This is a genomic window from Chryseobacterium sp. FR048, assembly GCF_056844665.1.
This window is the reverse complement of record NZ_JBXDSE010000002.1, coordinates 749728-807398: the sequence shown is the minus strand read 5'-3', so window position 1 is coordinate 807398 and position 57671 is coordinate 749728. Positions and strand designations below refer to the sequence as shown.

The following is a 57671-nucleotide window of genomic DNA, read 5'->3' as shown; positions in this document are numbered from 1 at the left end:
AATTTATTATTTTTGCATGAAAGTAAGTTGAATATTATCCAATGGAAAAATTAACATTCAGAAATGCTGAGTTGGCAGATTTAAATAAAATCGTAGCCATATATAATTCAACAATTGCCTCAAGAATGGTGACTGCAGACATGGAAGAAGTGTCTGTAGAAAGCAAGCTGAAGTGGTTTGAAGAGCACAACCCTCACACAAGACCACTTTGGGTAGTTGAAGATGATCAGAACCAAATGATCGGATGGGTAAGTTTCAGCTCATTTCATGAAAGAGCAGCATACAATGGTACAGTAGAAGTAAGCATTTATCTGGATGAAACTTGCAGAGGGAAAGGATATGGCAAAACGATCCTTCAGTATTGTATCGATAATGCTGGTAAATTTGAGGTGAAAAACCTGGTGGCTCTTATTTTCCTGCACAATGAGCCAAGTCTGAAGCTTTTCAGATATTTTGGATTTGAAGATTGGGGAACCCTTCCTGATGTAGCGGTTCTGGATGGGGTAGAAAGGAGTCTGAAGATTTTAGGAAGGAGAATTGGTTGATTGGGCAAAAAAGCAAAAACGCGGATTCGTAAAAAGGATGATAGTCCTGTCAATATAAGTGAAAGGATATTAAAAAATACTGTTTCTGATTTGAAATAGTATTTTTTTTGCTGTTATTCTGTCTCCGGTTGCTGATAGTATATATTAATGATTTTGGTTCTCCATTTTTGTAGCTGTTTGATAATTTCTTCCAGGTTTTGCTGAGAATTTAGAGCAATGATACCATTGTAAACAGGATAATCGTGAATATTTAAGTGATAATGATTTAAAGTTTTATGTGAAAAGTCCGGATCGTTTTTTATGTACTTTGCGAGAGTGAAAATGAGTGAAATAGCTGGTTCGGAATAGTAAAGTTGAGAGTTATCTTCTTCATTAACAATTTTAACGCCTGTTAATACTGTTTTTAGATAGTGCTCAAACGCCAGAATAGCCAGATTGTATATTGATTCATGTTCATACTTTTCGTCCATTGTTCCCCACCAGTCAATAGCAAGTTCTTCACCTCTTAAATGGGCTATGGCTTTATTGAGTCCTTTTACGATAACCTTCAGTCTTTCGAAATCAGAATCATGAGAGAGTGCGTGATGTATAAGCTGTTCTCTGGTTAGGTCCATTGTTTAATTTTTATTTTCATGATTAAAGTTTAAAAATAATAAAACTCAATAAAAAACGCAGAACTAAAAAGCTCTGCGTCAATTTTTACTGATATTTTATTTTATGTATTCTGCTTGATTCGTTTGGCAGACATATTCAAAAATCGTTTAACAAGGAATACGGCAGATACCGTCAATCCTAATCCCAGAGCAATCCACATTCCGAAAGCTCCCATTTTTAATGTTACACAGAAGAAATATCCTAAAGGAATGGTAATCACCCAATAGGCGATGAAGGTATAAATAGACGGGATTTTTACATCCTGCAGACCTCTCAGCATTCCCAGAGCGGTCACCTGAATTCCGTCAGAAAGCTGGAATAAGGCGGCAATGATCATCAGTTTTGCGGCCAGAGTAATCACTTCCACTTCTTCCTTTTTGGTGAAGAATGTAGGCAGTATGTTTCGGCCTAAGATAAATACCAATCCACAGATACACATGAAAATAAAAGCGATCTTTAGGTTGTTGATCCCGACTTTTCTTAATTCAACAAAGTTTTGTTCCCCAAGCTTCCGACCAATCATTACGGTAGAAGCAACACTGAACCCTACACATAAGTTGAAGGTGAAAGAAGCCATACTCAATGCGATCTGGTGAGAGGCAATGTCATGAGCTGAGATCAGTCCGCAGATGAATGCCGCCCCTGCAAATGCCGTTACCTCAAAAAACATCTGTAGTGCGGTAGGTAATCCCAGCTTCACCATTTTATCAAACATTTTCTTAGAGAAGTCCTGAACTTTCAATGAAAAATCCTTGATGTAACGTCTTGTTCTTTTTTCTTTCAACAGTACAACGTACAGGAAAACAACCATGAAAATTCTGGAGATCAGAGTCGCCAGAGCAGAACCTTTTACCCCCATTGGAGGGAATCCGAAAAGCCCTTTAATAAATACATAGTTTAAAGCGATATTGATAATATTCGCAATGATGGTCGCTTTGGTTACTCCAATCGTATAAGATAAGCCTTCTGAAACCTCACGAAGCGTCTGAAATGCCATAAACGGAACCATACTGATTACCATAATACTTAAAAAGCTTACAGTATCAGGAATAATCTTGGCAGGCTGCCCGGAATGGTAGAGTAGAGGCATTCCTAAAAGAAGGATGACCATCAGGATAATTCCCACAGACATATTGATCACAAATCCATGGCTGAAAACCGAATTGATGGTCGCGTGATCTTCTTTTGAGTGCGCTTCTGAAACCAACGGCGGAATGGCAAACGAAAACCCGAGTGCCAATACGAATATGGAGAAAAATACTGCATTTCCTAATGAAACGGATGCCAAAGCGTCGGCACCTAAAAGTTTTCCGACAATAATATTGTCGAATAGATTTACTGAAACCTGCCCCACCTGAGTAAGCATCACAGGCAGAGCCAAAGTCAGGCATTCTTTTGTATAGTTTTTGTTTAAAAAGTTCATAATATTTTAAGATTCATATAGTTTATAATTCAAATAGGACAAAAAAAAAATTTGCAGTGATGAACTGCAAATTTTTATAATTTATGGTGAATAATCGCTAAATTATTTCCTTACAAAACTTGCAACGTCACTTTCGGAAACAGTGTTCCCTCCAAGAATGATTAATCTTTCCACAACGTTCCTTAATTCTCTGATATTTCCAGTCCATGAAAGCGCTTTTAAAGCATCAATCGCTTTATCATCAAACTTTTTCACAGCAGTACCATGCTCATCGGCAATCATACCGGAGAAGTGCTCAACCAATAACCTAATGTCTTCTTTTCTATCATCCAATGGCGGAACATAGATTTCAATAACAGAAAGTCTGTGGTAAAGGTCTTCTCTGAATTTTCCTTCTTCAATTTCTTTCTGCATGTTCTTATTGGTTGCCGCAATAACTCTTACGTCAACCTTAATCTCTTTATCACTTCCTACAGGAGAAACTTTGCTTTCCTGAAGCGCTCTCAACACCTTTGCCTGAGCGATAAGGCTCATGTCTCCAATTTCGTCAAGGAAGATCGTACCGCCGTTAGCCTGCTCAAATTTCCCCTGCTTATCTTTGATAGCACCGGTAAAAGATCCTTTTACGTGTCCGAAAAGCTCAGATTCAATAAGCTCAGATGGGATAGCAGCACAGTTAACTTCCACCATTGGCCCTCTTGCACGGTCACTCTGATTGTGAATAGCGTGAGCTACCAACTCTTTTCCAGCTCCGTTAGGACCTGTGATCAGAACTCTGGCATCAGAAGCTGCAACCTTTTCGATCATGTCCTGGATCTTTTGAAGCGCAGGAGAGGTACCGATCATCTGGTATTTTTTGTTTACTTTTCTCTTTAATGTTTTGTTTTCAGTCTGAAGATTTTTGTTTTCTTTCTTCAGAGTTTCTTTTACCAAGGCATTCTTTACACTGGTGATCAGTCTGTTGATGTCAATTGGCTTGGAAATGAAATCATATGCACCCTCTTTCAGACAAGAAACTGCAGAATCGATGTCTGCGTGTCCCGAGATCATGATAAAAGTAGTTTCAGGTTTTAGGGCAAGACTTTGTTTTAAAAGCTCGGTTCCTGAAAGTTTAGGCATCTTAATATCAGAAATCACCAATGCGAAATCTTCTTTTTCTACCTGTTTGTAACCTTCAAGGCCGTCTTCGGCGATGACAAATTCATAATCGGTAAGTTCATCCGAAAGAATACTGTGAAGTACTCCCGAGATTGCTTTTTCGTCTTCTACTATAAGGATTTTTTGCATAGTTGCAAATTTAAATTTTTTGTTTCAATTATTAGCAAAAACCGTACCTAAAAATTCTATTTTGAATAGTCTCTTCTGCCAAAAATCGCAGATCCTACTCTCACAGAATTAGCCCCACACTCAATAGCCACCGGGAAATCATCACTCATTCCCATTGATAAGGTATTCAGTGTTTTTAGTTGATTCAAATCATCAAAAAGACTTTTTAAGATTAAAAACTCTTTTCTGACCTGTTGTTCGTCTTCTGTAAACGTAGCCATACCCATCAGTCCGGTTATTGTAATATGAGGGTGTTTTCCGTCAAGATATTGCTGGAAAAGCTCTCTGGCTTCCGATATTTCAAGTCCGAACTTGGTGTCTTCTGCTGCGATCTTTACCTGAAGAAGAACTTTAATGATTCTGCCGTTCTTGCCTGATTCTTTATTGATTTCAACTAAAAGCTTCTCAGAATCCACGCTTTGTATGGTGTCGATAAACGGTGCGATATATTTAACCTTATTGGTCTGCAGGTGCCCGATCAGATGCCACTGAATGTCTTCAGGAAGCAGGGGAGCTTTCTCCATCAGTTCCTGAACTTTATTTTCTCCAAAGACTTTCTGTCCCAGATCATAGACTTCCTGTATAGCAGAAACCGGATGCGTTTTTGAAACCGCAACCAGTTGAACTTCCGCCGGAAGCTGATTTTTTATAGCCTGATAATTTTCTTTAATACTCATAAAGGCAAATTTCCGAAATTTAGAGCAAGGTTCAAAGGAACATGATAAGAAATAGGCACAAAAATCTCTATTTCCTGCCTCTTACTTTGAACCTGACATCTGAATTAATTCAACACTTCGTTGATTTTAGGATATTGAGAAATTTTTCTGAAAACAAATTTGTTGCTCTTCTGAAGTTTTTCAATAAAGAGATCCAGTTCGTTGATAGAATCTGTGTCTCTTAGATATTGATCATGAGTAAGAAAGACCAGGTGTCTTGATGTTTTTTCCAGATCGTTAAGAAAAATACTGTCCACTTTCTTAAGCATGGCTTCATGGCTTCCTTTCAGAGTCATTCTTTGAGAGGGCCTCCATTCCAGATCCCAGCCGATTACTTTATAGCCTGCTTTTTTAAGGCCATCTGCTGCGGCAGTAGTGCTTTTAATATCGGTAACATTAATATTGTTAAGCCTCCAGATATTTCTGCCCGGAGTTCTTGCTATTTTATCATAAAGTTTCAGACTGTCTTTGGCGATGTCAAAATCACGGACAACTGCGTCAGCATTCTTATAAAAATCTGTGTATTTGTTGTGCGCGTGGGTAAAGCTGTGATTAGCCAGTTCGATCAGTGGGTTTTTCTTCAAAAGCTCCAGATCATTTTTTTGTTTGGTGCTTCCATAAGCATGTTTGCCTACCAAAAAGGCTGTGGCACTCACATTTCTTTTATTCAGGATTTTGAGAAGATTTTCCGTTCCCTGGTTGGGGCCGTCATCAAAAGTAAGGTAGATCACTCTTTTGTCAGGATCCACGCTTTCATCGTCCATTGTCGGAGCGGGTTTTGCGGGGGGATTTTCCTGTGAATAGGTTGTCTCATTCACATCATTCTTGAAATTACAGCTGTTCAATAAAACTGAAGTTGCACTCATCAATGCAAACATCCCGAGAAAAGTCTTATTTGTTGACTTTCCCGCAAAAATTTTTCTCATAAATGTATTGGAAATTTAATTTGTTAAAAATCGTTAAAAATAACGAGTAAATGTTAACAAATTATATGCCATTTCAAACTGTATTTTGCCTTTTTAAGGTTATTTTAAGAACTTTATTTTAACGTATATTTTCGTTAATCTGTTGATTATGAAATTACGGTTTTGTTTTCGTTAAGTTTTAACATTTATAAATGTTAAAACGATAGTTTTTCTCTATTTTTGTTGGGATAATGGTATTCTTCCTTTATTTGGGAATTATTATTTTTTAACAATTGTGGAAGATATTGTCAAATGAAGCTTTTAATGCTAGATCAGAATTTTATATTGAATTAAAGTTAAAAAGAAGGGAACTCAAAAGATAAACAGACCATCTGCCAGGAAAGCGAGAAAAAGACCATTGCTGATCTTATAGAATAAAAAAACGGTCTCCTATATTTGACATTACAAACATAGAAGACCGTCTATTGTTATTTGATCTATTTTATTTTATATCCAGATCCACCGAATTCAATCTCAATGAATTTAAGATTACAGACAGAGAACTGAAGCTCATAGCTGCTGCTGCAATCATCGGTGACAGAAGAATTCCAAAGAATGGATATAATAATCCTGCTGCTACCGGAACTCCCAATACATTATAAATAAATGCAAAGAATAAGTTCTCTTTAATGTTCTTAAGAAGCTTTTCACTTAGTAGTTTGGCTTTTGCAACGCCAAGAATATCGCCTTTCAGTAAAGTGATTTCACCACTTTCAATGGCAACGTCTGTTCCTGTTCCCATTGCAATTCCTACATTGGATTGCGCAAGGGCAGGAGAGTCATTGATTCCGTCGCCGGTCATTGCTACGATTTTACCTTGTTGCTGCAATTTCTTTACTTCATTCAGTTTGTCCTCAGGTAAACAGTTGGCTTTGAAATGTTTGATTCCCAGTTCGTCAGCTACAGCCTTTGCGGTATGCTCATTGTCTCCGGTCATCATAATAACTTCAATTCCTTCGCTCAATAGCTGTTTTACCGCTTTTTTAGAACTTTCTTTAATCTTGTCCATAAAACTGATGAATCCTAATGTCTGCTGATCCAGAGCAATATAAGAGATTGTGTGGGCTTTAGACTGGACTTCTATAGCTTTCTGTCTTAAGTTGTCCGGGATTTGAATCTGGTGAGAAGTCAGCAGACTTTCATTTCCGAGATAAGCTGTTTTACCATTGATGTTTCCTTTGACTCCTTTTCCGGAGATATTTTCGAACTGATCTACTTTTTCAGCAGCTATATTTTCATCCTTTGCTTTTTTAATGACTGCATTGGAAAGTGGATGTTCAGAATTCTGGTTGAGTGAAAATGCCAGTTTTAAAATCTGATTTTTATCTTCATTGTTTATCGTTTCAATATGTTCTACAGATGGTTTTCCTTCCGTTAACGTTCCTGTTTTATCAGTAATCAGCACATTTACTTTATTCATTTGTTCCAGTGCTTCAGCGTTCTTGATCAGAATACCGTTTTTAGCTCCTTTTCCTATTCCTACCATCAAAGACATGGGAGTTGCCAATCCAAGAGCACATGGACAGGCTACGATCAGAACAGCAACTGCATTCACAAAGGCAAATAAACTTCTTTTTCCTTCCGGTCCGAAAAACTGCCATAGAATAAAGGTGAGGGCCGCAATAAGAATAACTACAGGTACAAAAACCTTTGAAACTTTATCTGTTAGCTTCTGAATAGGGGCTTTGCTTCGGCTGGCTTCATTTACCATTTTGATGATCTGGGAAAGTAAAGTTTCGTCACCTACTTTTTCCGCTTTCATAATGAATACCTGATTGCCATTGATGGTTCCCGAGGAAACTTTGTCATCGATCGCTTTTTCAACCGGAACAGGTTCTCCGGTGATCATACTTTCGTCTACCACTGAATTTCCTTCCACGATTTTCCCGTCAACCGGGATTTTTTCACCTGGTTTTACTTTTAAAAGATCTCCGATCTTCACCTGAGAAAGCAGAACCTTTTTTTCTTCTCCGTTTACAATGAGATTGGCTTCATCGGGTGAAAGATTCATTAATTCTTTAATGGCATTTCCTGTCTTTTTGTGAGCCGCAGCTTCCATTAGCTGTCCTAAAATAACCAGCGTAAGAATAACACAGACTGCCTCGAAGTAGAGTGGGATCTCATGATTGTGCCCACGGATCTCATGCGGAATAATGTCCGGGAAAATCAATGCAACAATACTGAAAATAAAAGCGGCAGCAACTCCCAGAGCAATAAGACTGAACATATTAAGATTCCAGGTTTTGAAAGAAACCCATCCTCTTTTCAATAAGAACCAACCGGAATAAAACATCACCGGAAGAGTCAGTGCAAGCTCAATAAACCCTTGAATCTGATGGGAAAAAGGAAAGTTAATGAACATTCCACCCATAGAAAGGATAAAAACAGGAATGGTGAAAGCGAGTGAAATAATGAATTTTCTTTTCAGAATATTGTAGGTTTCATCTTCCTCATCTTCTCCGCTATCCGGCATTCTTACCAGATCCATTCCACAGATCGGGCAGTCTCCCGGTTCATCGCGGATGATTTCAGGGTGCATTGGGCAGGTATATTTTGCTGTTTTCTTTTCAGGATATTTCACCAGATCCATTCCACAAACAGGACATCCTACATTAGAATCGTAAGTTTTGTCTCCTTCACAGTACATTGGGCAGTAATATCTGCCTGCCATTTCATCTGTAACCTTAGGGGCGTCATGATGATGGTTGTGGTGGTCATGGCTGTGACCATGGTGATGGGAATGAGAGTGGGATGTTACATTTTTTGCGAGATTTTCGGTAATTTCTTCCAAATGCATATGGCATACAGGGCAGTCTCCCTTTTCATCATATACCTTATCGCCTTCGCAGAACATCGGACAATAATATTTTCCAATATTGTCTTTAAAGTTCTCCGGAAGGTTGGCGGAAGAATAAGCAGGTTTGTGATTAGGATCTTTTGCCAGCTTTTCCTCGATGGGAACTAAGTACATATTACATACAGGGCATCTTTCACCTTGTTTGAAATATACTTTTTCTCCTTCACATTCCATCGGGCAATAATAAACTGAAGACGGTGATACACGATCCTGAGGTTTTACAAAAGCTTTTTCCGGGTTGTCCGGATCTTCAAGTCTGTATTTTCCTATTTCTGCCAAAGCATCATTTAAAACGGAGAGTCCGATCTCATGATCAGAAGTGATTGTTGCTGTGTTGTTTTCCAGATTAACATCTGCTGTTACTCCCTGAACGCTGTTCAGCTGATTCGATATTTTTTTCTGGCAACCGGAACAGGTCATTCCAAGTATTTTATACTGTCGTTCCATGATTCTAAATTTATAGTACAAATTTCCAAAATGGAATTGTAAGGTTGTTATAAATTTAAGGATAATAGTTATAGAATTTGGAGCGCAAGTGGAATGGAGGAGTGGAGGGGTTGGAGAGTCGGAGCGTGGGAGGGTTAGAGGGAGAGTTTGTAGTATTTATAAGGAACAAAGTTGAATAATAACGATTGATCTTTTATAAGGCATATGTAATAGGATATTATCAATAATCTATCTTTGTCCTCCCACGCTCAAACTTCTAAAGATTATCCAGTGATTTTCTGTGGTGTTCTTTTAGCTTCTTGAATTCGGTAGGAGTAAATCCTGTCACATTACGGAATTGGGAAGAGAGATGCTGAACACTTTTATAGCCCAGTTTTCCTGCAATTTCGGTAAGATTGAATTCATTATATAAAAGAAGTTCTTTCACCTTTTCAATTTTCTGAAGGATGAAAAACTGTTCTAACGTAATATTTTCATTTTGCGAAAATGTTTTTGAAAGAGAACTGTAGTCCTTATAAAGTTGGGAACTTAGAAATTCTGAAAGCAGAAAATCTTCGTCGACATCCAGTTCACTGACTTTAATGATAATCAGATTCTTTATTTTTTCAATCATCTGATGGGCTGAATCCATGATTCTTTCAAAGCCGGTTTCAAGAAGTTCTTTTTCAATGGTCAGCATTTTGTCTGCAGGAACGTCAGATTCAGTTTCTGCTTCCCCCAGTATCACGGAGGTTGTCTTTACTCCTGCGGTATTGAAAATGTTTTCAACGGCAGCAATACACCGGTTGCAGACCATGTTTTTGATGAAAACTTTCATATTCCGGTGTTTAGCCTGTCTTTTACAAACTCAATCTGGGTTTTACCATGTGGAGCCGGATTTCCGTCGCTGTCAAGGTTTACCATTACGATTTTGTCAACGGTAATAATGGTCTGATGGGTCATTTTATTTCGGACATCACATCTTAGCGTGATAGAAGAAGATCCAAAATGGATGGCTTCGATACCGATTTCTATAATATCACCTTGTTTGGCAGAGCTTACAAAATTAATTTCAGAGATGAATTTGGTTACCACTTTTGTGTTTTCCAACTGGATAATGGCATATAGGGCAGCTTCTTCATCAATCCACTGTAAAAGTCTTCCTCCGAAAAGAGAATGATTAGGATTTAAATCTTCAGGTTTTACCCATTTTCTGGTATGATAGTTCATTTTTTAATAATTTATAGTACAAATTTAGGGTTAAATGCTGATCTAATCAATAGAATAGTATTTATTGATCTGAAAAGAATCATTCATTTTCTCGATCATTTTCTTTTGGAGCGCATGGCTTTTGTCTTATTGACTGACGGATCATGCAAAATCTTTTGATAGTTTTCACTTTCTACGGGAAACATAGCTACTTTTCCTTCATTGTTATGATGAAACCCAAATCCATATCTTTTAGCAAGGGGAGAGGAGCGGAGACATGCCTGACCTTTGGAGAAGAACTGCTTCCTTGTTTCTTCTCTTTCACTTTCTGAAATATCATTTTTGAGGGCATAGCATTCGAAGATAATATCATCCGAGGTATATTGGTAAGGACTTTTTATCAGTTTTTCATATTGAAGATTTGCCAGTGTTTTCTCCTTCTTTTCGGGAGGGATCTGGGCATGGTCAACGGGGCAGTCTTCAGCAACTTCAATGAGGGTATTGGTGTAATTGGTGGTATGCAGTTTCATGTTTGATTGGTTTTTTACAATTTTATGAAATTAAAGGATGATAAAGAAAATTATAAATATAAGGATAGTCTCTGTCTTTTAGTAATGATTCCCGTTTTCATAGAGGGCAAGGTCTTAGGTATTTATGTTTTAATTTCAATTGCTGATAGGTGCTCTAAACCATTGTTTTATAAGTGTTTTTTAGAATTGTTTTGGTTGTTTTAATTCTTTAGATTCAACATAATGTGAGAAATATTTAAAAAAAGCTTTGATTTGAAATTTTTAATTGTATCTTGCATACGTTTATATTTGGAATCAATATTTGTTCATTAATTTATGTTGTTTTTCTTTTATATACCAAATTTTTATTAATTTTTTAATTTATTCAAAATGAACATTTTTGTTTCAAACATCAATTACGCAACTAAAGAGTATGAGTTGCACGATCTTTTCGCAGAATTTGGCGATGTATCATCTGCTAAAATCGTTACAGACAGAGAGACTGGTCGTTCCAGAGGTTTCGGTTTCATAGAAATGGGTGATGAAGAAGGAAAGCAAGCTATTGAAGCTCTTAACCAAAAAGAATTCAACGGAAAAACACTAAATGTTTCCGAAGCTAAACCAAGAGAAGAAAAACCAAGAAGAAGCTTCGATAACAACAGAGGTGGAGGTTATGGTAACAACAATAATAGAGGCGGAGGCTATGGTAACAACAACCGTGGCGGAGGCGGAAATCGTTGGTAAAAATATGAAGCGGCTTTTTAGCCGCTTTTTTTATGAAATTTAATTGGCAGAAAATCATTCAATTAGTTATTTGTATTGAAGATTCCTGTTTTTTGGCATAATTTTAGAAAATTCTCAATCAATCAAAAAAGTAATTATAATGAAAAAACATTTATTAACATTAATGATGGTGTTTGGCGGATTATTATTGAATGCACAAAATATCTATAATGGCCAGACATTGGAACAGAATAGAAAATATTGGTCAAATAATAACAGGTATTATCTGATATTCCAGAATGATGGGAATCTGGTTCTATACAACAGAAGCGGAGGTTCGGTCTGGGATTCCAAAACTTCAGACAGAGGGGTAAAAGCGGTTTTTCAGGATGATGGTAACCTGGTAGTGTATACTCCGAGAAATGGAGTGGCTTTTAGTTCCAATACCAACGGTAGAGGCGCTAATAAACTGACCGTTCAGGATGATGGTAACCTTGTGGTATATAATAATTCCAGTCCTTTGTGGGCTTCAAAAGATGGAAGCAGAAACAATAATGACAGATTTGGCCGTGGCGGAGGTTCTGTAGATCCGGGACATAAATTCCGCAGAGGAGATAAGCTTTATTCTTCTGATGGTAACTATTATTTATCATTCCAGGATGATGGTAATCTGGTATTGTCAAACAGAAATGGGAATGCGATCTGGGGAGCCGGTACCGATAATAAAGGAAGCAGAGCCGAATTCCAGAATGATGGAAATCTGGTTGTATATGATTCTTACAACAAAGCTATATGGAGCTCAAATACATCCCGAAGAGGAGGTAACAAGCTTACCGTACAGAATGATGGTAACCTGGTGATCTACGGAAACTATTCTCCGGTGTGGAGCTCAGGAACTCAAAGATAATTTTTATTTCATATAAAAGAAGAGGCTGCCCGCAGGGCAGCCTCTTCTTTTGCTTTGCTCTTATCAATACATCAATGTTTTCGTAGTAAATACTGATATAGTTATTATAAGGAACTGATCCCGGCGAAGTCCAACTGAAACTATTTCTCCCAATCAGATTCTCTACCTGAATCAGGAACTTTCACTGCTTCTCTTTTTTTTCAGCAGGATTCATTATTGATTGTCCGGGAGATTGCTATGCGTCTTTTTTCTTTTTTTTCTTTTTGTCTTTTTCTTTGTCCTTATCTTTATCCTTGTCTTTTCCTTTTGTTTTCTTTTCTTTTTTAGGGCTTAAGATTTCTTCGGCGTATTCAAACTTCGGTTCTTCAATTTTTGCCGGTTTTATTTCGATTTTTAGATCAAAATACCCTTTCATATCTTCCTGGGAGATTAATTTTTCGCTCAATAAAAGCTCAAGAATCTCTTTTCCCGAATCATTAAAAAAGTGATGTGAAAGTTCTTTTAATAGAAATTTTTTATATTCATCCAAAGGAACAAGTACAGTATATTTGAAGATTCGCCCCTCTTTTGCGGTAGACAGATACCCTTTTTCAACCAATATTTTCAGATAAGTAGATACTGTATTCTGATGGGGTTTGGGTTCTGGATGCTGCTCCATAACGTCCTTCAGATAGAAAGATTCCATTTTCCAAAACAGCTTCATAAAGTTTTCCTCTGCGGAAGTAAGATGATTAATTTTCATAAGGGATTCTAATGTTGAAATTGAATATTGCAATAAAGATAGAGAAAAGATACCATAAAAGCTATTCCAGCGCCCATAAATACCTCTTTTATGGTGTGTCTTTTTAAAATAACCCGGGTAATTCCGACCAGGGTTGCTATTCCCAGCCATAGCAGCCCCATTTTCCAGTCTAAGGTGAAAAACAGAGCGGCTGTAAATATATTGAATGCCGTGTGCATTGAACTTTTAATAAAAAAGTTGCTGACCTGAAGGGCGAAAAGCAGTATTAAAATAAACAGCATGACAAGATCAACAGATCCGGTTCTGCTATAATTAAAGATCAGATAAGTTATTATACAGGCTGCAATAAATATATACAGTGTTTTCCGCTGAACTCTATTGGATACATCCATATTGGTATATCTTCCCGTTTTTACATTCCATACCAGCCATATAATCACCGGAACAATAATCATCAGGGATATAGGCAGGAAGTAAAGAAGTGAATCTTTGAGGGTGTATTCTCTGACACTCATATAGATAAAAAAGATAATAAGGGAAGTCAGAGGATTGAAAAAATCAGAAATGATCTTTGAGATTTTCAACAGCAGGGGAGACGGTGTTTCTTCCATATTCAGGTTTAAGCTTCAAATATAATACTATAACCTCAAAAAACCAATGGAATCAACTGTAGCAATGCGAAGAATATATCCAGAAATTTTGTTGATTTTTTAGCTGTAAAACAATATCAGATTATTTGTTTTTAATTCAATAGTGAATTTTTATTAAAAATTATAATTTTAGTGGTCTGTTTCTTCCATCTGATTAAAAGCCGTGTCGGATTTGATATAGCGAAGGATTCATTCGGATAAGGAATGGAAAGAAATTAAAGTTCAGACAGCGAAATTACACGGTGATTTTGTTAACAGCATTGAAGATGGAACCTTAAAACTGACCGGTTTTTCCCCGGAAAAGAGGTTGTTGAAATAACCAAAAGATATGTTAACAATAATTAAAGATGGAAGAATAAAGAGAATAAAATATAAAGCTTTTTGAATTATCGACTTCATCCATTATTTCAGGTAAGCTACACAGACAGGGAGATTTCTTAGATGCTTTAACCAAAAATCAATAGTAGGAATGCTGTTCCATAAGCGTTTCTGAGGGTCGAAAATTAAGAATAATCCATTCCGCCTGCAAATAGATTTTACAGAAAAATCGAAAAGTTATCTATGTATAGAATAAAAACAAAGTTTTTTTCATAATTTTGCTCAACTATTTCATCATAAAAAAGCAAGAGCTAACACATGAAAGAATTTTCTAAAGAGGTATACCTGAAGTGGTATGAAGATATGACAATGTGGAGAAGGTTTGAAGACAAATGCCGTTCTCTTTACCTAAAACAAAAGATCAGAGGATTTTTACATTTGTATAACGGTCAGGAAGCTATTCCTGCCGGATTCACACATGCAATGGACCTTACGAAGGACAGTATGATTACTGCCTACAGATGCCACATCCATCCAATGGCGATGGGAGTAGATCCTAAGAGAATCATGGCAGAACTTTGTGGTAAAGCAACAGGTACATCCGGAGGTATGGGTGGATCTATGCACATTTTCAGCAAAGAACACCGTTTCTACGGAGGTCACGGTATCGTTGGAGGACAAATTCCTTTGGGAGCAGGTATTGCTTTTGCAGATAAATATTTCGACAGAAAAGCGGTAAACATCTGTTTCTTCGGAGACGGTGCTGCAAGACAAGGTTCTCTGCATGAAACATTCAACATGGCAATGAACTGGAAGCTTCCTGTAGTATTTGTTGTAGAAAACAACCAGTACGCAATGGGAACTTCTGTAAAAAGAACAGCCAACCACGAAGATATCTACAAGTTAGGATTAGGATATGAAATGCCTTGCCTTGCAGTAGATGCAATGGACCCTGTAAAAGTAGCTGAAGCCGCTTACGAGGCTATTGAAAGAGCAAGAAGAGGTGATGGGCCAACGTTCATTGAAGCAAGAACTTACCGTTACAGAGGACACTCTATGTCTGATGCGGAACCATACAGATCTAAAGAAGAAGTAGCGGTTCACAAAAATGATGACCCAATCGAATTGGTAAAACACAGAATCCTTGAAAACGGATGGGCTACAGAACAGGAATTAGAAGCTATCGATAACAAGTCCAGAGACTTTGTTGAAGAGTGCATCGAATTCATGGAGAACTCTCCATATCCGGACGCTGAGAAAATCTATGAGTATGTGTATGCTCAGGAAGACTATCCATTCTTAGACAAGTTAGAAAACTAAAAGATAATGAGTTAATTTGACCATTTGAAAATTTGGAAATGTGATAGAGTATGTCCTTTTTTAATTTTCAAATTTTCAGATTGCTAAATTTTCAAATAAAAAATAATTATGGCAGAAGTAATTACGATGCCCCGCCTTTCCGACACTATGACGGAAGGTAAAGTGGCGAAATGGCATAAAAAAGTAGGAGATAAAATAAAGGAAGGAGATATTTTAGCTGAAATTGAAACTGACAAAGCTGTTCAGGATTTCGAATCTGAAGTAGAAGGTACCCTTTTATACGTGGGGGTAGAAGAAGGTGCTGCCGCTGCTGTAGACTCTGTTTTGGCAATTATCGGTAATGAAGGAGAAGATATTTCAGGATTGACAGGTGGAGCAGCTGCTCCCAGTGCAGGTTCTGAAGAAAAAAAATCAGAAGAACAGCCTAAAACCGAAACTGTGGAAACTGCTACTGCAGAAGTTCCGGCAGGAGTAGAAGTGGTTACCATGCCAAGACTTTCTGATACAATGACAGAAGGTAAAGTGGCGAAATGGCACAAAAATGTAGGAGATACAGTAAAAGAAGGAGATCTTCTTGCTGAGATCGAAACAGATAAAGCTGTACAGGATTTCGAATCTGAATTCAATGGAGTACTATTGAAGCAAGGTGTAGAAGAAGGTGGTGCTGCTCCGGTTGATTCCGTATTGGCAATCATTGGCCCTGCAGGTACAGATGTTTCAGGAGTAGGAGCTCCTAAAGCTGCTCAAGCATCAGGGAAACCGGCTGAGCAAAAAGCAGAAGCTAAAACAGAAGAAAAAGCTGCTCCGGCTGCTAATACTTCATCTTCTGACAGAGTAGCTATTTCTCCATTAGCTAAGAAAATGGCTCAGGATAAAGGAGTTGACATCAATGCTGTTCAGGGGTCAGGTGAAAACGGAAGAATCGTTAAGAAAGATATTGAGAACTATCAGCCGGCTGCAAAACCAGCTGCTTCAGCTCCGGCTGCAAGTGCTGCCGCTCAGGTTGCTGTAAGCTTCGTTCAGGGTGAAGATACAGAGACACCAAACTCTCAGGTAAGAAATGTTATCGCGAAACGTCTTTCTGAAAGTAAATTCTCTGCTCCTCACTATTATCTGATGGTTGAAATCAACATGGATAAAGCCATTGAAGCGAGAAAAGAGATCAACTCTATTCCGGATACGAAGATTTCATTCAACGATATGATCATTAAAGCAACTGCAATTGCTTTAAGAAAACACCCACAGGTAAATTCAAGCTGGGCGGGAGATAAGATCATCCATAGAGGAAATATCAACGTTGGTGTGGCTGTAGCTATTCCTGACGGATTGGTAGTTCCGGTATTGAAAAATACAGATCAAATGTCTTATACTCAGATCTCTGCAGCTGTAAAAGATATGGCTTCAAGAGCTAAGAATAAAGGCCTTAAGGCAAATGAAATGGAAGGATCTACATTCTCTATTTCTAACCTTGGAATGTTCGGTATCGAAACGTTTACAAGTATCATCAATCAACCAAACTCTGCTATCCTTTCAGTAGGTGCAATCATCGAGAAGCCAATTGTGAAGAATGGTCAGATCGTAGTAGGTAACACCATGAAACTTTCATTGGCTTGTGACCACAGAGTGGTAGACGGTGCTACAGGTGCTCAATTCTTACAGACATTAAGAACCTATTTAGAAAATCCATTAACATTGTTACTGTAATTTCTAGTATATACAATATCAAAACCTCCCAATCGGGAGGTTTTTTTTGTTTGTTGTTTTTTATCTTTACATTGAGAAAATAAGTATATTTAATAGTAAATAGTAGGTTGAAAACTAAATAAAATGAAAAAAGCATTGCTCCTTTTCTCTGTCCTTGTAAGCGCTCTGGTATTGAGCCAGGAAATCAAAGAAAACCAACCTTTTCCAGCATTTTCCGTTAAAACTGAGAAAGGTATTTTAAAATCATCCGATTTAAAAGGGAAGGTTGTACTTGTCAATTTTTTTGCAACATGGTGTGGTCCTTGTCTGCAGGAACTTCCCCATTTACAGGATGAAGTATGGGAAAAGTATAAAGACAATAAAAAGTTTTCTTTGCTGGTCATAGGCAGAGAGCATTCTCAAAATGAGATAGAAGCTTTTAAAGCTAAAAAAGGATTTACCCTTCCCATTTATGCAGATGAAGACAGGGCTATCTATTCTCTTTTTGCGAAAGAATATATTCCCAGAAATTATATCATAGATAAAAGTGGAAAAGTAGTTTATGCATCAGTAAGCTATAGTGAGCCGGAATTTAAAGAGATGCTTAATAAACTTGATGAGCTGTTGAAATAATATTCCTGTCAAAATGAATTTTTCTTCACTACTTTTTTCTAATAAATAGAAGAAACTGTAATCGATTTTTAATATCAGATAGCAGAAAATGATAAAACTTTTCATTTTGAAGGATTTGGCTGTTATTAGACTTTAAGTTTTTGGAATTATCATGCTTCTTCTTTATGGAATTTCAAAATCAAATTACTATTTTTGAATTATGATTAAAGCGAGAAATATCCATAAATCTTATGGGAATTTAGAGGTACTGAAAGGAGTTGATATTCATATCAAAATGGGAGAGGTGGTTTCTATTGTAGGCGAATCGGGAGCAGGTAAATCTACATTGCTGCAGATTCTGGGAACCCTTGATCACCCGACTCATTCCAGTAAATATGACACTGAAATTGCGATTGCAGGAGAATCATTTATCAATATGAATGATAAGCAGCTTTCAAAATTCAGAAACCAGAATATCGGTTTTGTATTTCAGTTTCACCAGCTTCTTCCGGAGTTTACAGCACTGGAAAATGTATTGCTTCCGACAAGAATTGCCGGGGCCAATGAGAGAGAAGCTATCGAAAAAGCATATGCTTTATTTGAAGATCTGAAAATAGAACAGAGACTGAATCATAAGCCCAATCAGCTTTCTGGTGGAGAAGCTCAGAGGGTTGCCGTAGCAAGAGCTTTAATCAATTCACCAAAGATTATCTTTGCCGACGAGCCAACAGGAAACCTGGATTCAAAAAATGCAGATGATCTTCACAGGTTATTTTTTGATCTGAGAGATAAGTACAATCAGACCTTTGTCATTGTAACGCATAACCCGAATCTTGCTGAAATCACAGACCGGAAGCTCGTCATGAAAGACGGAATGATTATAGAATAGCAGAACACACACCAAATGATGAAACACTTTATTTTTCTTTTTATATTTTTAGTTTCCTGTTCAAAGGCAGATTCTCAGCATTTGAATGCTTCAGGTGTGCCTCAGTCAAAGATATTTGAAATTAAAGATTATATCAAAGGAAAAGAGTACAATCAGGAGTTGGCGGTTTTTATTAATTTTAAAATTCCTTCAGGAAAGTACCGTTACTTTATCTATGATCTGAAAAATAATAAAATACTGCAAAAAGCAGTCGTTTCTCATGGCTCAGGTTCTGTTGTCCCAAGATCCAATGGATTACAGTTCAGTAATGTGGAAGGCTCTTATCAGTCTTCATTAGGAAAATACTCGATTGGTGAAAGCTATGTTGGGAAATTTGGAAAGGCCTATCGCTTGAAAGGATTAGATTCTACCAACAGCAATGCGATGCAAAGAGCTATTGTACTTCATGCTTTAGGATGTGTTCCGGATACAGAATCTGAAAACCCGGCATGCCTGAGTTTAGGCTGTCCCATGCTTTCAGTAAATGCACTTAAAAAATCTGCCCAATATATTGATCAATCCAAGCAACCGATCATTTTATATGCATTTTATTAATCTATAATCTCACCGCTCCATGACTATAAAATTTCTTGCTGAAGATGACAGACCCAGAGAAAAGCTTTTACATAAAGGTAAAGGCTCACTTTCTGATTCTGAACTATTGGCAATCATTATGGGAAGTGGAAATAAAGGAGAAAGTGCGGTGGAACTGGCAAGAAAAATTTTAATTTCGGTTGACAACAACTGGCACCAATTAAGTCTTCTCTCCGTCAAAGACCTGATGAAATTTAAAGGAATTGGTGAAGCAAAAGCCATTTCTATTACTTCCGCTTTAGAAATAGGAAGAAGAAAATCAGGGCAGGAAATTCCGGAAAAAACTACGATTGGAAATAGTAATGACGCCTATTTAATACTAAAAAATCAGCTTGCTGATTTGAGAACTGAAGAGTTTTGGGCTATCTTTCTGAATACCAGCAATAAGGTAATTCATGTCTCACAGTTGACACAGGGAGGGATAAACCAGTCTGTAGTCGATGTAAGGGTTTTATTTAAAACAGCTCTGGATCATTTTTCAACGGGAGTTATCATTGCTCATAATCATCCATCCGGTAGTCTGAAACCAAGCCGGGAAGACATTTCTATTACACAAAAAATAAAAGAAGCAGGAAAAACATTAAGCATTCAGCTTCTTGATCACCTTATTATTACCCAGGATTCTTACTTTAGTTTCTCGGATGCAGGCTTATTATGATTAGAAGATTGAAATACCATGAAATTGATTTTGTAAAGTATACACAGTGTTTAGAGAATTCTGAGCAGAAAAAATATAGTGCTGCCAGAGAATTTCTAGATATTACTTCAAAAAAACAATGGGAAGCCCTGGTTTATAAAGACTATGAAGCGGTAATGCCTGTTCCTTATGTAAGGAAATATGGGCTGAAAATTGTTCACAACCCGAAACTCTGCCAGCAGTTGGGGATTTTTTCCAACAAAGATAATATTGACGTTAATGAGGCTTTTTTAGAATACCTGGAAGAGAATTATATGATAAGGATTTATTCCTTTAATGACGTCAATCAGTTTCATACCAAAATCAGGGTTAAGAAGAATTTTCTGCTTTATCCCGATTCTTATGAAAAGATTTATGCCGGATATTCCCCGAAAAGAAAGAGGAAGCTCAGGCTGAGTGAGGATGTTATAGAGGAATCTGAAATCAGAGTTATCTCTTATGATGAAGCAAAAGCTTTTATAGAAGCGAATACCATAGGCCTGAATAAAGACAATGATTTATCAGAATTCATGAGGATTTTTGAGCACTTTTACCAGCTGAATCATCTTAAGTTCACCGCTTTTTATTATCAACACAAGATCATTAATATGATTGCAACATATTCGGATGATAAAATGGTGGCACTTCTGGGTAATTTCAATGATAAAGAGTATGTGAAATTGTCCGGAGCGTCAGTACTGATCGATCATGTAATCAAAGAAACGATTAAAACTCATACTTTTGATTTTGAAGGAGGAGAGTTGCCTAATATAGAAGAGTTTTTCAGAGGATTTCGTCCGGAATTAAAGCCCTATGGAATCATTGAAAACTCGAAAAAGAACCTTTTTAAAAAGCTTGGTTATCTTACAGTGAATGCTAAACCCTTTTTATAAAGAAAGCTTTGTTTAGATTGGTTCTAATTAAGGAATATTCCGTAACTTTATACAACCCTTATTAAAACATTTATGTTACAACAGATTCGTCATTACAAACTCTCATATATGCTGTATAACTTATTTAAGAAAAGTAAGTTGAAGCATAATATTCCATTGTACAAAAAATACGGAATCAATAAGAGCTATTTTTCCAGTATTTCCAGTAAAGACTTTGCTCACCTTCCTGCCAGTGAAAGATCGGTAGACTATACTCAACTTACAGAAACTCCTTTTTTTAAGAAATTATCAGAAGAGAATAAAGAAAGTGCTCTTCAGTATGATGATAATGGATATATGATCCTGAGAAACTTTATTACTCCTGAGACCGCCGACCAAATCAATACAGAGATTGATAAGCTGATGGCAGATGGAACTCTGAAGTTTATTTACGGAGGAAAGCTGATGTTTGCTATTCATCACTCAGAAATCATTAAAAATATTGGAAACGACAAGGAATTGCTAGACTTTTTATCTGTTTTACTGGATGGTAAATCCAAACTTTTCCAGAGTATCAATTTTATTAACGGAAGCCAGCAGAAAACCCATTCAGACAGTATTCATATGACGACATATCCGTTGGGGGGACTGTTGGGTGTATGGATTGCACTGGAAGATGTAGATGAAACCAACGGTGCATTGCATTACATTCCTAAAAGTCATAAACTGCCTTATTTCCTTAATTCTGATTATGATAATGAGGGAACCGCTTTAAAAATCGGTAAGAAAAGTTACAGAGCTTATGAAACATTTCTGGAAGATAAGGTAAAAGAATTAGGGTTAAAAAAAGAAGTCTTCAAAGCGAAAAAAGGAGATATGCTAATCTGGCATGCCAATATTCTTCATGGCGGAGAGCCTCACACCGATAAAAACAGAACGAGAAAGAGTCTTGTCTATCATTTCTTTGACGAAAACAGCGTATGCTATCATGAGGTGACGCAAAGACCGGCACTGTTTGAGCTTTAATCTAAGCTTATCCTTTATCACAAAAGGTTTTGTAAGAATATAGATTTAGAAAAATAGTTTTTCTACATTTGTATTCTTATAATATTTCTGTATGAAAAAAAGGGAAAATATTCTTGTTTTTATATTTTCGATCTACGTCTGTATCATGTCATACTATCTGTATACCCACCAGCATTACAATACTGATATGGAAGCTTATATGGGATTGATCTATAAAACAGAATATCCCGATATGAAGATTGAAGAAATCCATCAGAAAGTATATGATGAATTGAGAGAAAAAAATCCCCATTTTGCAGGCTTTGATCCTGTAGATCCTTATGTGGAGGAAATGGCAAAGGGAGAAAGTATCTATTATAAGACCTTGGCCGAAAATCCTAAAGCCTATGAAGAAGAATTACAGCTTTTTGCGGTAAAACCTTTTTATAACTTTACCAACTGGTTCTTTTTCAAGCTTGGTTTCAGTGCATCAACTTCTACTTTTATGATTTCGATCATTTCTTATGCTCTGATTCTTATTCTGATTTTCAGCTTTTTGATCAGGATCTTAAGAAATTATTCCCTTGCTTTTATTATAACCATCCTGATTTCCCTGTTCAAACCTCTTTTAGAATCGAGCAGACATGCTTCTGCAGACTCTTTGTCATGTTTATTGCTGCTTTTAAGCTTTTATAGCTTTGGAATCAGGAAAAACTTTTTTGCTGCATGTATTTTTGCGATGTTATGCATTCTGACAAGGCCGGAATACTTTATTTTGTACTCTTTTCTTTCCGTTTTTATTTATCTGTATAGAAAAGACCTCCAGATTAAGATGGCTCCGTTATTGATCTCCTATGGATATTTGTTTCTTGCTTTCTTTCTGATTCAGGCCTTTAATCAGGTTTCCTGGTCTACCTTATTTATGAACCAGTTTACCAAAGTTCAGATTTACCCTGTCTCACAACCTGATCCGTTTCATTTTCCGGATTATCTTCAGTTTATCAAAAGTAAGTTGCTGTTCGAATTCAATTCTTCTTATTTTCCGATCTTCTTACTTTTTATAATTATTCTTCTGGCCAATAACTTTTCTTTCAAAAACAGAAAAAACCAGGCTCAGTTCCTGTTTTTTGCAATTATTTACGGGACTGTTTTTTTAAGATTTCTTGTTTTTCCGTCCTTGGTCAACAGAATGATGCTGGGCTTTTACCTCCTGATTATCCTCTCTATGATCTATATACAGAATTCTAAAGTCAATATCTTTAAAAACTCTTTACAAGACGGAAAATAATTAGTAATTTTGCAGTCTAAAATTATGATGAATCTTTCAGGATATTTACCCTATGCATTTGCATTAATTATCGCAATTCCTTTTCTGGTTTTGCTCAGACAATTTGTACATTCCTACATTACCCTTAAGAATCAGGAAATCAAACTGCTTAGCGTAAAATCAAATTCAGAGAATAAGGCACATTCCTATGAAAGGATGACTTTGTTTCTAGACAGGATAAAACCTTCGAATCTTGTACAGAAGTTTGATAAAGGGCTGGCGGTTCATGAATTTATTTTCCTTACAGAAAAGACCATCAATGATGAGTTTGAGTATAATACTTCACAACAGCTTTATGTGACGAAGAACTCATGGAAAAATATCGTAGACTCTAAAAATGCAATTATAGAACTGCTTCACAGAACCTATGACGGATTGAAAGGAAATGCTGAACTGGAAGAGTTCAAGACTATTTTCATCATGAATTACATGGAAGGCAATGATTATATTGCAGCAACCATGGAAGACCTAAGAAAAGAAATTTTAATAATAACTTAAAAAATAACAGATAAATAATGATTCCAAATTTTAAAGCACATCCATGGCACGGAATTTCTGCAGGAGAAGATGCGCCAAATGTTGTAAACGTATTTGTGGAAATTGTTCCTTCAGATACTATTAAATATGAAGTAGATAAAGAAACAGGATATTTAAAGGTAGACAGACCACAGAAATTCTCTAATATCATCCCGGCTTTATATGGTTTTGTTCCAAGAACATATTGTGATAAAGAAGTGATGAAACTTGCTGTTGAAGCAGGAGCTACTGATGTGACAATGGGAGATCATGATCCACTTGATATTTGTGTTTTAAGCTCTCACAATATTCATGCAGGAGGTTTATTAATGGAAGCTATTCCAATCGGTGGTTTCAAAATGATCGATGGAGGAGAAGCTGATGATAAGATTGTAGCAGTAATGATCAATGACCACGCTTTCGGACACTTCAGAGATATTGCTGAACTTCCTGAAGCAGAAGTAAAAAGATTGATGCACTACTTCCTGACGTACAAAAACTTACCGGATGAGCCTGCAAAATGCAGAATCCAGGAGGTTTATGGAGCAGAGCATGCAAGAAAAGTGATCAAAGCTTCTCAAATAGATTATGCAGATAAATTCGGAGGATAAGATTCTCTGATTGACAATATAAAAAGGATGAACGGAAAACGTTTGTCCTTTTTTTGATTAAAAGCCATGAGTTTTTTAAATATATTTCTTACTGCGAAACTGAACTGAATAACCCTTAATGGTGTAAATCTAAATAGGCTCCCAGCTCTTATGCTATCAGCTTTTTTCATAAATTTAAAGTCTTTAGGTTTGCCGTAAAATATTCACTTATATTTCTTATTTATTCCATTGATAATGCTAAACCCGTTGTTTTTTTAATGCTTTGATGGTAATTATTTATTATATTTAATTTTCTATTACCAAAAAAATATTAAACTATGGATCTATTTGTGTTAGTGCCAATTTTTGGTGTCGTAGCTTTGCTTTATACATTTTTTCAGAGCAACTGGGTGAGTAAACAGAATGCGGGAAATGAAAAAATGAAAACGATCAGCGGACATATTGCTGACGGTGCCATGGCTTTTCTAAAAGCCGAATATAAAATTTTAACTTATTTTGTCGTAGTCGTCGCCATTTTATTGGCTGTAATGGGTTCCAGTAATGCCAATTCACATTGGAGCATTGGAATTGCATTTGCTGTAGGAGCTGTCTTTTCGGCATCAGCAGGATTTATCGGGATGAAGATTGCTACCAAAGCGAACGTAAGGACAGCAGAGGCTGCAAGAACCTCACTTTCCAAAGCGCTTAAAGTTTCTTTTACAGGAGGTTCCGTGATGGGGATGGGAGTGGCTGGACTCGCTGTTTTAGGATTAGGTGGATTATTCCTGATCATTAAACAGATCTTTGCCCCGGATGCAACAGTAGATTCACACGAAATGGAAAGAACCATCGAAATTCTTACCGGATTTTCTTTAGGAGCTGAATCCATTGCCCTTTTTGCAAGAGTAGGAGGTGGTATTTATACAAAAGCAGCAGACGTAGGAGCAGATCTGGTAGGGAAAGTAGAAGCAGGAATTCCGGAAGATGACCCTAGAAACCCGGCAACCATTGCTGATAATGTGGGAGACAACGTAGGAGATGTGGCAGGAATGGGAGCAGACCTCTTTGGATCTTATGTAGCAACGGTTCTGGCAACCATGGTATTGGGAAGAGAAACCATTTCTGATGATGCTTTTGGCGGGTTTGCCCCGATTCTTTTACCAATGCTGATTGCAGGAACAGGAATTATTTTTTCAATGATAGGAACTTTATTTGTAAAGATCAATGATAATGAAGGTTCATCTACTTCCAGTGTGCAGAATGCTTTAAACTTAGGAAACTGGGGAAGTATCGTCATTACGGCTATCGCCTCTTATTTCCTGGTTACCTATATCCTTCCTGAGAAAATGGTTTTAAGAGGACATGAGTTTACTAAAATGGGAGTCTTTGGAGCCATTATGGTAGGATTGGTTGTAGGAACTTTAATGAGTATTATTACAGAATATTATACGGCTATGGGGAAAAGACCGGTTTCCAGTATTGTGAGACAGTCTTCCACAGGCCATGCTACCAATATTATCGGTGGACTTTCCGTAGGAATGGAGTCTACCTTACTTCCGATTATTGTTTTGGCAGGAGGTATTTACGGATCTTATCTATGTGCCGGACTATATGGGGTGGCTATTGCAGCAGCAGGAATGATGGCTACTACAGCCATGCAGCTGGCGATAGATGCCTTTGGACCCATTGCTGATAATGCAGGCGGTATTGCCGAAATGAGTGAACTCCCTAAAGAAGTCCGTGAAAAGACAGACATTCTGGATGCCGTAGGAAATACAACGGCTGCCACAGGAAAAGGATTTGCTATTGCTTCAGCAGCTTTAACAGCATTGGCACTATTTGCCGCTTTTGTAGGGATTGCAGGTATTGATGGTATTGATATTTACAGAGCAGATGTTCTGGCCGGATTATTTGTAGGGGGAATGATTCCGTTTATTTTTTCCTCTTTAGCCATCACAGCGGTTGGACAGGCTGCTATGGCCATGGTAGAAGAAGTGAGACGGCAGTTTCGTGAAATTCCGGGAATTCTGGAAGGAAAGGCACAACCTGAATATGAAAAATGTGTGGCTATTTCTACCGATGCCTCCATCAGAAAAATGATGCTACCGGGTGCTATCGCTATTATTTCACCATTACTGATCGGGTTCATCTTTGGTCCTGAAGTATTGGGCGGATTCCTGGCAGGCGCTACGGTAAGTGGTGTTCTGATGGGAATGTTCCAGAATAATGCGGGCGGTGCCTGGGATAATGCTAAAAAATCCTTTGAGAAAGGAGTAGATATTAACGGTCAGACCTATTACAAAGGTTCAGAGCCTCATAAAGCATCCGTAACGGGAGATACTGTTGGAGATCCGTTTAAAGATACTTCGGGGCCGTCAATGAATATTCTTATTAAGCTGATGTCGATTGTTTCCTTAGTGATTGCGCCTACTTTAGCGGTTTTACATAAAGATAAGATTGAAGCTAATAGAAAAGCCAAAATAGAAAGCCTGACCGGAATTTCCAATGCGGATACTCCGACGGTACATGTCGATCTTAAAACGGTTTCATCTTCTTCAGGTGAAGTTCAAGGTCATCTTAATGAAAGCGGAGATTTCGTATACGAAACCGGAAATATTCAAAAAATAAAACTGAAAGGCGGAAAAACCATTGCATTAGGAGATGGCAGCCAGATATACAATCTTTATAATGCCATTAACAAAAAGGATAAATCTGTTTTGGATCCTGATAAATGGTATACTATCGAAAATCTTTATTTTGAAACAGGATCAAGCGATCTGAAACCTGGATATGAATTACAGCTGAATAATCTGGCAGAAATACTAAACGCTTATCCAGATCTTAAAATAAAATTGGGCGGTTATACAGACAATAGCGGTAATGAAGAGAGCAATCTGCAACTTTCTAACCTCAGAGCACAGACCGCCAAGTTGAAACTTCTTGAATTAGGTGTTCCGGCTGACAGAATAGAAGCAGAAGGGTATGGATCACAACATCCGGTTTGTGAAGCAAATGATACTAATGAATGTAAAGCCAAAAACAGAAGAATTGATGTAAGAGTTCTGGCTCTGTAATATCAATTGAAATACAAATCAAAGCATCGCATCTGCGGTGCTTTTTCAGTTTTATATCATAAAGAATCTTTTGATACAAAAAGAATTAGTGATTCAGATGTTTTGTTTTAGAAAGCTAAGAATACCCCCTTCAACGCTAAGGAAGCACTGCTGCTACCCAAAAGCTTCGTAAGAATCAATGTATTGATTCCCTCTTTGCTCCCTCAAAATATGGCAGTAACAAAATAAAAACTTTGCGTTTACAAAAAACACTAATTTATACTAAACTTATCACACAAAAATCAGAGAATTTTCGTAATTTTTTTTGCCACGAATGAACGAATAATTTTCTCTATGGATACAATTAAACATATATGATTTATTCGTGCATTCGTGGCAATTATAAAAACGCTATTAGATTTTAAAAGAATTTCTGTGTCATTAAAGGTTTTTCCTCAAATGCTCCAATGCCTGAATAATCAGGTCATCCTTCTTTGCAAAGCTGAATCTGATATAGTCTGAATTCTGTCTTGAGTTATAAAATGCGGAAAGTGGCAGACAAGCTACTTTTTTTTCAACAGTCAGCCATTTTGAAAATTCTACATCCGTCATGGTCTTGGACACATTCCTGAAATTGACAACCTGAAAAACACTGCCTTCAGCCAGTTGCTCGATCTGTAAAGGTGTTTCTTTGAGAAGCTCACTGAAAATATCTCTTTTCTTCTGCATTATCGTTTTATTCGTTTCAGGGGCAAATACTTCCAGATATTTTGCCAAAGCATACTGGGCAGGAGCATTGGCGCTGTAGGAAATGTATTGCTGGTGGCATCTGAACAGTGAAGTAAGTTCTTCAGAAGTGAGCATATAGCTGACCTTCCAGCCGGAAGTATGAAACATTTTGCCAAAAGAAAAAATACAGAAAGTCCGATTTCTGAGGCCTGGATGAATCATCGAACTGTAATGTTCTGCTTCATCATAGCAATACGTGTCGTAAATTTCCTCTGAGATCAAATAAATCTCCCGGTCCCTGATCAATTCATAAAGTTGTTCCCAATCTTCTTTTTTCCAGATTTTTCCGGTTGGATTTTGAGGAGAGTTGATAATAATTGCTTTGGTTTTCTCTGAAATTGAATTTTTAAACATCTCCCAGTCTACCGTAAAATCCTGTTCGAGATCATAATATACAGGAATTCCACCGTTCATGACGACAGCAGGTCCGTAGGTATAATAAGAAGGCTGAATAATGATCACTTCATCATTCTGATTTAAAATAGATTTAAGGGCGGTATATAAAGCAAAGGTTGCACATGGGACAACGGTGACTTCATTAGCAGTAACAGAAATTTTATTTTTACGTTTTGCGTTAAAAGCAACTATATTTTCAATGAGTAGAGGGTTTCCGGCAAGCGGTTCGTAATGATAAGTATTCAGGTCGGCAGATTCTTTTAAAAAGTTTTTCAGCCGATCATCAATATCAAAATCAGGAAGGCCTAAAGAAAGATCAAAGCTTCCGTGTCTAGATGCCAGCTCAGACATTTCTGTGAAGAAGGAATAATGCGTAAACCTGTGAATTTCTTTCATCAATCTTGTAATTTTTTCAAATGTAATAAAAAATCAATATCGTTTATGTTTTATTTTTGGTAATTCGTTAATTATTTACTTTGTTTATTGTCTGTTCAATAAGTTTTCAGCCAGATGTGCAGATTCAATAAAAATTGCTATTTTTAAAAGAAATTTATTCCCTATGAAAAAACTACTTATTCCGCTGTTTGCCATTGCTGTATTAACTAGCTGTGGAACGGCAAAAACGTCTGATGGGGCGTCTCATCCTGTTTCAACAAAGCATGACAAGGCTTTTTCCAATGCTTATAAAATGATCAAAGCAGAAGATTTAAAGAAAAACCTTTACGTAATTGCTTCTGACGAAATGGAAGGAAGAGATACCGGAAGTAAAGGACAGAAAAAAGCGGGAGAGTATATCGTTAATTACTATAAAAGTCTTGGAATCTCTGGTCCTAAGGCATTAGGGTCTTTTTATCAGAAAGTGCCTTCAGAATTTATGAAGAAAAGAGGTGGGGATAACCTTCCTGATTCTGAAAATATTCTGGCTTTTATAGAAGGAAGTGAAAAGCCTGAGGAAATCGTTGTTGTTTCTGCTCACTATGATCACGTAGGAACCAAAAAAGGAGTGGTTTATAACGGAGCAGATGATGACGGAAGTGGAACCGTAGCCGTAATGGAAATGGCCAAAGCATTCCAGGAAGCTAAAAAAGCAGGAAAAGGACCGAAAAGATCTATTCTTTTTCTGCATGTTACAGGAGAAGAGCACGGATTGTTTGGTTCTGAATATTATTCCGAAAACCCGGTTTTCCCTTTAGCCAATACGGTAGTGGATCTTAATATCGATATGATAGGACGTGATGATCCTGCTAACAGAGGGAAACAGTATGTTTATGTAATTGGATCTGAAATGTTGAGCTCTCAGCTTAAAGTGATCAATGAAGCAGCCAATAAGAGAACCAATAATCTGGAACTTAATTATAAATATGATGATTTGAATGATCCTGAACAATTGTATTACCGTTCAGATCATTACAACTTCGCCAAGCACAATGTTCCGGTAGCATTTTTCTTTGACGGAATCCATGAAGATTACCATAAACCGACAGATGATCCTGAGAAAATTGATTATCAGTTATTAGAAAAAAGAACGCAGCTTATTTTTACCACTGCATGGGACATTGCCAACAGAGCAGAAAGAATTGTAGTTGACAAAAAATAATCAATCCTAAAGATAATATAGGCAAAGGTGCAAAATTTCCGGTTGACCATCAGTCATTTTGAAAAACTGCACCTTTGCCTGTTTCATGAATAACCATATGATGAATGTAATAATCCGGGAGGCCGGGCTGAAAGATATTCCACAAATTCAGTTTGTAAGAAATTCTGTAAAGGAGAATCGATTGTCAGACCCTGGATTGGTTACAGATAAAGATTGTAAAGAGTTTCTTTTTGAAAGAGGTAAAGGCTGGGTAGCTGAAACAGAAGATCAGATTGTAGGTTTTTCTATTATTGATCTGAAAGAAAAGAATATCTGGGCTTTATTTGTACACCCCGATTTTGAAAATAAGGGTATAGAAAGGAAACTTCACGATGTCATGCTCAACTGGTATTTTGAAGATAACAGGGAGAATATATGGCTTGGAACTTCTCCGGACACAAGAGCTGAAACATTCTATCGGATGTCTGGCTGGAAAGAAGCAGGAACCTATGGGAAAGGCGAAATTAAATTTGAAATAACTTACCATATCTGGAAAAATAAAGAATGATGACATCCCATTTAAAATCAATCAGACCTTTTATCGGCGCACAAAATTTTGAGATCAGCCGGAGTTTTTACCGGGATCTTGGTTTTGAAGAAGTGGTTCTGGAGCCCAAACTGTCTTTGTTTCAACGGGAAGAAATAGGGTTTTATCTTCAGGATTATTATGCGAAAGACTGGGTTGACAATACTATGATCTTTATGGAGGTACAGAATACCGACGAATTTTGGAAGGAACTTCTGTCTTTACAGCTAACTGATAAATATGAACAGGTAAGGCTTACTCCTGTAAGGACAATGGAGTGGGGAAAAGAATGCTTTGTACATGATCCTTCCGGGATTTTGTGGCATTTTGGAGAATTTTTTTAAGAGAAAGAAATATGATTTACGCATTTGATACCTATTATTATGACCACGTTGCCAATACGGTGTGTATTGCCTTTGAAGACTGGGCATCAGAAAAAGAGGTAGAGGTTTTTATAGAGCAGACATCCATCAGCTCAGAATATGAAAGCGGAGCATTTTATAAAAGAGAATTGCCCTGTATTCTAAGTTTATTAAAAAAGATAACACTAAAACCGGAAGACATTATCATTGTAGACGGATATGTGACATTGGATAATGAAGGAAAGGTCGGGCTGGGAGGCCACCTTTATCAGGCTCTGGAAGAAAAATTTCCTATCGTAGGAATTGCCAAAAACGGCTTTACATCACCTGATGGGCAAAGAAGAAGTGTTGTCCGCGGAGAAAGTAAAACACCTCTCTTCATCACTGCTAAAGGAGCGGATGTAGATGAAATTAAAAATAAAGTGGAGCAGATGCATGGAGCTTACAGGATCCCAACTTTGCTGAAAAAGCTCGATCAGCTGAGCAGAATGTAACAGAACAATCATGTCTTACAATAAATAGGTAAGACATTTTTTTTAAAATCAAATTATACCAATCGGTATAATTTGTTATATTTGTATAAATCTTAATAAAGAATAAATAAAATTTTTTAACCTTAAATATACCGATCGGTATATTGTAAAATAAATAATATGAAAGAAGTATTTATCATCGCCGCGAAGCGAACACCTGTGGGTGGATTTATGGGCAGTCTTTCCGGGTTTATAGCCTCTCAGTTAGGAGCTCAGGCTATACAAAATACGTATGAAAGCATACAGCTTGCTCCGGAATACATAGACAGCGTATACATGGGAAATGTATTAAGCGCCGGATTGGGTCAGTCACCGGCAAGGCAGGCCGCAATCTTTTCAGGGATCCCGGTAGATAAAGATGCTACAACCGTCAATAAGGTGTGTGCTTCAGGAATGAAAGCTGCTATGATTGGAGCACAGCAAATCCAGTTGGGACTTGAAAATATCGTCATGACAGGTGGGATGGAAAGTATGAGCAATGTTCCTCATTATGCTTATCTCCGGCAGGGAAAAAAACTGGGCGATGCTGCATTTACTGACGGATTGATAAAAGATGGTCTGTGGGATGTGTACAATGACTTTCATATGGGAAGTGCAGCAGAGCTCGGAGTAAAAAAATATGGACATACAAGGCAGCAGCTGGATGACTATGCATTGCTTTCGTATCAAAGGGCCCGGAATGCATCCTCGGAAAATAAATTTGACAATGAGCTGATCAGCATTTCCGTCAAAGGGAAGAAAGGAACTACTGTGATCACAAGAGATGAAGATATAGATAAACTTATTCCTGAAAAAATTTCACTGCTTCAGCCTGCTTTTGAAAAGGATGGAACATTGACCGCAGCGAACTCCAGTAATCTGAATGACGGTGCAGCAGCCATTCTACTAGGTTCTTCAGAAGCTATACAACAGCATGGACTTAGCCCTCTGGCTAAAATTATTGCCTATGCTGATGCCGCTCAATCTCCCGAATGGTTTACCACTTCACCTTCCATAGCTATTAACAAAGTCCTGAAGCAGGCTGGCCTTAATCTTTCTGATATTGACTATCTCGAAATAAATGAGGCCTATTCCTCTGTCATATTATCCAATCAGCAGATTCTGGGGTATGACCTTGATAAAGTGAATGTTTATGGTGGGGCAGTTGCATTAGGACATCCCATTGGAGCCTCAGGAGCCAGAATTATCACAACTCTGGTGAATGTATTGCGCCAGGAAAAAGGAAGATATGGTATTGCTGCGATCTGTAATGGCGGTGGGGGAGCTTCAGCAATGCTTATCGAAAATTTGAGTTGAGACACAATCATTTATTAGGATAAAGATCTGTACAATCAACTTTATCTGCTAGTTTTTTGCCACGGATACCTTTAGATTTGCAAAAGAATTTAGTAATAAATTAGATTTTAATTAAATTCTGAAGAACCAGAGAAAATAAAGTGAACTAAACGAATGCATAGATACGAACTATTTCGTGTATCAGACTCTATTTTCTCTTTTGAATACTCGCCATTTAGAATTTTAAGCATTGCGGCTTATTAAAGGTTTTAGCATGACCCAAAATGGTTCATTCAGGATTACCCTAAATCCAAAGTTATGAAAACTTATTTTATTGGAATAGATATTTCCAAGGATCGTGGATTCGTGGCAAAAAAAAAGTGTAACACTTGCTGAAGATCTTAGATCTTCTTGCGCCTTAAAATACCCATAATGTATATAATCCTTTGCGCCTTTGCGATTTCCAACAAATCTATGTCATTTGCAAAATTTAATAGAGCTCAAAAAGCTTAACAGCATAGAAATAAAAAAGCGCTCCCAAAATGGAAGCGCAATATGAAATAGAAAAAGGAATTCTGGCGTACCGTTATTTTGTGCTGGTGAATTCTTTGGATTGACTTTTATTTTCAGCGATGACATTGATTTTAATGAACATAAAATTATTGGTTCGCAGATTTTGCAGATGACCAGGATTCTGTGCGTAAAGTATGGAAGGTTGGAAATCGCAAAGGCGCAACTTCTTTTACATACAAAGTGTTGTAAGACGCAAGGATTTTATTTTCGATAAAATTGTATACCGCTGAATATTGCCACAGATGCGGTATGCTGTAAACTAGTCTATAGAATCTTCGCCGTGGTAAAAAGAGATGAACCTTTTGTCAATTTAATAAGATATAATTTGCATATGTCTTAGGATACACGAATAAAGAAAATTTGTGTATTCGTGGCAAAAATGTTTAAATCCTTATCACAAATTGTCAGCTTTTCTCCAGATTATACTAAACAAACTGAATATCTGTAGTTTTGAAATAATATTTATCCTATTTAAATTGAATTATTTTAGTTGTTTTACATTGAAAATAGGGGATATTCTAATAAACTGATAAAAATCATTTCATTCTTATTTTTATTGATTCTAAATAAATATAAATTTGTCTCAAGAAATTTTTAAGAATATATGAAAAAACTAACTACCTTTTCTGCTGTTGTTCTCTGTTCACTGATGGAGGCACAATCGCAATATTGTAAACCTTCCTTCCAGTATGGAGCTGACAGTAATATGATTACTAATGTTACTTTCGGTGGGATCAACAATTCATCATCGGCTCAGTCCGGGTCTGCAACTGTTTATGAAGATTTTACTGCATTATCAACAGATCTGCAGGCAGGGAGTTCTTATCCCATATCTGTAAAGGGGCCATCCAGTACGTTCCCTAGTGATGTAATGGTTTATATTGACTTTAACCAGAATGGTAATTTTGATGATGCAGGAGAAAGCTTTTATATCGGAAGACTGGGAGCAGCCAATCCTTTCAATGCCTTTACAGTTAGTAATACCATTGTGATCCCTGCTAATGCGGCTAACGGCATTACAAAAATGAGAGTTCTTAAAAATACGAATGTTATGGCCTATTCGGACCCCAATGCTGCTAATTCAATACACTCGGCTTGTGATACGGGACTAAGAGCAGGGCAGACAGAAGATTATACTGTCAATATTGCAGGAAATACACCCAATTTTCCATCCCCTTATTGTGGAACTGAAAACATTACAAGTCTTACGGTAAGTGAGATCAGTGGAGTAGAATTCGCCGGAATGGTTAATAATAGTGCTATTGATGGTAACTCGGATGTACTTGAGAATTTTACGAGCGTAGTTTTCAATGTCAATCGTGGTAATTCTTATCCTATTACGGTGACGGGAGGTACACATGGACAGTCTACCGTATCAGCTTATGCTTATATTGATTTTAATCACAATAATCAGTTTGATGCGGATGAGGCGTTCAATCTGGGGTATCTGGATAACTCCAATCCGGTAGCTCATGAGCAATCCGGGACGGTATTCGGGAATATCAATATCCCTTTAAATGCTTTATTGGGAGAAACCCGTTTCAGACTGGTAAAAGCATATGAATCAAATTCATCGATGGGAGTGTTGGAAAATCGCCCTTGTCCTAATGGATGGTTTATCGGCCAGGTAGAAGATTATACCATCAATGTAAAACCGGAAATGCTGTCAACGGTGGAAGTTACTAAAGATTCGTCAATAAAACTTCAGATATATCCTAATCCGACTACAGGAAATGTAGTGATTAAAATGAAGGAAGTCCTAGAAAAATATGAAATTTATAGTGCATCGGGGCAAAAGATCATGGAGGGTAACTCTGTGAACGTAAATACAGACCGTCTTATTCCTGGAATCTACCTGATGAAGATCCAGACCAGAGACAAAAAAGTGATCACTGAAAAGATCATTAAAAAGTAAAAACACATATCTAATCATATCCATATCAATTTTTGTTTTTTAATCGGCAGGTTTCTATCCTGTCGGTTTTTTTTATGTATTGAAAATACTTGATTTAAGAGCACTTTAACTAAAAACATTATTTAATGGTGAATTGTTAAAGTTTAAAAGAAAATTATTAACATTTCCAGTTGGATTTTATCAAAACTTTATCAGGTCTGATTCTTCTGCCATTGAGGAAATGAATCTATTTTTACAGAAAAATTGGAACCTCATTATTTCATTGTGAAAAGTCTTTGAATACAGGCTGTCCTTTGATAATGAACCAGAGAATCTACTACCATGAAGAAAATAATACTTGCTGCCGGAATCGCTGCCGGATTCTGGGCTCAGGCTCAAACCCAACGTTTTATCTATGATGTTGTCTACAAGAAAGATGCATCGTCTGAAGTTCTGACCAAAGAAAACTTTCACCTGGATGTCTATCCGGACAGAAGTGAATATTATCAAAGAGATTTTTTTATTGCCGATTCCTTGATTAGTAATAATATTCAATTTCCTAAAGATGCCAAACTCAATACTTCTACGATTGTTGCCCATAAAAAAGGCGAAGAACTCTACGATGAGTATGATCTGCTGGAAACAACTGTGTTGAAATTACAGACCAAGGATACCCAAACCTGGAACCTGACCAATGAAAGTAAAAAAGTCAAAGATCTGACCCTGCAAAAAGCAACCACGCACTATGGCGGAAGAAACTGGACCGCATGGTTTACCAAAGAAATTCCTTTTCAGGAAGGTCCGTATAAATTTCATGGACTGCCAGGGCTGATCGTGGAACTGTATGATGATAAGAATGACTATAAATTTGATCTGGTAAAGTCTGTGAAGCTGGATAAGCCTGCCTCGAATATGTTTATTAAAATGTCTAAAGAAATGAGCGTACCCACCACCTGGGAAAAATATAAAAGCACAAAGCTTGCTTATTACGAATCCCCTATCAATTTTCTCAGAAATGGGAGAGAAGGAGATCAGTTCTTTTTGAATGACGGAACCAAAGTGAACCCTGCCAACAGGCGTGAAATAAATGACCGGATGAAGCAAACGATCAAAAGATTTAATAACCCTATTGATCTGGACAGGAAAATCAATTACCAATAGCTAATCGGTTTCAATACTATTCAGCCACTTATATACGGATCAGATATTCCATATATAAGTGGATGACAAATAAATGGATATTTGCATCAGGATTCAGATCCCAGAAGGTCCATAAGATCCTGTCTGGACAGTCCCTGGAATTTTGTTCCGTCTGTTTTGAGGAGATTTTGAGCCAGTTGTTTTTTCTTTTTCTGCAATGTCAGTATTTTCTCTTCAACAGTATTGGTGCAGATCATCCGGACGGCGATGACGTTTTTGGTCTGTCCTATACGATAACTTCTGTCAATAGCCTGGTTTTCAATGGCAGGATTCCACCATGGATCTACAAGATAAATATAGTCAGCCTGGGTAAGGTTGAGCCCTACACCCCCTGCTTTTAAACTGATCAGGAATACCCGTATTTCTTTATTATCCTGAAAATTGGATACTTTTTCCCCTCTGTCTTTCGTCTGCCCTGTAAGATATTCAAACCGGATGCCCTGCTTTTCAAGTTCAGCTTTAATCAGGTCCAGCATTCCGACAAACTGAGAGAATACCAGGATTTTATGATCTTTTGATTTCCCGAGGATCTGTTCCATCAGGATCTCGATTTTTACTGAATGCTCTCCCGAGTATCCTTCTTTGATCAGGACAGGGGAATTACAGATCTGCCGGAGTCTCGTAAGCCCAGTAAGAACATGCATACTGTTTTTGTTGAGATCATCCTCGTCATTTGCGGCAATAAACTCACGCAGCTCTTTTTCATAAGCATCATAGATCTTGCGTTGTTCAGCATTCATCTCACAATAGATAACGGTTTCTGTTTTTTCAGGAAGTTCTTTAGCTACCTGTTTTTTTGTTCTTCTGAGAATAAATGGTTTTATTTTCTGCTGAAGTTCCAGTGCTCGTTTACTATACTCAAATTTATCGATAGGAATAGCATAAATGTCTTTAAAATACTGTTTGCTGCCCAGAAGTCCGGGACAGGCGAAAGAAAGTTGGCTATATAGATCAAAAGTGCTGTTTTCGACAGGAGTTCCGGTCAATACGATTCTGTTTCGTGACTGAAGCAGGCGAGCCGCTTTATATCGCTCTGAATTCGGGTTTTTAATGGTCTGCGATTCATCGAGGAAAACATAATTGAAATTGAATGTTTTCAAAAACTGAATATCAGATACCAGCATTCCATAACTGGTCAGAATGACTTCATAGTCTTGCATATGAGCCGTAGTTTTAGGTCTGTCGGCTCCATAATGCAGCAAAATTTTTATAGAAGGAGCAAATCTTTCGATCTCTTCCTGCCAGTTGAAGAGCAGGGAAGTAGGCACCACGATAAGATTGGTGGTATGCCCCCGTTTTTTTCTCTGTGACAAAATAAAAGCAATGATTTGGACGGTTTTTCCCAGTCCCATATCATCAGCCAGACAGCCGCCAAAGTTGAATCCGTCAAGAAAGTTCAGCCAGTTGAGCCCTTCATGCTGATAATCCCTTAATTCGGTTTTCAGCTCTGCAGGAATATTGACCTCAGGGATATTTTTAACCTTTAAAAACCGGGATGAATAAGTCGTTAATTCATTCTGGACCTCTTTACTCAGTACTTCTTTTTCAAAAAGAGAAGAGATCTCTGTAAAATTGATTTTCGGAATTTTTAATAATTCTTCATCGATTTCTCCAGCCTGAAAGTAGGTGGTAATTTTCTCTATCCATTCCTCAGGAAGAATCCCTAAGGTACCGTCATCCAGCTGTACAAACTTACTTTTATTCCGAAGGGTTCTGTGAAGTTGTTTTAAAGTGGCTTCTTTTTGCCCAAATCCTACTTTTAGCTTAGCATTGAACCAGTCTAGCCCGCTGGTGATCTGAATGTTGATCTTTGCCCGGTGAGGATTAAGTTTATTATTTTTGAGTTCATTGAAACCCAGGATAGTGATTCCTTCATTCCTCCATATTTCAAAAGCTTCAAGAAACCAGTTGTTTTCCATGAATTTGTCCCTGTGCAGGTAAAAATACTGGTATCCATCCATCTGTTCTTCAAAATCAGGATGCTGCTGCATGATCAGGGAGGTAAAGCGTGCCTCTGCAGCGTCATTTCTTTCTATTTTAAACGGATTTCCATTCTGGTCCGTATCAAAAATCTGCTTTCTTGAATAAACCGGAACTTCTACCTGACCATACTTCATCACAGGAGTAATTCCAATATAATTTTCCTGCTGGCGGAGATAAACAACCTTTTCCATCTGATAATTTTTATCTTCAAGCTGTACTTGTGTTGCGGTCTGTATGTAGCTGTAATTGATATGAATGCGTTCTTCAAGAGTGTGCAATGTGTTTTGCATAAAAGCCTCATATTTTGAATAATGAATGAGCAGAATTTCATTATTGGCCTTAAAGAACCTGATGATTTTTAGCATGTCAGGATGTGCTACAAGACTGAAAGTGTTGTTGTTATAGATGAAGTACTCGTTTCGTAGAACTATATTTTTAAAAGGGATCGAAGTGTCATTGAATTGTAACTCTCCTGTAATTTCGTAAAAAGGATCTTTCTTAAATACAGAAAGTTGTACCTCGGCATCTAAAGCGTTAAGTTCAATAGGACTGAGTGACCTTGCAGACACGGTATCTGCAATTTCCCGGTCATGATAATATACTTCAAGCTCCAAAGGATTCTGTACAATAAGTTTTAATGCTTCAAGCTCTGCTGAATTATAATCTTCGTTGTAATTGTTTTGAAAAGAATTGATCGCCGTATAGAATTTAATCTCCTGAGGTTTTTCAGCTTTCCATATGAGCTGCATGGCATCTACGGGGGTAACGGGGTTCTTAATTTTCCCGGTTTGTGTGATCTCTGCTTCCATCAGGGAAAAGGTCAGATGGTTGTAATAGCGGTGCTTTCCAATCACCAGGATCTGCTTTTTACCTGTATCTGACAGCGCCAGTTCATCCAGTTTAGAAGAATGTTGGGGCAGAAGATCCCTTTGAAACATCATATCATCTACCGGAAGCATTTCTCTGATCTTTGGCAGGATTTCAATTTTTCCTTCATGGTATTCTATCTGGAAGTAGGTGTCGAAATCCGGTTCGTTTTCCAGACCGTATCCTTTAGCTTTGGGAATCAGGATCTTTCTACGAAAGTTGTCATCAAAAAAGACCCGGAAATTTTTCTCTTCCAGAAGCGAGTGAATGATTTCTGCCTGATGTGAGCAAAGCTGCTTCTCAGAAATGTCACAGGTACAGGAACAGAGAACCGAGCTGCCAACCTTACTGATTGTCACCATCGGAAAATCCTGAAGTGAAGATTTCTTTGTAAAAATGCCTGTATTGTTCTCAATGGCAACGGGGTAGATTTCATGAAAGTCCGTGATGCCTACAAAGGAACTCTCTGTGGTATGTTTCAGCAGATCATATACAGAAAGAGTGCTGAAATTGATATTTTCGAGAATATATTCTGCCATAAAAATTGATCGGACAAACTTACAAAAAAACGATGAATGGGTCTGTTTTAAAAAATCCATTTTGGCTACAGCTTCATCCGTTTTGGCAACTTCATCCTTTTTTTGAATGCAGACCTTTGTCATGTAATTTTTAAATAAAGAAAAAATGAAGACAATTTTCATAACAGGAGCTTCTACAGGATTAGGAAAAGCAACTGCCCAATTATTTCAGAACAAAGGATGGAAGGTAATTGCTACCATGAGAAACCCAGATGCAGCTGCAGATCTTGCTTCTTTGGAAAATGTGACAGTACTTCCGTTGGATGTTACCAATCCGGAACAGATCAGAACAACCGTGAATCAGGCACTTGAGCTGGGGGATATTGATCTGGTATACAATAATGCCGGATATGGGCTTATAGGGCCTCTGGAAGCTTTGACAGATGATCAGATCGTAAAACAGCTGAATACGAATTTATTGGGTGTGATCCGCGTTACCCAGGCTTTTATTCCTTATTTCAGAGAAAGAAAAAGTGGAATGTTTATTTCTACAACTTCCATAGGCGGATTGATCGCTTTTCCTTTAAGCTCAACTTATCATGCTACTAAATGGGCATTGGAGGGTTGGAGTGAAAGTCTTGCTTTTGAGCTTAATCCGTTCGGAATTGATGTTAAAACGGTCTCTCCTGGAGGAATCAAGACAGATTTTGTAAGTCGATCATTAGATTCAGCAACAAGCCAGGCCTATGAAGTAATGACGAATTCTATGTTTTCTAAGATGGAAGGCATGATGGATGCCGCTTCAACGCCGGAACAGATTGCAGAAGTAGTATATGAAGCTGCTACAGACGGTAAAAAGAAATTGAGATATGTAGCGGGAGAGGATGCAAAAGCTTTGTATGCCCAGCGTCTGGAATTAGGTGATGAAGCATTCAGAGAACAGCTTGGAAAACAGTTTATATAATCACTGTATATTATTCTGTATCAGATGATATTGGAGGATTATTTTGTCCTAAATTTATAAAAGGTAAGGAGAAATAGAATATTTATACCGTATTGTTTATCAAATAGTTTAAATTTATAGTATGGAAAAGAAAGAAAACAGTCCGCTGAAAATTTCCTCTATTTCAGAGCTGCACGATCTGCTGCGTCTTCCTAAGCCGCTTCATCCATTGGTAAGCCTTGTGGATAATACAAAAATGGCTATTGACAAAGATATGCTTAGAAAGAGCTTTATTTTGAATTTTTATAAAATTTCCTATAAATACTCCACCGTGGGGAAAATGGGCTACGATGGGGCTTCTGGACAGCATTACGAATGAACTGAATACAGCCATTGATGAAGTGAGCCAGGATCTTATTGTTTCCTATATTGAAGTTCTTCTCAATTACAGCAATCGCTATTACAAACGGCAGTTTATCACGAGAAAAGCCGCCAACAGTGATCTGCTGACCAAAATGGATGAAATATTGGAAGATTATTTCAATAAACAGGAAACATTGACCAAAGGCCTTCCTACGGTAGAATTTCTGGCTTCAGCACTGCATCTTTCTCCGCATTATCTGAGTGATATGCTCAGAAACCTTACCGGGCAGAATGCCCAGCAGCATATTCATGAAAAGCTGATCGAAAAAGCAAAAGAATACCTTACCACGACCAGTTTTTCGGTATCGGAAGTTGCTTATGCATTGGGATTCGAGCATCCGCAGTCTTTCAATAAACTGTTTAAAAAGAAAACAGAGGAGACCCCTCTAAGCTACAGACAGTCATTTAATTAAAAATAGAAATATCCGGTAAGAGAATGCCGGATATTTTTTTTCAGCCAGACCCTCAGTAAAATAAGGAATCATTGTCAGATAAAAAATACCGGATTTCAGGTAGATGAAAATACTTTTTTTTCAGGATTGCCCCCTTTTGGAACTAAAAATAAATTTGTAGGAAAAAGAGATACCTATCCAATTTAAAAATATCCAAATATGAAAAAGCTAAATTCTATCTTATTTCTCATAGCGGGAATGGTGGTTTATGCACAGCCTTCTATAACAAAATCTGCTGTTGACAGAGTCGGTATAGCTACTACTTTTAAAGCCGGAGATGTTCCGCTTACTGTAACTTCAGGTCCTTCGGGAGCGAATGTGACGTGGAATTTTTCTGCTTATACAGGGGCTAATACTTCTACGTCTACTATGAATGCCTGCCCTGGGCAATCGAACTGCTTTCGGTTTCCAGGAGCCAACAGAGTTACAAAACCGAGCCTTTCCGATACTTATGACTTTATTTCAATCTCTGATACGGAAGCTCTGATGCTGGGAACGTATTCCGGGCCTACAATGGGAGATGTTACCATGACCTACACAGATCCTTTGATTGATTTTAAGTTTCCGGTTACTTATCTGCAGCAATTTACCGATAATTATCAGATCAATACTACCGGCGGGCTGGGAAACTCCACCGAAACAGGTCAGGTAGACTATACTGTAGATGGGTATGGCACCATCATAACTCCTACAGGAACTTATCCTAATGTGGTGAGAATAAAAAGAATGCGAACCGCTACCCAAACGCCGGGACCTTTTTCCTATACCAATGAATCGTATATGTGGGTAAGCCAGAGTGCAGGCATTGTATTTAATTTTGCAATTAATACCTTTACTTTCAACGGGACTACCAATGTGACGAAAAGTGTTTCTTATCCGGAAGCTGGGGCATTGTCAACCATTGAAACGGAAATTAAAAAAGAAGAAGTATCGGTATATCCGAATCCGGGTTCAGATTTTATTACTTTAGCTTCAAAAGAAAGTATTAAAACCGTGAAGGTTACTTCTTTGGACGGAAGAATTGTTCTGACAGCAGAAAGCCCTGAAAATATTGATATTTCAAAACTTCCGAAAGGAGGATACATCCTTCAGGGAGAATTGAAAAAAGGAGGTTCTGTTTCGAAGAAATTTATAAAAAAATAAAGCTGAATTCAGCGGTTGGAGGTTTTAAAGTAAGAGACAGTATAGCATCGTGAAGGGGATGGCTATACTGTCTTTTTATTTTTTATAGGGTTTCAACAGAGTTTTGCTTTTCTCTGATCAGATTTTCAATTTTAAGTCTTGCCATTTCCCATTCGTCATCCAGAATACTGTAGTAAGCAGCATTTCTTGTGGTACCGTCACTTAGCACCTTGTCTTTACGGAAAATACCTTCAAATACACCACCGATTTTTTCTATGGCTTTTCTCGACCTGAAATTATTATCTTTTGTTTTCAGCTGTACCCGGTTGGTTTTTAGTACTTCGAAACAGAAGGTGAGCAACAGTAATTTACATTCCAGATTAACGGAGGTCCCCCAGAAATCTTTGGTAATCCATGTCCAGCCGATTTCCAGTTTTTTGTCGGAAGGAAAAATCTCAAAAAAACGGGTCGAACCTATCAGCTTTCCGGTTTTTTTGTGGCGTATTACAAAAGGGTACTGATTTTCAGTTTCTCTCTGAGATAAGGCCGATTCATAGTTTTGATTGAAAAGTGTTCTGTCTGAGCAGTCTGTAGGAACCAGTTCCCAAAGCTCTCTGTCTGCCGCTGCTATATACAACTCTTCAAAGTGTTCTTTTTCCAAAGGAATCAGATCAACGGTTTCTCCTTCTAAAATGGTAGGATAAGGTATCCATTTTGTCTTCATAAATTACGTTTTGATAGATCAAATTTAACGAAAAGTAGAGGATAACGATATTAAAATAAAGTGATCTTTTGTTTTTTCGGAATACTAACTGATATTTTGAATAGCATCAATCATCCATTGATCTTTTTTAATAAGCGTATACTTTAATTTCATCCCACAATGTTTCAGATGGCATTCCACATAGCATAACTGGTCATTTACAGGTTTTACTGTAAATTGTATACTGTCTATGTTTTTCAGGTCAGACTGATAATCTTCCTGGGTCAGGAAGAAGTAATTGTAATCGAAATTGGCAGGCGGGCCATCGTTAGCTGGGTTTTGTCTGAAATATTCATCTCCGTCCGTATATCGCTTTTTATAAGTGCTTATAAAACCAGGTGAAAAGAAACCTGTATTGCTAAGGAACTTTATTTCTTTTTCCACTTCTTTAAAATCGATATAATAATTGGCGGCATCATCCGTTTCAGCAACGATTCCTCCTTTTACCGTATCGAAAGCATCCAATTGATCTTCATGATCCCTGTACCATTGGAAGAACGTTTTTACTGTTTCAACGGGAGACTTTTCCTGAATTTCCGGTGTCTGAATTTTTGTGTTGTTTTGTTGAATCGTATCTTGTGATAAAGGCTTCTGTGAAATTTCTTCTTTTTTGCAGCTAACCAATAACGTCAGCGATGCAGAGAGCAATAGTGTTTTTTTTAACATGGTTGATTTTCCTTATTTCAGAGGGCTAACTTACAAAAAAATACAATGGAACCTATCTTCTTCCCTCCGATACAGCCACAGAAAGTCTTAATTTTTAGGGTCATTTTTTGATCTTATAATTTTCCCGATAGGTATTGGCGGTAATTCCTGTACAGCGTCTGAAATACCGGCAGAAAAGGGAAGAATCCACAAACTGCAGCTGATTGCTTACTTCTTTGATGGACAATGAAGTCGTTTTAAGGAGTTCCTTGGCATGTTTTATCACCCTGTAGCTGATCCATTGCTTGATGGGCTTTCCGGTTTCCTTTTTGATCAGACTGCTTAGATACTGAGGAGATAGATGAAGCTGATCAGAATAGAAGAGGACACTTCTCTGCAAATGCCCATGTTCATTCAGCAATTCAAAAAAATGTTCTATAATATTCTGACTCCGGGTCTGCAAGAGGCTGTTGTTTTTAATAACCGGAAGATAAAGCTTCGAAACCAGCTCAAGCAGGGCATAAAGGAGATATTGTACCGCTTCTACAGTGCTTTCTTCTTTTGTTCGGGAGTGATATTCCTGTATCAGCCGGACAGTAGACCAGATAAGCTTTCCCGCTGAAGTATCAACCTGAATGACAGGGCTGTATTTGATTTCATCACTGGCAAGAAGAACGGTAAGGAAACTATAGGTACTGATGAAATCCAGTGAAATGAAGAATACGGTCAGATTCAGAGGTTCACTGCAGGAAACAGGCCCAAGATCCGTATCAGGCAAAAGCATGACCATCGATTTACTCTTCATATGAAAAGAAGAAGTGTTGACCTGAAGCGTTAGCTCACCGTCTGATACAAAACAAAGGACCAGTTTATTCAGGTTACCTGCACTTTTATGAAATGCAGTGAGATCATTCGCTTTGTATTTTTCAATATATAATCCTTCAAATTTTGGTTTAATATCTATCATGATGAATGGGGCTGGCTTCTCAGAATACTTATCCTTTTTATGGGGAAAATTCCCGTGATCAAATGTAAGCAGTTAATTTTTCTTTTTTCATAAGGTGTTTAAAATGGAATATAAAATATCAAAAATGGAATATCTTTTTTTGAAAGACTGTGCCTAACTTCGCAACCGGAAATTTAAATCAAATACCTGTCAAAATGCACGATAGAGAATCTTACAATGCGAAAATGCCTGCAGCCTGTTTTTTACTTTTCTTTGCCCACGGTCTTGTTTTTTCATCCTGGGCGAGCAGAATTCCGGTTATTAAAAATGAACTTTCAATCAATGAAGCGGAGCTGGGAACTCTTTTGCTCCTCATGCCGATAGGGCAGCTTTCTACGATGGTTCCGGCGGGTAAACTGATCAGCAGATTCGGGAGCAGTCAGATCATTAAGACCTGCTTTTTACTCTATCCCGTTTGCCTTTTGCTGATTGCAGTCTCGCCTTCCTACTGGGTACTGGGACTTGTATTGTTTTTCTTTGGTGTTTTCGGAAACCTATGCAATATAGCCATGAATACACAGGCTATTGAAATTGAAAAGATCACCGGAAGAACCCTTTTGTCCTCCTATCATGGGGCCTGGTGTTTTGCAGGTCTGGTAGGAGCTGTTGTGGGATTATTGGCGATCAATATTAATGTAGGAACCTTTTATCACTTTGTCTTTACATTTGCTCTTGTGGCCGGGCTTTGGTTCTATAGCAAGGGTAAGCTTACCAATATCATTCATCAGGTAGAGCCGCAGAGGCAGTCCGTTTTTAAATCGGTCAATCCCACACTGGTAGGACTAGGAGTTATAGGATTTCTAAGTATGGCTATTGAGGGAGCGATGTTTGACTGGAGTGGAGTTTATTTTCAAACCATTGTAAAAGCGCCGGAAAAACTTGTTATACTGGGATATACGAGTTTTATCTTAATGATGACTTTAGGAAGGTTCGTAGGAAATCGGGTCATAGAAAAGCTTGGGAAAAAGACCGTATTACAGTGTTGTGGATTGCTGATGAGCAGTGGACTTTTTCTGAGTGTTTTCTTTCCTGAGCTTTGGGTTTGTATTATTGCCTTCATGATCATAGGACTTGGCGGCTCTCTGAGCGTACCGTCGGTTTACAGTGCTGTAGGGCAGGTAAGTACTGTGGCTCCAAGTATTGCATTATCTTTTGTCTCCAGTATTTCGTTTTTAGGATTTCTGATGGGACCTCCTTTAATCGGATATATTGCTGAAGCATTCGATCTCAGATATTCTTATGGCTTGTTTGCCTGTTTCGGAATTCTACTGACCGTAATCGCAGGACAGCTGACCGTATTTAAGCATAAAAATTAAGGACATTTCAGGTTAATTTTGACATCTGTTAGTGCATTTTTAACATTTTTTCATCCCGGAAAGAATTTTAATATAGCTGTTTGAAATTCCAGAATAGAGAAATATGAAATTATTGCATCCGAAAACCTTACCTTTATTAAAACTTTTCTTCAATGAAGTCTGCATCAAAGATTGTCAACGAATCTGTTATTGATCAGTCATTTGCCGTACAGCGGATGGCTGGGAATATTCCTTATTTCGAAAATTTTATCAGACTTCATTATCATCGCATCCTGGTCATAGAAAATGGAAAAGGAATTCTTACAGTAGATGACCGGTCTTTTGAAATCAAAGAAAATACGGTCTTTTTATTGTCTAAAGGCCAGATTTATCATTTCGGAAAACAATCTGCTATCAATGGGCTCTGGATTTCTTTTGGGGATTGTTTCTGGGAAAAAGCCCCTACCAGTGCGAGTAACTGTAAAGCAGTTCTGTTTAATAATGCAGCTGCCAATCAACGGTTGGAACCTACTCAGCTGGAAATGACCGAATTTCTGTCTTTATGCAACAGTCTACTGACAGAATTTGAAATGGGACAGTATACCAATCAGGTTGACGTAATGGCTGCTTACCTTAAAATCATCATGATTAAACTGGCGAATATAAAACTGGTGGAAGAAGAAACATTCGACAGCCAGGATTATATTATCTACCGAAGATTTATGGAACTGCTGAGTGAGCAATACCGTCATTTACATGCCGTAAGTGATTATGCTGAACTGCTGAATATTACGCCAAGAAGGCTTAGTGAACTTTGTAAACGTTGCAGCAACGCCAGTGCAAAGGAAATCATCAACGGGCAGATCATAGCCGAAGCTAAAAGACTACTACAGTTCAGCTCCAGCTCCGTAAAGGATATTGCTTATCAGCTGAACTTTCATACATCTGAGCAGTTCAGCCATTTCTTTAAAAAGAATACGGAAATAGCACCTGTAAACTACCGTAACCACTTCATTCATATCGGGATTGAAGTTTAACCGAAATTTTGACATTTCATCCGTATATATTGCTATTCTTTGAGGGTTAGAATCAAAATACCTTTGAGAAAAATAATTCGAGCTATGTCAGTACATCGTATGAAAGAAGTTGCGGGAATTGTGATCCCGGACAGTAAAATTGCCACAGAAGCCACAGAACTTCTGTTGGAACACGGAACAGAGTTTATTTACAACCATTCCCTGCGTGTTTTCCTGTTTTCATCATTGAATGCAAAACGTAAAAGTATGGCTCACGATTCAGAATTGCTGTATGTGGCCTCTGTATTTCATGATCTGGGACTTGTTTCCCATTACAGCAGCCCTGATCTTCGTTTTGAGGTAGACGGAGCGAATGCTGCCCGTGATTTTTTAAGAGGTCATGGGATCGCACAGGATAAATTGCAGTTGGTATGGGATACCATTGCCCTGCATACCACCATTGGAATTGCTGAGCATAAGGAGAATGAAGTCGCTTTAATGTATTCCGGAGTGGGATTGGATGTGATGGGAGAAGGATATGAACACTTAAGCAATGAACACAGAGAAGAAATTATAAAAGCTTTTCCGAGAGATGATTTTAAAAATAAGATCATTCCTGCTTTCTTTGGTGGTTTTGAACATAAAACAGAAACTACTTTTGGCAATATAAAAGCAGATGTCTGTGCTTTTATGATCCCAAATTTCAAACAGAAAAACTTCTGTGACTGTATTCTGCATTCTCCCTGGTCAGAATAAGAAAATGCCTGGCAACTGATCCTACAAAACCAGAAGTACTTTGGTATTGATCTTAAAGTCACAAATGCAGCAAGGAAAAATGGCTGCATTTGTGGCTAAGATTATTGTTTATTCTATCCAACGCTCTATAAGATGAAACCATAACGCTTTTTCTTCATTCAAAAGAAAGACCGCTGATGATTTTCTTTTGTTGGCTGATTCTCCGGTAACCTGAATTTCCGTATACGTTGCCAGACCATGATGATCAGAATGGCTGACGTCTATGTCTTGAACCTGAACGCTGCGCTCAGGGAATTTTCCGTATACGGTTGGAAGCCATTCGGAAAACATGTTGAATGTGACCGTATCGCCGTTTCCGTTGATCATTTTAAATTCCGTAGAAAATCCGGAAAGCAGTTTCTGATAAAGAGCCTCCTGATTTTCAGAATTTCCCCGGAACCATTGTTCAATCGTTTCATGAAATTCCGTGATCTCTTTAGTGATTTTTTCTGTGTTGTTCATAAATTTAAATGTAAGTTATTTTTGAATGTTTTTTCAATTTTTTACGGCTGAATGTACTTTTTCAGGCGGCTGGTCATTCCTATTCCAAAGATCTGAAAGATGCCGATCATCCCAATTGCGATAGCAAAAGCACCGGAGAATCCCAGAACTTTAATCATATTGAAAAATAAAGTCCCAATCACAGCTCCCCCTGTTACACTTCCTACCTGTATACCAATACTCACCAGACCTGAAGCCTGACCAGCCTTATCTTTAGAAACCAGTGAAATAGCGGTTCGCATCATGATAGGCATAATGGTACCATGTCCTAATCCCGCGATCAACAACGTAATACTTGTGATCAGAGAGGGTCTTTCCTGGAAATAAAAAGCCAGCGCACTGAGAATAAATCCGCCCATCAGCAATCCCAGACCAGCATAGATCATCTGATAAGAGGCCCACTTTAATTTCGGGATGATGAACGGTCCAGCAAAAAAGGCAATTCCATAGGGGATGATGGCAACTGCTGTCTGCATAGAGGTTTGATGCAGAAACTGCTGTAGGTAATAAGGATAGCAGATAAAGAGCCCTGCTGTGAAATTGTAAAAGAAGATGATCAGAAGGCTTAATGTGAAGGGAGAATGCTGCAAAAGGGTAGGATCTATAAGGGTAGGCCGTTGCTTTTTGAATAAATACATCTCATATTTCAAAAAAGCTTTCAGGAAAAGAACTCCGATAAACATGATTCCGAATATATACCATGCCCAATGGTATTTTTGCCCGAAGATCAGAGGACATATCAACATGAGCAGAGCCGTAACCAATACTAGTGAACCTGTAAAATCTATACCTGTCTTTTCTTCACGATGATCAGTATCCATCGTGAAATGAATTCCCAGGATGCAGATCAGGGTCACCGGAACATTAACAAGAAATACAATTTCCCAGGAGAAATAGGTCCAATGAATACTGAGAAGGAGCCCGCCTAGCAATTGACCCACCACAGACGCCAGGCCAAATACCGAGCTGAAAATCCCGATAGCTTTCGGCTGTTCCTGGCTGTTGAATAAAACTCTTATAGAAGCTAATACTTGCGGCGCAAGCAATGAGGCTCCAATACCCTGAAACAATCGTGAAATAATCAGCCAGGTAATATCCGGGGAGAACGCACAGGCAAGCGATGACAATAAAAAGAGATATAGTCCTATTGTAAAGATTTTCTTCCGACCATAAAGATCTCCGAGCCGTCCGCCACAAACCACAAGAGCTGCGTAAGTAAGTCCATAAATGGCAACAACCATCTGCAGCTGGTGATCACTGGCTTTGAATGCTCTTTTTATAGAAGGTAATGCCATGTTGACAATAAAATAGTCTAATGGGGAAAGAAATGCTCCGGCTACCAGGAAATTGAGAGCCTGCCACCGTTTAGGATATATATTCATTTTTTTTTATGCAAAAATAACCTCTTGATATTCTGGTAAAATTGTACTTTTAGAGGAAAATTAAGTCTGAACAATGGAAGGTTTACATCTTGAAGGCATCGACGTGAAGGAAATAAAATTGAAAAGCGGCCATTTTACGCTTAAAACAAATGCTTTTCTTTCATTTGTGTATATCGCCAAAGGAAAAGGGAGCTTTAGATATGATGAACGGAATATTGATTTTACAGAGCATAAGCTCTTTATTGTTCCGCAGCAGGAGGTGTATCATTTTGAAAGCGAAGATGCAGAACTCATTGCAATACAGTGCCCGATAGAATTTATTGATAAAATCCGCCTGGAAGCAGACCGTATTGAAAGTTGTGAAAACCTGTATAAGTTGCAGTATATCAGTAATAATTATCATGCAAAAGCAGGATGTGTATTCAGAAATAAGGATGATGAAAAACTGGCGGAAGTCCTTATCATGCAGGTTGCCAGGGAATTCAGACATAAAGCCGAGGACTATCTCATTATCCGCAACTGTATCTCTATTTTGCTGAATCTTATTGCCCGCAATATCATTAAAAGTGAGACTTCTGATTTGCAGGAAAACAGAAAAGCTTTTTCCATCATGAAAATCATTGCTTATATTCAGCAGCACATAAAGGATCGGGAGAAAACCAATATCCAGACTATTGCCGGGCATTTTGGAATTTCAGGAAATTATTTCGGGGAGTATTTTAAACAGCAGACCGGGATTTCCTATCAGGAGTATTTGTTGGATTATAGGCTTAAATTGGTAGAAACCTATCTGAAATACAGTAGTGTACGCCTGAGTGAAATTGCATATGAACTTCAGTTCAGTGATGAAAGCCATCTTTCAAAGCTTTTTAAAAAATACCGGGGCGTTAGTCCGGGAACGTATCGTAAAAAATTAAAATAGAGCCATTTCGTATTGACTTTTTGTGTTATGAATAGAAGTGATAGTATTTAAATTTGGTTTAATTTGCTTACTGTTTTGTTTTGTATCATTTTGTATTTCAGTATTTTAATGTTTTTTTTAAAATAAATATAGTTAACTATATAGTTGACTGTATTTTTTATATATTTACAGCAAACATTTCAATATGGATTTTGATTTTATTAAAGAACTCGGATACAAAGCACTGGACAGCAGACTAAAAAGAATCAGTGACCGGATGTCTCATGACGTGAGAAAATTTTATAAAGAATTCGGAATCGATGTAGAGCCCAACTGGTATCTTATCCTGATGTTGTTGCAACAAAAAGGAGAAATTTCAATCACCGATATTGCGGAGCCTCTGGGATATTCGCATCCGTCGGTAGTGGTTATTGTTAAAAAAATGAGCGAGAAAGGCTATCTGCTGGTTAAAAAAGACCGTACAGACAAACGGAAACAGATTATTTCACTTTCCCCAAAGGCCATCGAGATGCTGCCTCAGCTGGAGCAGATCTGGGATAGCTGTGAAAAAGCAATTCTTCAACTTATATCGGAAGATCTTACCATTCTCTCTTATCTGGATGATATAGATCACGAATTGAAAAGCGAATCTTTCTATAGCAGATTTAAACAACAATATTTAAAATCAATACACTCATGAAAACAATAATTCTCATCGCCGCCTTTCTTTGTACCAACCTGATGGTTTCAGGTACAGAGACCAAAGTCATGATCAGGGCAAAAGCAAGGGACGCCAAATTTATAGGAAGTTCGCTGGGAGGAGCTCACATCATTATCAGAAACAAACTGAATCAGAAAATTCTTGCAGAAGGAAATACAACCGGAAGCACGGGGAATACTGATCTTATTATGAAAACGCCTAAGGTAAGAGGAAATTCAATTGCTGACGAACAAACAGCAGGATTTATAGCCAATATTGATATAGATGAACCTACCTTCGTTAATATTGAAGTGGTCTCCCCATTGAACAGCAGACAGTCTCAGGCTGTCGTAAGTACTGAGTTATGGTTAATTCCCGGAAAAGATATTTTAGGAGAAGGAATTATTCTCGAAATTCCAGGATACATTATTGATATTCTGAAACCGAGAACCCATCAGTATATAAGTCTGAATACAATTAAAGATAAACCGTTCCAGTTCCAGGCGAATATCGTGATGATGTGTGGCTGTGTGATTGATAAAGGCGGAGTATGGAATTCTGATGAAATTGAAGTGAAAGGGATTCTTAAAAAAGATGGAAAGTTCATTAAAAATGTAGATATGTCACTGGTGGCGACTAATCTGTTTGAAGGAAGCCATCTCATCAATACAGCAGGGAATTATGAACTGATATTATATGCCTATCATAAAAAAACAGGAAACACAGGAGTAGACAAGGTTAATTATGTAGTTTTTGAATAATAATTTTAAACTGAAGGCTGGGAGTTATTGAAATTTTAAAAATAACTTCCAGTGTCCAGTTTTAAATCGACTTAGTTATTTAGAGTTTTCAAAGATTAGAATTCCCCAGAAAAAATGATCGGGAGGAAGTGAGTCCCAATGATTATAGGCATGTCCGGAATCAGACAGATAATGAAGACTGTATTTTCCTTTAGGTAAAACAACTTCCTGAGTGACTTTCCGATTTTTTAACGCGCCGCCAGCATGTACAGAAGGCTGCTTTTGCATCTGCCATATCCTTTTTCCGGAATGATCCTCAATCCATCCATAGTCACACCATATACTGCCGTCTCCGGAACATCTTTCACCTACACCATATATTTTCAGAGAAACAGGTTGGGAAAGCGTGAAAGGCTGTACACTATTTTTATCGATGCCTACATTCCGTATACCTGCAATCATTTTTCCGGTTGGGATCTGATTATTGTTCGTTTTATTATTCTTTTTATATACTTCATATATTTTTTGAGCTTTCAGAGTATCGCCTTTTACAATGGCCATAGAGGCTTGTTCAATTAATTCTTTATTTTCCAGTTCAGGATCGGGATCTTTACTTTTGTTGATGAAACAACGGTAAAACAGGCTGGCTACAGGAGACATCATCAGGTCACCGTCACCAAGAGGAAACGGTTGGCTTAGTTTATCCGTATTGCACAGGACGGCTAGTGTGAGATCCAGAGAAGGTACCTTTACAAAAAGAGCCGATTCACCATTGGTCTGCCCATAATGCCAGTAATAGTCAACACCTTTATAAGATTGTACAAACCATCCCAGCCCATAAGGAGTAAGAGATCCTGAAACCGTACGGTTGGGGCTGAAAATCTGTTTTTGGGAAGCTGAAGAAACCAACTGATTACGATCAATCGCATCAGAATATTTCAATAAATCGCCGACACTGGTTGCCAATCCGCCAAATGCACCAAATTCATTCAGATATTCAATTCTTTTAACATTTCCTGAGGAAGAAAGCTCATAAGGTTTCGCAAGACGGCTGAAAGTATGGTCAAAGAAAGGAAGTACTGTGGGATACTTGTTCTTGTATTCATAGAACTGGTCCAATGTTATTGCCGGAGCAGAAGAGATCATATTCAGGGGGATCAGGATTCTTTCTGTGAGCAAACGGTAAAAAGGTACTCCTGCAGCCTTTTCAAGTACAGTGCCAAGTAATCCGTACCGATAGCCGTTATATTGAAAATAATTTCCCGGAATCCCTTCCGATGAATGTGTTAAGAGTTGTTTTACAGTGATTGAATGATTGCCTAGATCCAGATCATATTTACTGATCGGATCCTCCAGATTCAGTTTTCCTTCTTCTACAAGCTGCATGACCAGAGTTGAGGTAAATGTTTTAGTAACGGAAGCAACCCTGAAAGTGGTCTGATCAGTAGCGGGAATTTTTTGTTCAAGATCAGCAAATCCATAACCTTTTTTAAGAAGAACCTTATTTCCCTGTTTCACCGCAACAGCCATCCCCGGTATTTTTAGCTGAATACGGATCGAATCTATTCCTGTACTGAAGAGGTTTGTTTCGGTCTGCTGCGCACAGAACGGATTTATTTTAATGATCAGAAATAACAAAATAAACTTTCTCATACCTCAGTTCGGGATTGATGAAATGCTCTTCTCATGCGCCGGAATAAAACTAATCAGATTTTTTCAGTTCTGCAAGGGGGTAAAGGGGTGATTTTTAATAGAATGGTTATTTTTTAATATGTTGTCATCTACGTTTTCAGAAAGACATGATCTTCTATATCCAAATTAATATTTGTCCAATAAATAGAGCGTATTTTCCCGTTGCTGTAACTTTCGGCTGCCCGCTAGGTTTGGTTTGTTCCTGAGTGTTTTTGTTTTTTTGAGGATTTTAAACAGTTTCAGAGGTATTCAACTCTTTTTTTTTAGTCTTTTCCTATTCATTATATCATATTATTTTCATTAGTTCAAAAATCGTAGAATTACTACAATTTTTCAAAAAAATCCTATTTCATTTTGCCGTGATTTTTTATGGTGATATATTAGCCATATAAAGCCATGAAATAGTTAAATCAAATAATAAAATAAACCATTGAAAATGATGTTGTTAAAAGTGGAAAAATTGGAGTGGTTTGTTCCTGATATTAGCGTCTACAAACAGTTTTATACCGACAGATTACATCCGGGATCAGTATGTAATAGGTCTGAACTGTTTTGAAAAAATGGCCTTATGTCTGAAACAACAGTTAAAATATAAACACATCACAAAAAAAATTATATCATGATTAAGAAGCCAAATGAGAATCTGCCTAAAAATAAAATAGACAATAAGGCGAAGTTTATGGGTAAAACTTTGCACACCAACGATCCTACAGTAAGTGAAGACAAAGTATGGTCGAAACAGCCTACTTCCAAAATATTTAATGCTCAGGGAATTCCTGAAAACGCTGTTGCAGGAATTAACAGAGTGGTGAAACTGGAAATTTTTGTAGAAGGTAAAGCCATCAGATTCTTCAAACATTTCAAACTCAAGCAAAGCGCGGTAAAGCATCATGAATTTGATCTGATCCTTGCTCACGATACCTTAGGAAGTGCAGAAAACCACAACCTGGAAGAAGCACAAAGCTTTTTAGGAAAAAGAATCACGGTTATTTTCAGATATAAAGATGTGGAAAGCGGCCCGGAAAGAACTTTTGTAGGAGTGATTACAGAAGTGGGTTTCAGCCAGGAAAAAGGAAGCCTTGGAAATATCGTTCTTACAGGCTTTAGCCCAACCATTCTTTTAGATGCTGCTCCTCATATTCAAAGCTTTGGAGGTGCCCAGCCGATAAGTTTGAACAGTATTGCCAGTGAGGTAATCAAAGAAGGGCTGGGGCAGGAGAAATTTGATTTCAGAGTAGATGCCCGCTATGGAAATGTTCCTTACAGCTCACAATATGAAGAGACTCACTACAATTATCTGGCAAGAATAGCCGAATCTTACGGAGAACAGTTTTTTTATGATGGGGAGATCCTTCATTTCGGAAAGCTGCCTCCACAGGAAAAACCTGTAAAGCTTGTCTATGGCAGTAATCTGAGCGATGTGAAAATCAGAATGAAGGCACAGCACGTTAATCCTACTTTTTATGGATACAACAGCAGTCAACACGAAAAACTGACCACCGGAGCTTCCAAAGTAAGCCATACTTCAGATATTGCAAGAAGAGCTTATGAAATCTCTGAAAATACTTTTAAAACCCCATCATTAAGAATAGCTCCTATCAATGCATCTACATTTATGGATGTAGACTCATCCCAGAAAGGGACTACAGGAAGTAAGGCCGCACAGGTCTTCATCACCTCAGGAGACATGACCGTTCCGTTTTTATATCCCGGATGTATTGTAGATCTGGAAATGCGTAAAACGGATACAAGTGATACATCCTATTTTACCAAGCTGATGCTTACTGAAGTTATTCATGAAGTAGATGCCAGAGGATATTATGACGGTCATTTTGAAGCGATTGCTGCCGACACCGGATTTATTCCGCGCCCGGAATTCCATGTACCTAAAGCAGAGCCACAGGTTGCTACCGTTATTTCCAATACCGACCCTTTGAATCAGGGACGTATACAGGTACAGTTTGACTGGCAAAAAAATAATACCACTCAGTTTATCAGAATGATGAGCCCGGATGCAGGAGGGACAGATCAGATCACTCAGAACAGAGGATTTGTGGCGGTTCCCGAAGTGGGAGATCAGGTTATGGTAGGTTTCGAATACCATCACCCGGACTTTCCTTTTGCGATGGGAGGAATGTTCCATGGTCAGGTAGGATTAGGAGGTGGAGTAGACAACCATATCAAATCTATCCAGACCAGAAGTGGGAATAAAGTCATCTTTAATGATACAGAAGGCAGTATTTTCATTGAAGATCCGAGTGGAAACACTTATCTGATGGATGGTAAAGGAAATATTACCGTGACCGCTCCTAAAAATATGACCTTCAATGTAGGGGAAAACCTTACCGTAAATGTAGGACAAAATATGAATACTACTGTTGGAGCTGACCAGAGCAATATTGTAGGGATGAACAAAACGGAAAGTGTTACTATGAATTCATCACAAAGCGTTGGCGCTATGAAAATGACTTCTGTAGTGGGAGATGCCAGTATGATGATTACTGGGAAGCTGACGGAGATTATAGACGGAGATGTCCTTAGTGAGACAAAGAAAGAGAGGAATGAGGTGAGCAAAGGAAAAATCGTATCCCAAAGTGAGGGTACACATGAACATCATTCCGGAACACAGGTGAAAAATAACTCTTCTGAAAAGAGTAACAATTTCTAAACCTTAGAAGATGAGCAGAACGAGAATTGTAAAAGGAAATATTACAAAAAAGATTGGTGGCAATTATAAAATATATTCCAAAGAAAGTATAGAGAATATTGGCTCCAAAGTAATTCAGATTGGTAAGGAAAATGGAGTAATCTATGGTGAACCTGAAATTCCTGCTACAGAAAATAATGAAGAGGTGATTACCTTTGAATCGGAGCTTTATATGCATAATGATCAGGAGTTAAAAATACCTTATCTTGATGAAACGAGGATTTTCAACTATAAAACATCCAAGCCGTTTGTAGCAGGGATCAAAAGTATGTTTGGAGATGATATCCGACATAAAGCAGCAAAGGCTTTAATGCAGGATCTTCTGAACAAGAGTTTACCTTATCCAAAATATGAGGTTGATCGAAAGCTATCCAATTATCATGGTGGTTATTATCATGAAGGGACAATCTATATTAATGAAAATTTAATTTTAGAGTCGGAGAAAGATCCGAAGAAATCATGGTTGCTTTTCAGAGTGGTGATGGAAGAAATCGGACATTATATTGATGATATGCTAAGGAATAAGTATGACTCTATTGGTGGAGATGCACCAGATGATGAAGGTGTTCTTTTTACAGCCGACTTTATCCGATTTAATGAAGCCCTGACAAAAAGTTTTGAATTTGCCAGTGTAAAAATACGTTCGAAGGACGGAAGTACCCGTGAGTTCAAACCAAAGGTATTATACGAAAATCCGAATACGGAGATGAAGGCTCGTGACTTATTGTATATGCTGGAAAAAGAGGATGATCATGGTATTGTGACTCTGAAATCAGGTGAAAAAGTAACTGTTGAATTCTTTAAGATCAGAGGTGGTGGGGCTGTACATGAAGATATTACGAAACAAGCTGCTAAAGTAGCTGGTGTGGTTTATGACTATAGGTTGGATG

Annotated in this window: 51 protein-coding genes and 1 pseudogene (1 of these 52 running past the window's edge); 33 read left to right on the top strand and 19 right to left on the bottom strand. The window is 37.8% G+C overall.

What is annotated here, in order from left to right; translation table 11 throughout:
- Positions 1 to 41: 41 nt before the first annotated feature.
- Positions 42 to 545, top strand: coding sequence for a GNAT family N-acetyltransferase (locus tag AC106K_RS08590; RefSeq protein ID WP_482444532.1), 504 nt, complete (start codon positions 42 to 44; stop codon positions 543 to 545).
- Between the two features lie 113 nt (positions 546 to 658).
- On the opposite strand, the gene AC106K_RS08585 is transcribed toward AC106K_RS08590, so the two are convergent.
- The 9 genes from AC106K_RS08585 to AC106K_RS08545 all read right to left on the bottom strand — a co-directional run bounded on the left by AC106K_RS08585 (position 659) and on the right by AC106K_RS08545 (position 10651).
- Complete coding sequence (locus tag AC106K_RS08585) at positions 659 to 1159, bottom strand: hypothetical protein (protein WP_482444530.1); 501 nt, start codon at positions 1157 to 1159, stop codon at positions 659 to 661.
- A 101-nt stretch (positions 1160 to 1260) separates the two neighbouring features.
- Positions 1261 to 2622 (bottom strand): MATE family efflux transporter, encoded by a 1362-nt coding sequence (locus AC106K_RS08580; RefSeq protein ID WP_482444528.1) that lies wholly within the window; start codon positions 2620 to 2622, stop codon positions 1261 to 1263.
- Between the two features lie 102 nt (positions 2623 to 2724).
- Positions 2725 to 3909, bottom strand: a complete 1185-nt coding sequence (locus AC106K_RS08575) for a sigma-54-dependent transcriptional regulator (RefSeq protein ID WP_482444526.1) — start codon at positions 3907 to 3909, stop codon at positions 2725 to 2727.
- Positions 3910 to 3965: 56 nt separating this feature from the next.
- Positions 3966 to 4625, bottom strand: coding sequence for a YggS family pyridoxal phosphate-dependent enzyme (locus tag AC106K_RS08570; RefSeq protein ID WP_482444525.1), 660 nt, complete (start codon positions 4623 to 4625; stop codon positions 3966 to 3968).
- Positions 4626 to 4729: 104 nt separating this feature from the next.
- Positions 4730 to 5590: a polysaccharide deacetylase family protein gene (locus AC106K_RS08565; protein WP_482444523.1), complete on the bottom strand. Its 861-nt coding sequence runs from the start codon at positions 5588 to 5590 to the stop codon at positions 4730 to 4732.
- 481 nt (positions 5591 to 6071) lie between these two features.
- The gene (locus AC106K_RS08560) at positions 6072 to 8933 is read right to left on the bottom strand and encodes a heavy metal translocating P-type ATPase (protein ID WP_482444522.1); all 2862 of its coding nucleotides are present in this window, start codon (positions 8931 to 8933) and stop codon (positions 6072 to 6074) included.
- Positions 8934 to 9189: 256 nt separating this feature from the next.
- Positions 9190 to 9750 (bottom strand): helix-turn-helix domain-containing protein, encoded by a 561-nt coding sequence (locus AC106K_RS08555; protein ID WP_482444520.1) that lies wholly within the window; start codon positions 9748 to 9750, stop codon positions 9190 to 9192.
- Positions 9747 to 10142, bottom strand: coding sequence for an acyl-CoA thioesterase (locus tag AC106K_RS08550; RefSeq protein ID WP_047099054.1), 396 nt, complete (start codon positions 10140 to 10142; stop codon positions 9747 to 9749). Before AC106K_RS08550 ends, AC106K_RS08555 begins: the two co-directional genes overlap by 4 nt.
- 95 nt (positions 10143 to 10237) lie before the next feature.
- Positions 10238 to 10651 carry a DUF6157 family protein gene (locus AC106K_RS08545; RefSeq protein WP_482444518.1) on the bottom strand — a complete coding sequence of 138 codons (414 nt, stop codon included), beginning with the start codon at positions 10649 to 10651 and terminating at the stop codon, positions 10238 to 10240.
- A gap of 369 nt (positions 10652 to 11020) precedes the next feature.
- Between AC106K_RS08545 and AC106K_RS08540 the strand changes: the two genes are divergently transcribed.
- Both AC106K_RS08540 and AC106K_RS08535 read left to right on the top strand, forming a co-directional pair.
- Positions 11021 to 11374 (top strand): RNA recognition motif domain-containing protein, encoded by a 354-nt coding sequence (locus AC106K_RS08540; protein ID WP_027375202.1) that lies wholly within the window; start codon positions 11021 to 11023, stop codon positions 11372 to 11374.
- A 139-nt stretch (positions 11375 to 11513) separates the two neighbouring features.
- Entirely contained in the window at positions 11514 to 12260 is a 747-nt protein-coding gene (locus tag AC106K_RS08535; RefSeq protein ID WP_482444516.1) for a hypothetical protein, read from the top strand.
- Between the two features lie 235 nt (positions 12261 to 12495).
- Here AC106K_RS08535 and AC106K_RS08530 read toward each other — a convergent pair whose 3' ends face one another.
- A complete protein-coding gene (locus AC106K_RS08530) occupies positions 12496 to 13002 on the bottom strand; it encodes a BlaI/MecI/CopY family transcriptional regulator (RefSeq protein ID WP_482444514.1) in 507 nt (168 codons plus the stop codon).
- 8 nt (positions 13003 to 13010) lie between these two features.
- A complete protein-coding gene (locus tag AC106K_RS08525) occupies positions 13011 to 13613 on the bottom strand; it encodes a phosphatase PAP2 family protein (RefSeq protein ID WP_482444512.1) in 603 nt (200 codons plus the stop codon).
- 675 nt (positions 13614 to 14288) lie between these two features.
- Here AC106K_RS08525 and pdhA point away from each other — a divergent pair.
- From pdhA to AC106K_RS08465, 12 genes are all read left to right on the top strand, one after another.
- Positions 14289 to 15290 (top strand): pyruvate dehydrogenase (acetyl-transferring) E1 component subunit alpha, encoded by a 1002-nt coding sequence (pdhA, locus tag AC106K_RS08520; protein ID WP_047099058.1) that lies wholly within the window; start codon positions 14289 to 14291, stop codon positions 15288 to 15290.
- A gap of 108 nt (positions 15291 to 15398) precedes the next feature.
- The gene (locus AC106K_RS08515; protein ID WP_482444510.1) at positions 15399 to 16994 is read left to right on the top strand and encodes a dihydrolipoamide acetyltransferase family protein; all 1596 of its coding nucleotides are present in this window, start codon (positions 15399 to 15401) and stop codon (positions 16992 to 16994) included.
- Between the two features lie 123 nt (positions 16995 to 17117).
- Positions 17118 to 17606, top strand: a complete 489-nt coding sequence (locus tag AC106K_RS08510) for a TlpA family protein disulfide reductase (protein ID WP_482444509.1) — start codon at positions 17118 to 17120, stop codon at positions 17604 to 17606.
- A 199-nt stretch (positions 17607 to 17805) separates the two neighbouring features.
- On the top strand, positions 17806 to 18474 hold the full coding sequence (locus AC106K_RS08505) for an ABC transporter ATP-binding protein (RefSeq protein ID WP_482444507.1): 669 nt from the start codon (positions 17806 to 17808) through the stop codon (positions 18472 to 18474).
- Positions 18475 to 18489: 15 nt separating this feature from the next.
- The gene (locus AC106K_RS08500) at positions 18490 to 19068 is read left to right on the top strand and encodes a murein L,D-transpeptidase catalytic domain-containing protein (protein WP_482444505.1); all 579 of its coding nucleotides are present in this window, start codon (positions 18490 to 18492) and stop codon (positions 19066 to 19068) included.
- Positions 19069 to 19087: 19 nt separating this feature from the next.
- Positions 19088 to 19765 (top strand): RadC family protein, encoded by a 678-nt coding sequence (gene radC, locus AC106K_RS08495; protein WP_482444503.1) that lies wholly within the window; start codon positions 19088 to 19090, stop codon positions 19763 to 19765.
- Complete coding sequence (locus tag AC106K_RS08490; protein ID WP_482444502.1) at positions 19762 to 20676, top strand: hypothetical protein; 915 nt, start codon at positions 19762 to 19764, stop codon at positions 20674 to 20676. Before radC ends, AC106K_RS08490 begins: the two co-directional genes overlap by 4 nt.
- Positions 20677 to 20784: 108 nt before the next feature.
- Entirely contained in the window at positions 20785 to 21681 is an 897-nt protein-coding gene (locus AC106K_RS08485; RefSeq protein ID WP_482444500.1) for a phytanoyl-CoA dioxygenase family protein, read from the top strand.
- Between the two features lie 91 nt (positions 21682 to 21772).
- A complete protein-coding gene (locus AC106K_RS08480) occupies positions 21773 to 22948 on the top strand; it encodes a hypothetical protein (RefSeq protein WP_482444498.1) in 1176 nt (391 codons plus the stop codon).
- Positions 22949 to 22972: 24 nt separating this feature from the next.
- Positions 22973 to 23485 carry a DUF7935 family protein gene (locus AC106K_RS08475; RefSeq protein ID WP_185114451.1) on the top strand — a complete coding sequence of 171 codons (513 nt, stop codon included), beginning with the start codon at positions 22973 to 22975 and terminating at the stop codon, positions 23483 to 23485.
- Positions 23486 to 23502: 17 nt separating this feature from the next.
- Positions 23503 to 24114, top strand: a complete 612-nt coding sequence (locus tag AC106K_RS08470; protein WP_482444496.1) for an inorganic pyrophosphatase — start codon at positions 23503 to 23505, stop codon at positions 24112 to 24114.
- Between the two features lie 317 nt (positions 24115 to 24431).
- Positions 24432 to 27167, top strand: a complete 2736-nt coding sequence (locus tag AC106K_RS08465) for a sodium-translocating pyrophosphatase (RefSeq protein WP_482444494.1) — start codon at positions 24432 to 24434, stop codon at positions 27165 to 27167.
- A gap of 420 nt (positions 27168 to 27587) precedes the next feature.
- Here AC106K_RS08465 and AC106K_RS08460 read toward each other — a convergent pair whose 3' ends face one another.
- Positions 27588 to 28727 (bottom strand): aminotransferase class I/II-fold pyridoxal phosphate-dependent enzyme, encoded by a 1140-nt coding sequence (locus AC106K_RS08460; RefSeq protein ID WP_482444492.1) that lies wholly within the window; start codon positions 28725 to 28727, stop codon positions 27588 to 27590.
- Positions 28728 to 28890: 163 nt separating this feature from the next.
- On the opposite strand from AC106K_RS08460, the gene AC106K_RS08455 reads away from it, so the two are divergent.
- The 7 genes from AC106K_RS08455 (at position 28891) to AC106K_RS08425 (ending at position 36291) form a co-directional block, all read left to right on the top strand.
- The gene (locus tag AC106K_RS08455; RefSeq protein WP_482444490.1) at positions 28891 to 29928 is read left to right on the top strand and encodes a M28 family metallopeptidase; all 1038 of its coding nucleotides are present in this window, start codon (positions 28891 to 28893) and stop codon (positions 29926 to 29928) included.
- A 97-nt stretch (positions 29929 to 30025) separates the two neighbouring features.
- Positions 30026 to 30475: a GNAT family N-acetyltransferase gene (locus tag AC106K_RS08450; RefSeq protein WP_482444488.1), complete on the top strand. Its 450-nt coding sequence runs from the start codon at positions 30026 to 30028 to the stop codon at positions 30473 to 30475.
- The gene (locus AC106K_RS08445) at positions 30475 to 30837 is read left to right on the top strand and encodes a VOC family protein (RefSeq protein WP_482444758.1); all 363 of its coding nucleotides are present in this window, start codon (positions 30475 to 30477) and stop codon (positions 30835 to 30837) included. Before AC106K_RS08450 ends, AC106K_RS08445 begins: the two co-directional genes overlap by 1 nt.
- Positions 30838 to 30848: 11 nt before the next feature.
- Complete coding sequence (locus tag AC106K_RS08440; RefSeq protein ID WP_482444486.1) at positions 30849 to 31349, top strand: endonuclease V; 501 nt, start codon at positions 30849 to 30851, stop codon at positions 31347 to 31349.
- 159 nt (positions 31350 to 31508) lie between these two features.
- Positions 31509 to 32684 carry an acetyl-CoA C-acyltransferase gene (locus AC106K_RS08435; RefSeq protein ID WP_482444484.1) on the top strand — a complete coding sequence of 392 codons (1176 nt, stop codon included), beginning with the start codon at positions 31509 to 31511 and terminating at the stop codon, positions 32682 to 32684.
- A 1156-nt stretch (positions 32685 to 33840) separates the two neighbouring features.
- Positions 33841 to 35151 (top strand): T9SS type A sorting domain-containing protein, encoded by a 1311-nt coding sequence (locus tag AC106K_RS08430; protein ID WP_482444482.1) that lies wholly within the window; start codon positions 33841 to 33843, stop codon positions 35149 to 35151.
- A 321-nt stretch (positions 35152 to 35472) separates the two neighbouring features.
- A complete protein-coding gene (locus AC106K_RS08425; protein ID WP_482444480.1) occupies positions 35473 to 36291 on the top strand; it encodes a GLPGLI family protein in 819 nt (272 codons plus the stop codon).
- Between the two features lie 86 nt (positions 36292 to 36377).
- Here AC106K_RS08425 and AC106K_RS08420 read toward each other — a convergent pair whose 3' ends face one another.
- Positions 36378 to 39842 carry a DEAD/DEAH box helicase gene (locus tag AC106K_RS08420; RefSeq protein ID WP_482444479.1) on the bottom strand — a complete coding sequence of 1155 codons (3465 nt, stop codon included), beginning with the start codon at positions 39840 to 39842 and terminating at the stop codon, positions 36378 to 36380.
- Between the two features lie 22 nt (positions 39843 to 39864).
- Here AC106K_RS08420 and AC106K_RS08415 point away from each other — a divergent pair, with 22 nt between their 5' ends.
- From AC106K_RS08415 to AC106K_RS08405, 3 genes and pseudogenes are all read left to right on the top strand, one after another.
- Positions 39865 to 40662 (top strand): SDR family oxidoreductase, encoded by a 798-nt coding sequence (locus AC106K_RS08415; protein WP_482444477.1) that lies wholly within the window; start codon positions 39865 to 39867, stop codon positions 40660 to 40662.
- A gap of 121 nt (positions 40663 to 40783) precedes the next feature.
- A pseudogene (locus AC106K_RS08410) lies at positions 40784 to 41477 on the top strand (helix-turn-helix domain-containing protein).
- A gap of 198 nt (positions 41478 to 41675) precedes the next feature.
- Entirely contained in the window at positions 41676 to 42659 is a 984-nt protein-coding gene (locus AC106K_RS08405) for a T9SS type A sorting domain-containing protein (protein ID WP_482444475.1), read from the top strand.
- Between the two features lie 82 nt (positions 42660 to 42741).
- Here the strand turns inward: AC106K_RS08405 and AC106K_RS08400 are convergent, their stop codons facing one another.
- From AC106K_RS08400 to AC106K_RS08390, 3 genes are all read right to left on the bottom strand, one after another.
- The gene (locus AC106K_RS08400; RefSeq protein WP_482444473.1) at positions 42742 to 43362 is read right to left on the bottom strand and encodes a GNAT family N-acetyltransferase; all 621 of its coding nucleotides are present in this window, start codon (positions 43360 to 43362) and stop codon (positions 42742 to 42744) included.
- A gap of 84 nt (positions 43363 to 43446) precedes the next feature.
- Positions 43447 to 44067, bottom strand: coding sequence for a hypothetical protein (locus AC106K_RS08395; protein ID WP_482444472.1), 621 nt, complete (start codon positions 44065 to 44067; stop codon positions 43447 to 43449).
- A 100-nt stretch (positions 44068 to 44167) separates the two neighbouring features.
- The gene (locus tag AC106K_RS08390; RefSeq protein ID WP_482444470.1) at positions 44168 to 45013 is read right to left on the bottom strand and encodes a helix-turn-helix domain-containing protein; all 846 of its coding nucleotides are present in this window, start codon (positions 45011 to 45013) and stop codon (positions 44168 to 44170) included.
- Positions 45014 to 45207: 194 nt separating this feature from the next.
- Here AC106K_RS08390 and AC106K_RS08385 point away from each other — a divergent pair, with 194 nt between their 5' ends.
- The 3 genes from AC106K_RS08385 (at position 45208) to AC106K_RS08375 (ending at position 48119) form a co-directional block, all read left to right on the top strand.
- Positions 45208 to 46368, top strand: coding sequence for an MFS transporter (locus tag AC106K_RS08385; RefSeq protein ID WP_482444468.1), 1161 nt, complete (start codon positions 45208 to 45210; stop codon positions 46366 to 46368).
- Positions 46369 to 46520: 152 nt separating this feature from the next.
- A complete protein-coding gene (locus tag AC106K_RS08380) occupies positions 46521 to 47384 on the top strand; it encodes an AraC family transcriptional regulator (protein WP_482444467.1) in 864 nt (287 codons plus the stop codon).
- Between the two features lie 84 nt (positions 47385 to 47468).
- A complete protein-coding gene (locus AC106K_RS08375; RefSeq protein ID WP_482444465.1) occupies positions 47469 to 48119 on the top strand; it encodes an HD domain-containing protein in 651 nt (216 codons plus the stop codon).
- A 108-nt stretch (positions 48120 to 48227) separates the two neighbouring features.
- Here the strand turns inward: AC106K_RS08375 and AC106K_RS08370 are convergent, their stop codons facing one another.
- Together AC106K_RS08370 and AC106K_RS08365 are read right to left on the bottom strand one after the other, a co-directional pair.
- Positions 48228 to 48620, bottom strand: coding sequence for a hypothetical protein (locus AC106K_RS08370; RefSeq protein WP_482444464.1), 393 nt, complete (start codon positions 48618 to 48620; stop codon positions 48228 to 48230).
- Positions 48621 to 48661: 41 nt separating this feature from the next.
- Entirely contained in the window at positions 48662 to 50041 is a 1380-nt protein-coding gene (locus AC106K_RS08365; protein ID WP_482444462.1) for an MFS transporter, read from the bottom strand.
- 73 nt (positions 50042 to 50114) lie between these two features.
- On the opposite strand from AC106K_RS08365, the gene AC106K_RS08360 reads away from it, so the two are divergent.
- The 3 genes from AC106K_RS08360 to AC106K_RS08350 all read left to right on the top strand — a co-directional run bounded on the left by AC106K_RS08360 (position 50115) and on the right by AC106K_RS08350 (position 52403).
- Positions 50115 to 50963 carry a helix-turn-helix domain-containing protein gene (locus AC106K_RS08360; protein WP_482444460.1) on the top strand — a complete coding sequence of 283 codons (849 nt, stop codon included), beginning with the start codon at positions 50115 to 50117 and terminating at the stop codon, positions 50961 to 50963.
- A 184-nt stretch (positions 50964 to 51147) separates the two neighbouring features.
- Positions 51148 to 51642, top strand: coding sequence for a MarR family winged helix-turn-helix transcriptional regulator (locus AC106K_RS08355; RefSeq protein WP_482444458.1), 495 nt, complete (start codon positions 51148 to 51150; stop codon positions 51640 to 51642).
- Complete coding sequence (locus AC106K_RS08350; protein ID WP_482444456.1) at positions 51639 to 52403, top strand: hypothetical protein; 765 nt, start codon at positions 51639 to 51641, stop codon at positions 52401 to 52403. Before AC106K_RS08355 ends, AC106K_RS08350 begins: the two co-directional genes overlap by 4 nt.
- A gap of 75 nt (positions 52404 to 52478) precedes the next feature.
- On the opposite strand, the gene AC106K_RS08345 is transcribed toward AC106K_RS08350, so the two are convergent.
- Complete coding sequence (locus tag AC106K_RS08345) at positions 52479 to 54035, bottom strand: serine hydrolase domain-containing protein (protein ID WP_482444454.1); 1557 nt, start codon at positions 54033 to 54035, stop codon at positions 52479 to 52481.
- Between the two features lie 718 nt (positions 54036 to 54753).
- On the opposite strand from AC106K_RS08345, the gene AC106K_RS08340 reads away from it, so the two are divergent.
- Entirely contained in the window at positions 54754 to 56742 is a 1989-nt protein-coding gene (locus AC106K_RS08340) for a type VI secretion system Vgr family protein (RefSeq protein WP_482444756.1), read from the top strand.
- 10 nt (positions 56743 to 56752) lie between these two features.
- Positions 56753 to 57671 carry the 5' portion of a hypothetical protein gene (locus tag AC106K_RS08335; RefSeq protein ID WP_482444452.1) on the top strand. Its footprint extends 599 nt past the window's final position, so only the first 919 of its 1518 coding nucleotides appear in the window; the start codon lies at positions 56753 to 56755; its stop codon lies beyond the right edge, outside the window.

What these genes read in the sequence shown, in the direction of transcription:
- AC106K_RS08590 (WP_482444532.1), top strand. Translation starts at nt 42, where the DNA reads ATGGAAAAATTAACATTCAGAAATGCTGAGTTGGCAGATTTAAATAAA.
- AC106K_RS08585 (WP_482444530.1), bottom strand. Translation starts at nt 1,159, where the DNA reads ATGGACCTAACCAGAGAACAGCTTATACATCACGCACTCTCTCATGAT.
- AC106K_RS08580 (WP_482444528.1), bottom strand. Translation starts at nt 2,622, where the DNA reads ATGAACTTTTTAAACAAAAACTATACAAAAGAATGCCTGACTTTGGCT.
- AC106K_RS08575 (WP_482444526.1), bottom strand. Translation starts at nt 3,909, where the DNA reads ATGCAAAAAATCCTTATAGTAGAAGACGAAAAAGCAATCTCGGGAGTA.
- AC106K_RS08570 (WP_482444525.1), bottom strand. Translation starts at nt 4,625, where the DNA reads ATGAGTATTAAAGAAAATTATCAGGCTATAAAAAATCAGCTTCCGGCG.
- AC106K_RS08565 (WP_482444523.1), bottom strand. Translation starts at nt 5,590, where the DNA reads ATGAGAAAAATTTTTGCGGGAAAGTCAACAAATAAGACTTTTCTCGGG.
- AC106K_RS08560 (WP_482444522.1), bottom strand. Translation starts at nt 8,933, where the DNA reads ATGGAACGACAGTATAAAATACTTGGAATGACCTGTTCCGGTTGCCAG.
- AC106K_RS08555 (WP_482444520.1), bottom strand. Translation starts at nt 9,750, where the DNA reads ATGAAAGTTTTCATCAAAAACATGGTCTGCAACCGGTGTATTGCTGCC.
- AC106K_RS08550 (WP_047099054.1), bottom strand. Translation starts at nt 10,142, where the DNA reads ATGAACTATCATACCAGAAAATGGGTAAAACCTGAAGATTTAAATCCT.
- AC106K_RS08545 (WP_482444518.1), bottom strand. Translation starts at nt 10,651, where the DNA reads ATGAAACTGCATACCACCAATTACACCAATACCCTCATTGAAGTTGCT.
- AC106K_RS08540 (WP_027375202.1), top strand. Translation starts at nt 11,021, where the DNA reads ATGAACATTTTTGTTTCAAACATCAATTACGCAACTAAAGAGTATGAG.
- AC106K_RS08535 (WP_482444516.1), top strand. Translation starts at nt 11,514, where the DNA reads ATGAAAAAACATTTATTAACATTAATGATGGTGTTTGGCGGATTATTA.
- AC106K_RS08530 (WP_482444514.1), bottom strand. Translation starts at nt 13,002, where the DNA reads ATGAAAATTAATCATCTTACTTCCGCAGAGGAAAACTTTATGAAGCTG.
- AC106K_RS08525 (WP_482444512.1), bottom strand. Translation starts at nt 13,613, where the DNA reads ATGGAAGAAACACCGTCTCCCCTGCTGTTGAAAATCTCAAAGATCATT.
- pdhA (WP_047099058.1), top strand. Translation starts at nt 14,289, where the DNA reads ATGAAAGAATTTTCTAAAGAGGTATACCTGAAGTGGTATGAAGATATG.
- AC106K_RS08515 (WP_482444510.1), top strand. Translation starts at nt 15,399, where the DNA reads ATGGCAGAAGTAATTACGATGCCCCGCCTTTCCGACACTATGACGGAA.
- AC106K_RS08510 (WP_482444509.1), top strand. Translation starts at nt 17,118, where the DNA reads ATGAAAAAAGCATTGCTCCTTTTCTCTGTCCTTGTAAGCGCTCTGGTA.
- AC106K_RS08505 (WP_482444507.1), top strand. Translation starts at nt 17,806, where the DNA reads ATGATTAAAGCGAGAAATATCCATAAATCTTATGGGAATTTAGAGGTA.
- AC106K_RS08500 (WP_482444505.1), top strand. Translation starts at nt 18,490, where the DNA reads ATGATGAAACACTTTATTTTTCTTTTTATATTTTTAGTTTCCTGTTCA.
- radC (WP_482444503.1), top strand. Translation starts at nt 19,088, where the DNA reads ATGACTATAAAATTTCTTGCTGAAGATGACAGACCCAGAGAAAAGCTT.
- AC106K_RS08490 (WP_482444502.1), top strand. Translation starts at nt 19,762, where the DNA reads ATGATTAGAAGATTGAAATACCATGAAATTGATTTTGTAAAGTATACA.
- AC106K_RS08485 (WP_482444500.1), top strand. Translation starts at nt 20,785, where the DNA reads ATGCTGTATAACTTATTTAAGAAAAGTAAGTTGAAGCATAATATTCCA.
- AC106K_RS08480 (WP_482444498.1), top strand. Translation starts at nt 21,773, where the DNA reads ATGAAAAAAAGGGAAAATATTCTTGTTTTTATATTTTCGATCTACGTC.
- AC106K_RS08475 (WP_185114451.1), top strand. Translation starts at nt 22,973, where the DNA reads ATGATGAATCTTTCAGGATATTTACCCTATGCATTTGCATTAATTATC.
- AC106K_RS08470 (WP_482444496.1), top strand. Translation starts at nt 23,503, where the DNA reads ATGATTCCAAATTTTAAAGCACATCCATGGCACGGAATTTCTGCAGGA.
- AC106K_RS08465 (WP_482444494.1), top strand. Translation starts at nt 24,432, where the DNA reads ATGGATCTATTTGTGTTAGTGCCAATTTTTGGTGTCGTAGCTTTGCTT.
- AC106K_RS08460 (WP_482444492.1), bottom strand. Translation starts at nt 28,727, where the DNA reads ATGAAAGAAATTCACAGGTTTACGCATTATTCCTTCTTCACAGAAATG.
- AC106K_RS08455 (WP_482444490.1), top strand. Translation starts at nt 28,891, where the DNA reads ATGAAAAAACTACTTATTCCGCTGTTTGCCATTGCTGTATTAACTAGC.
- AC106K_RS08450 (WP_482444488.1), top strand. Translation starts at nt 30,026, where the DNA reads ATGATGAATGTAATAATCCGGGAGGCCGGGCTGAAAGATATTCCACAA.
- AC106K_RS08445 (WP_482444758.1), top strand. Translation starts at nt 30,475, where the DNA reads ATGACATCCCATTTAAAATCAATCAGACCTTTTATCGGCGCACAAAAT.
- AC106K_RS08440 (WP_482444486.1), top strand. Translation starts at nt 30,849, where the DNA reads ATGATTTACGCATTTGATACCTATTATTATGACCACGTTGCCAATACG.
- AC106K_RS08435 (WP_482444484.1), top strand. Translation starts at nt 31,509, where the DNA reads ATGAAAGAAGTATTTATCATCGCCGCGAAGCGAACACCTGTGGGTGGA.
- AC106K_RS08430 (WP_482444482.1), top strand. Translation starts at nt 33,841, where the DNA reads ATGAAAAAACTAACTACCTTTTCTGCTGTTGTTCTCTGTTCACTGATG.
- AC106K_RS08425 (WP_482444480.1), top strand. Translation starts at nt 35,473, where the DNA reads ATGAAGAAAATAATACTTGCTGCCGGAATCGCTGCCGGATTCTGGGCT.
- AC106K_RS08420 (WP_482444479.1), bottom strand. Translation starts at nt 39,842, where the DNA reads ATGACAAAGGTCTGCATTCAAAAAAAGGATGAAGTTGCCAAAACGGAT.
- AC106K_RS08415 (WP_482444477.1), top strand. Translation starts at nt 39,865, where the DNA reads ATGAAGACAATTTTCATAACAGGAGCTTCTACAGGATTAGGAAAAGCA.
- AC106K_RS08405 (WP_482444475.1), top strand. Translation starts at nt 41,676, where the DNA reads ATGAAAAAGCTAAATTCTATCTTATTTCTCATAGCGGGAATGGTGGTT.
- AC106K_RS08400 (WP_482444473.1), bottom strand. Translation starts at nt 43,362, where the DNA reads ATGAAGACAAAATGGATACCTTATCCTACCATTTTAGAAGGAGAAACC.
- AC106K_RS08395 (WP_482444472.1), bottom strand. Translation starts at nt 44,067, where the DNA reads ATGTTAAAAAAAACACTATTGCTCTCTGCATCGCTGACGTTATTGGTT.
- AC106K_RS08390 (WP_482444470.1), bottom strand. Translation starts at nt 45,013, where the DNA reads ATGATAGATATTAAACCAAAATTTGAAGGATTATATATTGAAAAATAC.
- AC106K_RS08385 (WP_482444468.1), top strand. Translation starts at nt 45,208, where the DNA reads ATGCACGATAGAGAATCTTACAATGCGAAAATGCCTGCAGCCTGTTTT.
- AC106K_RS08380 (WP_482444467.1), top strand. Translation starts at nt 46,521, where the DNA reads ATGAAGTCTGCATCAAAGATTGTCAACGAATCTGTTATTGATCAGTCA.
- AC106K_RS08375 (WP_482444465.1), top strand. Translation starts at nt 47,469, where the DNA reads ATGTCAGTACATCGTATGAAAGAAGTTGCGGGAATTGTGATCCCGGAC.
- AC106K_RS08370 (WP_482444464.1), bottom strand. Translation starts at nt 48,620, where the DNA reads ATGAACAACACAGAAAAAATCACTAAAGAGATCACGGAATTTCATGAA.
- AC106K_RS08365 (WP_482444462.1), bottom strand. Translation starts at nt 50,041, where the DNA reads ATGAATATATATCCTAAACGGTGGCAGGCTCTCAATTTCCTGGTAGCC.
- AC106K_RS08360 (WP_482444460.1), top strand. Translation starts at nt 50,115, where the DNA reads ATGGAAGGTTTACATCTTGAAGGCATCGACGTGAAGGAAATAAAATTG.
- AC106K_RS08355 (WP_482444458.1), top strand. Translation starts at nt 51,148, where the DNA reads ATGGATTTTGATTTTATTAAAGAACTCGGATACAAAGCACTGGACAGC.
- AC106K_RS08350 (WP_482444456.1), top strand. Translation starts at nt 51,639, where the DNA reads ATGAAAACAATAATTCTCATCGCCGCCTTTCTTTGTACCAACCTGATG.
- AC106K_RS08345 (WP_482444454.1), bottom strand. Translation starts at nt 54,035, where the DNA reads ATGAGAAAGTTTATTTTGTTATTTCTGATCATTAAAATAAATCCGTTC.
- AC106K_RS08340 (WP_482444756.1), top strand. Translation starts at nt 54,754, where the DNA reads ATGGGTAAAACTTTGCACACCAACGATCCTACAGTAAGTGAAGACAAA.